This is a genomic window from Kitasatospora sp. GAS1066B (assembly GCF_041262605.1).
Classification (GTDB): domain Bacteria; phylum Actinomycetota; class Actinomycetes; order Streptomycetales; family Streptomycetaceae; genus Kitasatospora.
This window is the reverse complement of the sequence record NZ_JBGCCO010000015.1, coordinates 112,713-170,383: the sequence shown is the minus strand read 5'-3', so window position 1 is coordinate 170,383 and position 57,671 is coordinate 112,713. Positions and strand designations below refer to the sequence as shown.

The 57,671-nt window shown below is 71.8% G+C and carries 43 protein-coding genes (2 of these 43 cut by a window edge); 20 read left to right on the top strand and 23 right to left on the bottom strand.

Annotation, left to right across the window (positions count from 1 at the left end; translation table 11 throughout):
* The 3 genes from tgmC to ABH937_RS18960 all read left to right on the top strand — a co-directional run.
* Positions 1 to 91 carry the end of an ATP-grasp peptide maturase system methyltransferase gene (gene tgmC, locus ABH937_RS18970; RefSeq protein WP_370218908.1) on the top strand. 1,076 nt of this gene lie to the left of the window's left edge, so 91 of the gene's 1,167 nt are visible here — the last part of the coding sequence; its start codon lies off the left edge, out of view; it ends in the stop codon at positions 89 to 91.
* A 61-nt stretch (positions 92 to 152) separates the two neighbouring features.
* On the top strand, positions 153 to 464 hold the full coding sequence (locus ABH937_RS18965; RefSeq protein ID WP_370218907.1) for a DUF6087 family protein: 312 nt from the start codon (positions 153 to 155) through the stop codon (positions 462 to 464).
* Between the two features lie 199 nt (positions 465 to 663).
* Complete coding sequence (locus ABH937_RS18960; protein ID WP_370218906.1) at positions 664 to 1,851, top strand: alpha/beta hydrolase family protein; 1,188 nt, start codon at positions 664 to 666, stop codon at positions 1,849 to 1,851.
* A gap of 136 nt (positions 1,852 to 1,987) precedes the next feature.
* On the opposite strand, the gene ABH937_RS18955 is transcribed toward ABH937_RS18960, so the two are convergent.
* Entirely contained in the window at positions 1,988 to 3,340 is a 1,353-nt protein-coding gene (locus ABH937_RS18955) for an MFS transporter (protein ID WP_280692124.1), read from the bottom strand.
* Positions 3,341 to 3,344: 4 nt separating this feature from the next.
* The gene (locus ABH937_RS18950; protein ID WP_370218905.1) at positions 3,345 to 4,058 is read right to left on the bottom strand and encodes an ArsR/SmtB family transcription factor; all 714 of its coding nucleotides are present in this window, start codon (positions 4,056 to 4,058) and stop codon (positions 3,345 to 3,347) included.
* A 185-nt stretch (positions 4,059 to 4,243) separates the two neighbouring features.
* Between ABH937_RS18950 and ABH937_RS18945 the strand changes: the two genes are divergently transcribed.
* The gene (locus tag ABH937_RS18945) at positions 4,244 to 4,690 is read left to right on the top strand and encodes a hypothetical protein (RefSeq protein WP_370218904.1); all 447 of its coding nucleotides are present in this window, start codon (positions 4,244 to 4,246) and stop codon (positions 4,688 to 4,690) included.
* Here the strand turns inward: ABH937_RS18945 and ABH937_RS18940 are convergent.
* From ABH937_RS18940 to ABH937_RS18930, 3 genes are read right to left on the bottom strand one after another with little or no spacing between them, the layout of a single operon-like run.
* Positions 4,674 to 5,732, bottom strand: a complete 1,059-nt coding sequence (locus ABH937_RS18940) for an NAD(P)/FAD-dependent oxidoreductase (protein WP_370218903.1) — start codon at positions 5,730 to 5,732, stop codon at positions 4,674 to 4,676. The genes ABH937_RS18945 and ABH937_RS18940 overlap by 17 nt on opposite strands.
* Positions 5,729 to 6,271, bottom strand: coding sequence for an isoprenylcysteine carboxyl methyltransferase family protein (locus ABH937_RS18935; protein WP_370218902.1), 543 nt, complete (start codon positions 6,269 to 6,271; stop codon positions 5,729 to 5,731). The genes ABH937_RS18940 and ABH937_RS18935 overlap by 4 nt, the downstream gene beginning before the upstream one ends.
* 59 nt (positions 6,272 to 6,330) lie before the next feature.
* Positions 6,331 to 7,395: a type III polyketide synthase gene (locus ABH937_RS18930; protein ID WP_370218901.1), complete on the bottom strand. Its 1,065-nt coding sequence runs from the start codon at positions 7,393 to 7,395 to the stop codon at positions 6,331 to 6,333.
* A 48-nt stretch (positions 7,396 to 7,443) separates the two neighbouring features.
* On the opposite strand from ABH937_RS18930, the gene ABH937_RS18925 reads away from it, so the two are divergent.
* Entirely contained in the window at positions 7,444 to 8,352 is a 909-nt protein-coding gene (locus ABH937_RS18925) for a UbiA family prenyltransferase (RefSeq protein WP_370218900.1), read from the top strand.
* 112 nt (positions 8,353 to 8,464) lie between these two features.
* Here ABH937_RS18925 and ABH937_RS18920 read toward each other — a convergent pair whose 3' ends face one another.
* On the bottom strand, positions 8,465 to 9,676 hold the full coding sequence (locus tag ABH937_RS18920; protein ID WP_370146547.1) for a cytochrome P450: 1,212 nt from the start codon (positions 9,674 to 9,676) through the stop codon (positions 8,465 to 8,467).
* Positions 9,677 to 9,892: 216 nt separating this feature from the next.
* Here ABH937_RS18920 and ABH937_RS18915 point away from each other — a divergent pair, with 216 nt between their 5' ends.
* Positions 9,893 to 11,896 (top strand): heavy metal translocating P-type ATPase, encoded by a 2,004-nt coding sequence (locus ABH937_RS18915; RefSeq protein WP_370218899.1) that lies wholly within the window; start codon positions 9,893 to 9,895, stop codon positions 11,894 to 11,896.
* A 612-nt stretch (positions 11,897 to 12,508) separates the two neighbouring features.
* Positions 12,509 to 14,671 carry a putative Ig domain-containing protein gene (locus tag ABH937_RS18910; protein WP_370218898.1) on the top strand — a complete coding sequence of 721 codons (2,163 nt, stop codon included), beginning with the start codon at positions 12,509 to 12,511 and terminating at the stop codon, positions 14,669 to 14,671.
* 110 nt (positions 14,672 to 14,781) lie between these two features.
* On the opposite strand, the gene ABH937_RS18905 is transcribed toward ABH937_RS18910, so the two are convergent.
* From ABH937_RS18905 to ABH937_RS18885, 5 genes are all read right to left on the bottom strand, one after another.
* Positions 14,782 to 15,261, bottom strand: a complete 480-nt coding sequence (locus ABH937_RS18905; protein WP_280692107.1) for a diadenosine tetraphosphate hydrolase — start codon at positions 15,259 to 15,261, stop codon at positions 14,782 to 14,784.
* Positions 15,262 to 15,309: 48 nt separating this feature from the next.
* Positions 15,310 to 15,741 carry a hypothetical protein gene (locus ABH937_RS18900; protein WP_280692105.1) on the bottom strand — a complete coding sequence of 144 codons (432 nt, stop codon included), beginning with the start codon at positions 15,739 to 15,741 and terminating at the stop codon, positions 15,310 to 15,312.
* Positions 15,742 to 15,838: 97 nt separating this feature from the next.
* Positions 15,839 to 16,669, bottom strand: coding sequence for a heavy metal-binding domain-containing protein (locus ABH937_RS18895; protein WP_280692104.1), 831 nt, complete (start codon positions 16,667 to 16,669; stop codon positions 15,839 to 15,841).
* A 94-nt stretch (positions 16,670 to 16,763) separates the two neighbouring features.
* Positions 16,764 to 17,720: a heavy metal-binding domain-containing protein gene (locus ABH937_RS18890; protein ID WP_280692102.1), complete on the bottom strand. Its 957-nt coding sequence runs from the start codon at positions 17,718 to 17,720 to the stop codon at positions 16,764 to 16,766.
* Positions 17,721 to 17,852: 132 nt separating this feature from the next.
* Positions 17,853 to 18,488 carry an XRE family transcriptional regulator gene (locus ABH937_RS18885; RefSeq protein ID WP_280692100.1) on the bottom strand — a complete coding sequence of 212 codons (636 nt, stop codon included), beginning with the start codon at positions 18,486 to 18,488 and terminating at the stop codon, positions 17,853 to 17,855.
* 81 nt (positions 18,489 to 18,569) lie between these two features.
* On the opposite strand from ABH937_RS18885, the gene ABH937_RS18880 reads away from it, so the two are divergent.
* Positions 18,570 to 19,511, top strand: coding sequence for a class I SAM-dependent methyltransferase (locus tag ABH937_RS18880; RefSeq protein ID WP_280692099.1), 942 nt, complete (start codon positions 18,570 to 18,572; stop codon positions 19,509 to 19,511).
* Positions 19,512 to 19,518: 7 nt separating this feature from the next.
* Here ABH937_RS18880 and ABH937_RS18875 read toward each other — a convergent pair whose 3' ends face one another.
* Positions 19,519 to 20,433 (bottom strand): class A beta-lactamase-related serine hydrolase, encoded by a 915-nt coding sequence (locus ABH937_RS18875; RefSeq protein WP_280692097.1) that lies wholly within the window; start codon positions 20,431 to 20,433, stop codon positions 19,519 to 19,521.
* Between the two features lie 172 nt (positions 20,434 to 20,605).
* Between ABH937_RS18875 and ABH937_RS18870 the strand changes: the two genes are divergently transcribed.
* Positions 20,606 to 21,436, top strand: coding sequence for a xanthine dehydrogenase family protein subunit M (locus ABH937_RS18870; RefSeq protein WP_280692095.1), 831 nt, complete (start codon positions 20,606 to 20,608; stop codon positions 21,434 to 21,436).
* The gene (locus tag ABH937_RS18865; RefSeq protein WP_280692093.1) at positions 21,433 to 24,207 is read left to right on the top strand and encodes a molybdopterin-dependent oxidoreductase; all 2,775 of its coding nucleotides are present in this window, start codon (positions 21,433 to 21,435) and stop codon (positions 24,205 to 24,207) included. Before ABH937_RS18870 ends, ABH937_RS18865 begins: the two co-directional genes overlap by 4 nt.
* A 6-nt stretch (positions 24,208 to 24,213) precedes the next feature.
* Here ABH937_RS18865 and ABH937_RS18860 read toward each other — a convergent pair whose 3' ends face one another.
* The 4 genes from ABH937_RS18860 to ABH937_RS18845 form a co-directional block, all read right to left on the bottom strand.
* Entirely contained in the window at positions 24,214 to 24,432 is a 219-nt protein-coding gene (locus tag ABH937_RS18860) for a cold shock domain-containing protein (RefSeq protein WP_280692091.1), read from the bottom strand.
* A 135-nt stretch (positions 24,433 to 24,567) separates the two neighbouring features.
* Positions 24,568 to 25,062: an N-acetyltransferase gene (locus ABH937_RS18855; RefSeq protein ID WP_280692090.1), complete on the bottom strand. Its 495-nt coding sequence runs from the start codon at positions 25,060 to 25,062 to the stop codon at positions 24,568 to 24,570.
* A gap of 180 nt (positions 25,063 to 25,242) precedes the next feature.
* Positions 25,243 to 25,470: a hypothetical protein gene (locus ABH937_RS18850; protein WP_280692087.1), complete on the bottom strand. Its 228-nt coding sequence runs from the start codon at positions 25,468 to 25,470 to the stop codon at positions 25,243 to 25,245.
* Between the two features lie 320 nt (positions 25,471 to 25,790).
* Positions 25,791 to 27,020 (bottom strand): MFS transporter, encoded by a 1,230-nt coding sequence (locus tag ABH937_RS18845; RefSeq protein WP_370218897.1) that lies wholly within the window; start codon positions 27,018 to 27,020, stop codon positions 25,791 to 25,793.
* 357 nt (positions 27,021 to 27,377) lie between these two features.
* On the opposite strand from ABH937_RS18845, the gene ABH937_RS18840 reads away from it, so the two are divergent.
* The 6 genes from ABH937_RS18840 to ABH937_RS18815 all read left to right on the top strand — a co-directional run bounded on the left by ABH937_RS18840 (position 27,378) and on the right by ABH937_RS18815 (position 31,270).
* The gene (locus tag ABH937_RS18840) at positions 27,378 to 27,611 is read left to right on the top strand and encodes a hypothetical protein (RefSeq protein ID WP_280692083.1); all 234 of its coding nucleotides are present in this window, start codon (positions 27,378 to 27,380) and stop codon (positions 27,609 to 27,611) included.
* 609 nt (positions 27,612 to 28,220) lie between these two features.
* Positions 28,221 to 28,805 (top strand): CGNR zinc finger domain-containing protein, encoded by a 585-nt coding sequence (locus ABH937_RS18835; protein WP_280692082.1) that lies wholly within the window; start codon positions 28,221 to 28,223, stop codon positions 28,803 to 28,805.
* A 261-nt stretch (positions 28,806 to 29,066) separates the two neighbouring features.
* Positions 29,067 to 29,363 carry a hypothetical protein gene (locus ABH937_RS18830; protein ID WP_280692081.1) on the top strand — a complete coding sequence of 99 codons (297 nt, stop codon included), beginning with the start codon at positions 29,067 to 29,069 and terminating at the stop codon, positions 29,361 to 29,363.
* A 73-nt stretch (positions 29,364 to 29,436) separates the two neighbouring features.
* Positions 29,437 to 29,964 (top strand): hypothetical protein, encoded by a 528-nt coding sequence (locus ABH937_RS18825; protein ID WP_280692079.1) that lies wholly within the window; start codon positions 29,437 to 29,439, stop codon positions 29,962 to 29,964.
* Positions 29,965 to 30,043: 79 nt separating this feature from the next.
* Complete coding sequence (locus tag ABH937_RS18820; protein ID WP_370218896.1) at positions 30,044 to 30,541, top strand: hypothetical protein; 498 nt, start codon at positions 30,044 to 30,046, stop codon at positions 30,539 to 30,541.
* 348 nt (positions 30,542 to 30,889) lie between these two features.
* Positions 30,890 to 31,270: a nuclear transport factor 2 family protein gene (locus tag ABH937_RS18815; protein ID WP_280692075.1), complete on the top strand. Its 381-nt coding sequence runs from the start codon at positions 30,890 to 30,892 to the stop codon at positions 31,268 to 31,270.
* Between the two features lie 212 nt (positions 31,271 to 31,482).
* Here ABH937_RS18815 and ABH937_RS18810 read toward each other — a convergent pair whose 3' ends face one another.
* A complete protein-coding gene (locus ABH937_RS18810) occupies positions 31,483 to 31,608 on the bottom strand; it encodes a hypothetical protein (RefSeq protein ID WP_280692074.1) in 126 nt (41 codons plus the stop codon).
* 119 nt (positions 31,609 to 31,727) lie between these two features.
* Here ABH937_RS18810 and ABH937_RS18805 point away from each other — a divergent pair, with 119 nt between their 5' ends.
* A complete protein-coding gene (locus ABH937_RS18805) occupies positions 31,728 to 32,342 on the top strand; it encodes an N-acetyltransferase (protein ID WP_280692072.1) in 615 nt (204 codons plus the stop codon).
* 79 nt (positions 32,343 to 32,421) lie between these two features.
* On the opposite strand, the gene ABH937_RS18800 is transcribed toward ABH937_RS18805, so the two are convergent.
* Entirely contained in the window at positions 32,422 to 33,309 is an 888-nt protein-coding gene (locus ABH937_RS18800) for a LysR family transcriptional regulator (protein WP_280692070.1), read from the bottom strand.
* Between the two features lie 124 nt (positions 33,310 to 33,433).
* Here ABH937_RS18800 and ABH937_RS18795 point away from each other — a divergent pair, with 124 nt between their 5' ends.
* Positions 33,434 to 34,402 carry an FAD-dependent oxidoreductase gene (locus ABH937_RS18795; protein WP_280692069.1) on the top strand — a complete coding sequence of 323 codons (969 nt, stop codon included), beginning with the start codon at positions 33,434 to 33,436 and terminating at the stop codon, positions 34,400 to 34,402.
* A 64-nt stretch (positions 34,403 to 34,466) separates the two neighbouring features.
* On the opposite strand, the gene ABH937_RS18790 is transcribed toward ABH937_RS18795, so the two are convergent.
* Both ABH937_RS18790 and ABH937_RS18785 read right to left on the bottom strand, forming a co-directional pair.
* The gene (locus ABH937_RS18790; RefSeq protein ID WP_370218895.1) at positions 34,467 to 34,718 is read right to left on the bottom strand and encodes a hypothetical protein; all 252 of its coding nucleotides are present in this window, start codon (positions 34,716 to 34,718) and stop codon (positions 34,467 to 34,469) included.
* 75 nt (positions 34,719 to 34,793) lie between these two features.
* Positions 34,794 to 35,564, bottom strand: a complete 771-nt coding sequence (locus tag ABH937_RS18785; RefSeq protein WP_370218893.1) for a hypothetical protein — start codon at positions 35,562 to 35,564, stop codon at positions 34,794 to 34,796.
* 195 nt (positions 35,565 to 35,759) lie between these two features.
* Between ABH937_RS18785 and ABH937_RS18780 the strand changes: the two genes are divergently transcribed.
* The gene (locus ABH937_RS18780; RefSeq protein WP_280692065.1) at positions 35,760 to 36,080 is read left to right on the top strand and encodes a hypothetical protein; all 321 of its coding nucleotides are present in this window, start codon (positions 35,760 to 35,762) and stop codon (positions 36,078 to 36,080) included.
* A 246-nt stretch (positions 36,081 to 36,326) separates the two neighbouring features.
* On the opposite strand, the gene ABH937_RS18775 is transcribed toward ABH937_RS18780, so the two are convergent.
* A complete protein-coding gene (locus ABH937_RS18775; protein ID WP_348533691.1) occupies positions 36,327 to 36,875 on the bottom strand; it encodes a cytochrome P450 in 549 nt (182 codons plus the stop codon).
* Between the two features lie 1,119 nt (positions 36,876 to 37,994).
* On the opposite strand from ABH937_RS18775, the gene ABH937_RS18770 reads away from it, so the two are divergent.
* Positions 37,995 to 38,432 carry a hypothetical protein gene (locus ABH937_RS18770; RefSeq protein WP_370218892.1) on the top strand — a complete coding sequence of 146 codons (438 nt, stop codon included), beginning with the start codon at positions 37,995 to 37,997 and terminating at the stop codon, positions 38,430 to 38,432.
* 73 nt (positions 38,433 to 38,505) lie between these two features.
* Here ABH937_RS18770 and ABH937_RS18765 read toward each other — a convergent pair whose 3' ends face one another.
* Together ABH937_RS18765 and ABH937_RS18760 are read right to left on the bottom strand one after the other, a co-directional pair.
* On the bottom strand, positions 38,506 to 51,912 hold the full coding sequence (locus tag ABH937_RS18765; protein WP_370218891.1) for an amino acid adenylation domain-containing protein: 13,407 nt from the start codon (positions 51,910 to 51,912) through the stop codon (positions 38,506 to 38,508).
* On the bottom strand, positions 51,912 to 57,671 hold the end of the coding sequence (locus ABH937_RS18760) for a non-ribosomal peptide synthase/polyketide synthase (RefSeq protein WP_370218890.1). The gene runs 16,272 nt beyond the window's last position; the window shows 5,760 of its 22,032 coding nt (coding positions 16,273–22,032); its start codon lies off the right edge, out of view — the gene reads right to left on this strand; its stop codon occupies positions 51,912 to 51,914. Before ABH937_RS18760 ends, ABH937_RS18765 begins: the two co-directional genes overlap by 1 nt.

Here is a 57,671-nt window from a genome sequence, read left to right as displayed (position 1 = left end):
CACCGACGTGCAGCTCCGGGTCACCCAGGCAAGCCACACGTACTGGATCGGCGACTCCCCGGAGCTTCGCTGGGAGCACCGTCTCGCCTGAGCAGCGGGCCGCCAGTCGGTACCCTGGCACACGAGCCAGCTCCTACGTGAGGAACCGCAGGATGGACGACGAGCCGCTGTCCGAGTGGGCGGAACGCCGTGATGCGAAGATCGGACAGCTCCGCGCCGCCCCGATAAGCACAGGTGACGGCCCCAAGGGGGCGCACCTGAACCCGGACGTGCCGCGCGCTATCGAGAGGTGGAACGGGCACATCTGGGAGCCCTTCGCAGTGGCGGCCAACCTCGCAGAGGCGCAGCGCATCCTGTATCCGGGAGCACAGGAGCCTGTGGCCTCACCACCAGTGCCAAACCCGCTCGGGCCGGGCACAGGAAAGCACCGGAAGCCCCAGAAGCCCCGATCCGGGTCGAGCTGACGAGTACAACGGAACCTCCGGAGAATGATCCCCCGGGGGGCGATCGACACCGTGCTGACCGAAGCCGGCAGATCTCGTCCGCCGCCAGGTGGATGTCCGTCCGCCTCTGGGCGGACGTGCTCGTCCGCCCGGGAGGGGACGTGGTGATCCGCCCCTGAGGGGACGTCAGGAGCTGGGTGGGCGGCCTAGATTCCTGGGTATGACCACACTTCGTCGTACGGCCGTGGCTGCCGTGCTCGCGCTTGTCCTTCCGCTGCCGATCGCCGGGGCGGCCACCGCGGCCAGCGCAGTCACCGGCCCGGCCACCGCCATCGCGGCCGCCTCGTCTCCGGCTCCCGTCTCGGCGGAACTGCCGCGTCCGACCGGCCCGTTCGCGGTCGGTCTCGACACGCTGCACCTGGTCGACGCGGATCGGCCAGACCCCTGGGTGCCCGCTGCGGGGCCCCGGCAGCTGATGGTGTCCATGGTCTACCCGGCCCGTCCCGGGAGCGGCGGGCCTGCCGCCTACATGACCACCGCGGAGGCGCTGGCCTGGCTGCAGCAGGACAACATTCCGAACGCCACCGGTCTCGCCCAAGCGGTCAGCGTCACCCGGAGCTGGGCACGCGCCGACGCGCGCCCAGCGCCCGGGCGGTTCCCGCTGGTGCTGCTCTCGCCCGGTCTCACCATGCCGCGTGCCACCTTGACCAGCGTCGCTGTCGATCTGGCCAGCCGCGGGTACGTCGTCGCGCTGGTCGACCACACCTACGAGGCACCAGGGATCACCTTTCCCGACGGCCGGACGCTCGGCTGCGTCATCTGCGACCGGCCCCCGGCAGGCGGCCCCGCGGCCGTGGCCAGCAGTCGCGCGAAGGATCTCTCGTTCGTCATCGACCAGTTGACCGACCGCCATCCGGCCTGGCGGTACGCCCGCCTGATCGACCCGCAGCGGATCGGCCTGGCCGGCCACTCCATCGGGGGCGATGGCGCCGCCGCGACCATGGCCGCCGACGATCGGGTGCGGGCCGGCGTCGACCTGGACGGCACCCTCTTCGCACCGATCCCGGCCACCGGGCTGGACGGCCGCCCCTTCCTGCTGCTCGGCGCCCAGGCCGACGAGAGCCCGGGCCAGGACCCCAGTTGGAGTCAGGGCTGGACCCGGTTGGACGGTTGGAAGCGCTGGCTGACCATCGCCGGTGCCAACCACAGCAGCGCCACGGACGTGCCGTTGCTCGCTTCCCAGGCAGGGATACCCGAGCCGCCCGAGCCGCTCTCGCCGTCGCGTGGTCTGGAGCTCACTCGCGAGTACCTCGGGGCCTTCTTCGACCTCCAGTTGAAGGGCATCCCGCAGCCGCTGCTCGACGGACCGTCACCGGCGAATCCGGAGGTGACCTTCCAGCGGCCCTGAGCTGTCGGGTTCGGCCTCGGAGGTGGCGTCGGCGTCCTGGCGGCGCGGAAATGCCCTTCTCCCCGTGGTCCCGGATTCGATCGAGAATCCGGGACCACGGGGAGAGAGGCTGCTCGATGAGGCCCAGCCGCGGCGCTCAGCTGGTGGCGAGCTCCGGGACGGTGGCTGCGGCGCCGTCCTCGGCGGTCTGCATGGTCTGCGCCGCCTGCTCGGTCTGTTCCGCCTGCGCCGGCTGCTGCTTGCGCATCCCCGACCAGTCGCCGCTCAGGCCCGGCAGGACGATCGCGGCCAGGTAGAGGCCGCCGGTGATCCACAGGGCGCCGCTCACGCCGGCGGCGGTGACCAGGCCGGCGCCGACCAGGCCGCCGAACGGGATGCCGGCCCAAGTGACGGCCTGGGCCAGGGTCTTGACCCGGCCGAGCAGGGCAGTGGGGATCAGTTCGTAGGTCACCGCGCCGAGGATGGGGTTGACGAAGCCGGAGCCGAGGCCGCCGGCGGCCAGGACGGCCAGGACTCCCCAGAGCGGGACGCCGGCGGCCATCGCGACGAAGCGCGGGATGCCGCCGATGACGAAGCCGACCAGGTAGACGGTGCGGCGCGGCAGGCGCTCGGCGACGCCGGCGGCGACCAGGGCGGCGATGATCGAGGTCGCGGCGAAGACGCTGACCACCAGGCCGATCGCGGCGGCGCCGTTGCCGGAGTGCTTGGCCCAGACGGGCAGCAGGACCGACATGAAGGTCTGGTCCAGCAGGTTGGTCGCGGCGAGCATCAGGATGATCGAGCGCAGCAGACCTGCGCTGCGCAGGAAGTCGGCGCCCTCGCGGAGGCGGGTGAAGTAGCCGGCGTCCTGGGCGGTCCGCTGCTCGTGGGGGTCAGGGACGGGGTTGCTCAGGGTGGTGGAGACGATCAGGGCGGAGAGGGCGAAGAGCGAGGCGGTGATCCAGAGCGCGAAGATGCTGCCGAAGGAGGCGACCACCACGCCGGCGAGCGCGGGGCCGACGGTGGTGGCGGTGCGCTCGACCACGGCGCACAGGCCGGTGCCGCGTTCGATCGAGACCCTGGCCGCGCGGGTGGCACCCGGCAGGAAGAGGCCCTTGGCGCCGTTGGCCGGGCCGTCCGCGATGCCGATCACGGCCATCAGCGCCAGCAGGACCGGGAAGGAGAGCGCGCCGCTGAGGTAGAGCACGGGCGCGATGGCCATCGCCGTCATCGAGATGAGGTCGCCCAGGACGCTGATCCGCTTGGGGCCGATCCGGTCGATGATGGGGCCGGAGAGGGCCTGGCAGATGACGTAGGGGAGCACCTGGCAGAAGGCGACCAGGCCGGTCTTGGCGATGCTGCCGGTGGTGGTGAGCACGAACCAGGGCAGCGCGATCGAGAGCACCCGGTTGGCGGAGAGGGAGGCGGCGCTGGCCGAGAGGATGCCGATCAGCCCGCGCAGTAAGCGGCGGTTCGGGAGGTCCGTGGTGGCCCTGCTGGCGGTGGTCATCGTCTCACTCCGTTTCGGGGGCAGTGCGGGGGGTGGTGCCGGGACTGGTGCGGGGGCTGGTGCGGGCGTTGGTGCGCTGGTCCTCGGGATTGGGGAAGAACTGGAACTGGAAGGTCATCCGGGCCGCGCCCTCGGTGGGTTCGTCCTTGGCGTCGGTGCGGTGACGGCGCTTCAGCACCTCGTGCAGCTCGGCCATCAGGTGCTTCGCCTCGTCGGGCGTGAGGTTGAACATGTAGTCGCCGAAGTCCTGGGCGTCGCGCCAGGCCGGTGTCAGCGTCGGGGTCGCCTCGACGGCCCGCACGAGGTTGTCGGCCCAGACCCGCGAGAGGGACTCCAGGAAGACCGGGCCGAGGCTCTGACGATCCGTCAGCAGCTCGCTGTCCGGCACCACCGTGTTGGCATGCGCGGCCTGCCACCAGCGCTCGCGACGCACCCCGCGGGCCGGCACCTCGGCGATGAAGCCGTGCTCGGCCAACTGCCGCAGGTGGTAGCTGGTCGCGCCGGTGTTGACGTCCAGTCGGCGGGCCAGGGTGGAGGCCGTGGCCGGTCCGTCGGTCCGCAGGATGCCCAGGATCCGCACCCGGAGCGGGTGCGCGATCCCGCGCAGGTTCCGTGCGTCCAAGGCGACTTGCGCGAGCTCTTCGGCCGGTTCGACCTGTGCGGGCCGTGCGGGCCGTGCGGGCGGTACGGGCTGTCCGGTGGGGTCTTCCTCGTCCATGCGATGACCGTATGACATCACAAGGTTCTTTGCACAGGGTTCTGTGCAAAGAAAAATGTGTACTCATAAGTAACTTCCCGGAGCCGCCGTCCGAACGGGTGGAACGCCGGTCGGCACAGCCCGGCGGCGCCCGCCGGGGGAGTGAGCGTGCGTCAGGCTGCCGGAGAGGATGAGGAGGTGGGCCGATGGATCGGCGCCCGGTGGAGGAGTCGGTGCTGTGGACGCTGCAGGTGCTGACGGCGGCGGCACTCGCCGTGGACGCCTACGTGCACGCCGACCTGGCCTCCCAGTACGACTCCGTCAGCAAGCAGGTCAGCCAGGGCACCCTGTTCCGGGCCGAGGCCGCCGCCGCCTCGCTCGCCGCGCTGCTCGTGCTGGTGGCCGGGCGGCGGCTGGTGGTCTGGGCGTTCGCGTTCGTGGTCGCCGCCGCCGGGGTGGGCGCCGTCCTGCTGTACCGGTACGTCGACGTGGGCACCCTGGGTCCGCTGCCGAACATGTACGAACCGATCTGGTTCACCGAGAAGGCCGCCTCCGCCATCGCCGAGGGTGTGGCCACCGCGTCCGCCCTGGCCGGCTTTCTGACGGTGTATCGGATCAGGCGCCGCAGGCGGGCGCTCAGGCGAGCTGATTGACGGCCGCCGCGAAGAGGGCGGGGAAGCGGGCGGCGGTGGGGACGATCCGGTGCGCCAGCGCGGGGTGTTTGCGCAGCCGGAGCAGGGCACCCGTCAGCAGACGGTACCGCGCGGAGACGCGGCGCCAGGCCCGGTCGTACTCCTGCGGCCGGTCGGCCACCACACAGCGCACCAGTTGCTCGGCCGCCCGCAGCGCCATCGCGACCCCCTCACCGGTCAACGCGTCGACGTAGCCCGCCGCGTCGCCGACCAGCAGCACCCGTCCGGCCACCCGGCCGCGCACCCGTTGGCGCAGCGGTCCGGCGCCCCGGGTGGCCGTCGCCGGCGTGGGCAGGCGCTCGGCCAGCCACGGGAAGCGGGCCAACTGCTCCTCGAAGGGCCCGCGTTCGCAGCTCAGCAGCGCGACGCCGACCAGGCCGGGGCCGACCGGGGTGACGTAGGCCTCGGAGTGCGCGGACCAGTGCACCTCGACGCAGTCCGTCCAGGGTGGCAGGGCGAAGTGCCGGCGCAGCCCGTACCTGGCCGCTGGGCCCGTGCCGCCACCGGCAGCGGCTCTGTCACCGCCACCAGCACCGGCGCTCAGGTCCAGGCCCAGACCCAGGCTGCGGCGGATCGGCGAGTGCAGGCCGTCGGCGGCGGCGAGGTAGCGGGCGGTGATCCCGGCCGCGGTCACGCTGTCGGGGCCCTGCCGGACCGCGGCGACCCGCAACGGGAGGACGGGGATGCCGAGTTCGGCGACCCGCCGGGCGAGCGCGGCGTGCAGTTCGGTACGCCGCACGCCCTGGCCGGGCCGCTCGCGGAAGTACGCCACGGCCTGCTGCCGGCCGTCCAGGTAGCGGATGCCGTGGAACGGATGCCCGGCCACCGGCACGCCGAGATCGGCCAGTGCCCGGACGGCCCCGGGCATCAGCCCCTCGCCGCAGGCCTTGTCCACCGGCGTGCCGCGTGGTTCGGCGACCACCACGCGCAGCCCGGCCCGGGCGGCGTTGATGGCGGTGGCCAGACCGGCCGGGCCACCGCCGGCCACCAGCAGGTCGATCACGGCGTCACGCCGGCGGTGGCGGGAAGGGGGCTCACGGCCGTGCCCAGCGCCGCGTTCTCGCAGCGCAGCCGCACCGCCAGCAGCGGCAGGTTGAGCAGGGTGAACCCGGTCGCGGTGAGCCAGGCGCTGTGCACCAGCGGCAGCGCGGCGCCCTCGACCACCACCGCGAGGTAGTTGGGATGGCTCAGCAGCCGGTACGGCCCACCGGTCACCAGCGGCAGCCCGGGCACCACGATGACCCGGGTGTTCCAGCGCGGCCCCAGCGTGCTGATGCACCACCAGCGCAGGCCCTGCGCGGCCACCGCCAGGACCAGCATCGGCCAGCCGAGGGCGGGCAGGAACGGCCGGTCGGCCCAGGCGGGTTCGGCCAGGCAGCCGACCAGCAGGCCGGTGTGCAGCAGGACCATCACGGGGTAGTGCCCGCGACCGTATTCGATCCCGCCGTGCCGCCGGCTCCAGGCGGTGTTGCGGCGGGCGACGGCGAGTTCGGCCAGCCGTTCGGCGGCGACGAGCAGGACGAGTGCGGCGAAGGGAGTCATCGGCGGCCTACCAGGAGCAGCGTCATTGTGGTCTACCAAGGAACGGAGTCATCGCGTGCCTACCAGCGGAGCAGGACGGCTTCGGAGCAGAAGCCCGGGCCCAGCGCGAGCACGACCCCGGGCGTCCCGGCCAGCGGTGGTCGCAGGGTCAGCGTGTCGCGCAGGATGTGCAGCACCGAGGCAGATGAGAGGTTGCCCACCTCGGCGAGCGAGCGCCAGGTCAACTCCAGTGCCCGGGCCGGGAGATCGAGCGTATCGCGGACAGCCTCCAGCACCTTCGGGCCGCCCGGATGGCAGACCCAGGCGGTCACGTCCTGCGGCTTCAGGTCGTGGTCGGCCAGGAACGCGCGGACCTCGTCGCCCAGTTGGCGACGCACCAGGTCGGGCAGGTCGCTGCCGAGCAGGATCTGGAAGCCGGTGTCGCCGATGTCCCAGCCGAGCAGGCGTCCGGTGCCCGGATAGAGACGGCTGCGGGTCGCCTCCACCACCGGCCCGTCGTCGGGCCGTCGGCTCGGGTGCTCGCGGCCGAGCGCGACCACGGCCGCCGCGCCGTCCCCGAAGAGCGCGCCGGCCACCAGGTTCGCCGTCGAGGCGTCGGCGCGCTGCAGGGTCAGCGAGCAGAGCTCGACCGAGAGCAGCACCGCCACGCCGCGCGGCTGTCCCAGCAGGAAGTCGTGCAACCGGGCGAGCCCGGCGGCGCCCGCCACGCAGCCGAGTCCGAAGATCGGCACTCGCTTCACATCGGGACGCAGCCCGACCCGCTCGACCAGCCGGGCCTCGATCGACGGGGCGGCGATCCCCGTCACGGAGGTGAAGATCACCAGGTCGACCTCGCCCGGCCGTACTCCGGCCTCCTCCAGCGCCGCCTTCAGCGCTCGCTCGCCCAACTCCACGGCCAGTTCGATGAAGAGGTCGTTGGCCTGGCCGAAGCCGCTCAGCGTGGCGTACCGCTCCAGCGGCAGCGCGAGTCGCCGGGTGCGCACGGTGGAGGTGGCGTGCAGCCGGTCGAGTACCGCGCGGTTGCCCTGCGGCGCCAGGCCCATGGTGGCGAGCGCGTCGGTGATCTCGTGCTGCTGGTACTCGTGGGCCGGCAGGACTCCGTGGACAGCGGCGATTCGCGTCATTGGCACAGCATAGGGAGGAAAGGTGTGAAACGGGCTTACCATCATCAGGTGCCGAGCCCCGGAGTGCGCAGCGCTGTTGCTCACGACCCCGACCAGCCCGCGCTGGTGACCTCGCGTCAGCCCGGCGCAGTGGCGCTCGCACTGCTGCGGGCTGGCCACCTCGAGCCCGCGCTGACCGTGACCGGGCTGACCACCGCGCTCGCGGCCACCGCAGGGCGGGGGGCGATCGGCACGCTGCTGGTCGGGTGCGCCGTGTTGACCGGGCAGTTGTCGGTCGGCTGGTGCAACGACCGGCTCGATCGCGAGCGGGACCGCGCGGCCGGGCGTCGTGACAAGCCGCTGGCGATCGGGGACCTGGACGGGCGGACGGTGTCGCTCGCGGCCGCAACCGCGCTGGCCCTGTGCGTCCCGCTCTCGCTGGCGAGCGGCTGGTCGGCGGGCGCCGCCCACCTCGCCGGGGTCGCGGCCGCCTGGGGCTACAACCTCGGGGTCAAGCGCACCGCCGCGTCCTGGCTGCCCTACGCGCTGGGCTTCGGCCTGCTGCCCGCCTTCGTCACCCTCGGGTTGCCGGGCCACCCGTGGCCGCCCGCCTGGGCGGTGGCCGCCGGGGCGCTGCTGGGGGTGGGCGCGCACGTCACCAACGTGCTGCCGGACATCGAGGACGATCTGCGGGCGGGGGTGCGCGGGCTGCCGCAGCGGCTGGGCCGGCGCCGGGCCCGGGCGCTGGCGCCGGTGCCGCTGCTCGGCGCCTGCGCGGTCCTGGTGTTCGGCCCGCCGGGGCCGGTGGGACCAGCGGGCTGGGCGGCGCTCGCCCTCACCGGCGCTCTCTGCGTGGCGGTCGTCAGGCCGGGCGGTGGTGCGGGCGACGTGGGCAGCCGCCGGCCGTTCCTGGCCACCCTCGCGATGGCGGCGATCGCCGTGGCGCTCCTGCTGCTGCGCGGGCGGGCGCTGGCGTGAGGCGGCCGCGCCCGGCGCTGTTGGCTGCTGTGCCGCCAGCAGCGCCCGGCCGTCATCGCCACTCGACTGACGTTCCGTCAGAAGAGCTGGGTCGCGAGTGATTGACGTCCCGTCAGAAGCGCACCGGCAGCCGTAGCAGCCCCCGAGCGCGCAGTGACGGGCGGTGCGACAGCTGCTCGGCGGGCTCCGCCAGGGCGAGCGCGGGGAAGCGGCGCAGCAGCGTGGTGAGGGCGATCTCGGTCTCCAGCCGGGCCAGCGGGGCGCCCAGGCAGTAGTGGATGCCGTGCCCGAGGGCCAGGTGGCCATTGTCCGCGCGCCGCAGATCGAGCAGCTCCGGCTCGGCGAACCGCTCCGGATCCCGGTTGGCGGCGGCCAGCGAGAGCAGCACCGTCTCACCGGCCGGCACGGTCACCTGACCGAATGTCAGGTCCTCGCGGGCGAAGCGGCGGATGGCCACCGGCGCGGGGCCGTCGAACCGGGCCAGCTCCTCGACGGCGGGGCCGATCAGCCGCTCGTCGGCGCGCAGGGCGGCCAGTTGCTCGGGGTGCCGGAGCAGGGCCAGCACGGCGTTGCCGATCAGGTGCACGGTGTTCTCGTAGCCGGCGAAGAGGATCAGGAAGGCGAGCGAGGTGAGTTCGTCCTCGGAGAGCCGGTCCTCCTGGTCCCGCACCGCGATCAGCGCGGAGAGCAGGTCGTCGCCCGGTTCGGCGCGCTTGCGGGCCAGCAGCCGGGTGAAGAAGGCGAGCATCGCGCCGACCGCCGCCCGGGCGTCCTGCGGGCGGCCGGGATCGGGCGCGATCAGCGTGTCGGTCCAGGCGCGGAAGTCGCGGCGGTCGTCGGTCGGGACGCCGAGCAGGTCGCAGATCGTGGTGATCGGCAGCGGTCCGGCGTAGGTGGCGATCAGCTCGGCGTGGCCGAGCGGGGCGATCGCGTCGAGCAGCTCGTCGGCGATCCGCTGGACGGGTTCGCGCAGCTGCTCGACCCGCCTGGGCGTGAAGGCCTGCCCGACCAGACGGCGGATCCGGGTGTGGTCCGGCGGGTCCATGTTCAGCAGGTTGGCGTCCAGTGCGGGCGGTAGGGCCAGGCCCCGGTAGTTGCCCGGGCTGGCGTGTCGCTTGTCCAGGGCCAGGCGCGGGTCGGCGAGACCTTGGCGCACGTCGGCGTAGCGGGTCACCAGCCAGACGGGCAGGCCGTCCGAGCCGATGATCCGGTGGGCCGGACCGGCCTCGCGCAGCGCGGCGTAGCTCGGGTGCGGGTCGGCGATCAGCGCCGCGAGGGGGACCGGGGAGGTGATGGTGGCTGACGCCTGCTCAGAAGAGGTCACCAGGTCAGCCTACAAAGCGGTCCGCGGACTCCCGACCGGCTGTGCTCCTGGACGGCTCGACCGCAGTGCCTGGACGGCTCGACGGCAGTGCCCGGACGGCTCGACGGCAGTGCCCGGGTGGCTCGATGCCAATGAATGAAGAGCTGTTCATATATTCCTGTATCGTGGTCCTGCCGCCCAGCTCCCACCCGCCGTGCCGCGAAGGACCCCGTCACCATGCCTGTCACCCTCCTCGACCGTCCCACCAGCGCTGCGCCCGTACGCTCCGACCTCGCCCCGCGGCGGCGGACCAGGGTGTTCGCGCTGCCCGAGGCACGCTGGGCGGCGACCGCGACCGCGCTCTTCCTGCTCGCGCTCCCGCTGCAGCTGACCGGCGCGCCCGCCGGGGTCTGGGTGCCGCTGTACGCGCTGGCGTACCTGACCGGCGGCTGGGAGCCGGCCTGGGCGGGACTGCGGGCGCTGAAGGAGAAGACCCTCGACGTCGACCTGCTGATGATCGTGGCCGCGCTGGGGGCCGCGGCGGTCGGCCAGGTGATGGACGGCGCGCTGCTGATCGTCATCTTCGCCACCTCCGGCGCGCTGGAGGCACTGGCCACCGCCCGCACCGCGGACTCGGTGCGCGGGCTGCTGGACCTGGCACCGACCACCGCCACCCGGCTGCTCGCGGACGGCACCGAGGAGAGCGTCGCGACCGACGCGCTGGCCGTCGGCGACACCGTGCTGGTGCGGCCGGGGGAGCGGATCGGCGCGGACGGCCGGGTGCTGGCCGGCGCGAGCGAGGTGGACCAGGCCACCATCACCGGCGAGCCGCTGCCGGTGGCCAAGGCGGTTGGCGACGAGGTCTTCGCCGGCACGTTGAACGGCACCGGCGCGCTGCGGATCAGGGTCGACCGGGACACCTGCGACTCGGTGATCGCCCGGATCGTCGCGATGGTCGAGGAGGCCAGCGAGACCAAGGCCCCCACCCAGCTGTTCATCGAGAAGGTCGAGCAGCGCTACTCGATCGGCATGGTGCTGGCGACCCTGGCGGTCTTCGCCGTCCCGCTCGCCTTCGGCGCGCACCTCACCGGCTCGCTGCTGCGCGCGATGACCTTCATGATCGTCGCCTCGCCGTGCGCGGTGGTGCTGGCCACCATGCCGCCGCTGCTCTCCGCGATCGCGAACGCCGGGCGGCACGGGGTGCTGGTCAAGTCCGCCGTGGTGATGGAGCGGCTCGGCCAGGTGGACGCGGTCGCGCTGGACAAGACCGGCACGCTGACCGAGGGCACGCCGCGGGTCACCGACCTGCGACCGCTGCCGCGCGCCGAGTTCGCCGAGGGCACTGTGTTCACCGAGCGCACCGAGTTCACCGAGGACGCCCTGCTGGCGCTGGCCGCCGCCGCCGAGCACGCCAGCGAGCACCCGCTGGCCCGCGCCGTGCTGGACGCCGCCCGCGGCCGGGGTCTGGTCCTGGCCACCGCGACGGACTTCGACTCCACTCCCGGCGTCGGCGTGCGCGCCACCGTCGAGGGGCGGGTGATCGCCGTCGGCGCGCCCGCCCGGCTGCTGGAAGGTACCGACGCCGAGGGGGTCGCCAAGCTGGCCGCCGAGTTGGAGGAGGACGGCCGCACCGCCGTGCTGGTCACCGTCGACGGACGGCCGGCCGGCCTGCTGGGCATCGCCGACCGGCTGCGCCCGGACGCCGCCGGCACGGTCGCCGCCCTCACCGAACTGACCGGGGCGGCCCCGGTCCTGCTCACCGGGGACAACGCGCGGGCGGCCGGCCGGCTGGCCGCCGAGGTCGGCATCATCGAGGTGCGGGCGGCCCTGCTGCCACAGGACAAGGTCGCCGCCGTGCGGGAACTGGAGCGGGCCGGGCGCAAGGTGCTGGTGATCGGCGACGGCGTCAATGACGCCCCGGCGCTGGCCGCCGCACACACCGGCATCGCGATGGGCCGGGCCGGCTCGGACCTGGCGCTGGAGACGGCCGACGCGGTCATCGTCCGCGATGAACTGGCCACCGTGCCAACCGTGGTGGCGCTCTCCCGGCGGGCGCGTGCCCTGGTGGTGCAGAACCTGGTGATCGCCGCGGTGTTCATCACCGGCCTGGTGGTCTGGGACCTGAGCACCACCCTGCCGCTGCCGCTCGGCGTGCTCGGACACGAGGGTTCCACCGTGATCGTCGGCCTCAACGGCCTGCGGCTGCTGCGCGAGAGCGCCTGGCGCAAGGTCCGGTCCTAGGGCCTCTCTTACGGATCTTGCCGGGCGCGCGACGCGGAAAGATCCGCCGTACAGGCCCTAGGCCGCCGTCCGCTGAGCGAGAGGTGTCGTACCGCCCGGCGGCCCGCTGAATGGCATCCCTTCAGCGGGCCGCCGCTCGTGCTGCGGGACCGCCCGCCACCGGACAGGACCCTTGACTCGGAGCACTACTGACAGTTTGTCACCAGAGGAATCGTCAGCCCTCCGGGACGGCACGACCGATCGGTCGGTCGGTACCTGAAAAGCCTGTCTGCACCGTTGACCGGGGTGAGCCAACTCTGCTTTGCTTCACCGCAGCAACGGCGCACCACCTGTCAGACCGCCAGACACCGTGCGAGTCGTCACGGTTGGTTCCACCGCCCTTCATCAGGGCAGGACGAGTAGCTCTCCGCGAACCGCCACGCCGTGCACCGAACCCTCACCGCCAGGTCCCCAACCTGAGCGAAGCTCGCGCGTGACCCTTCGCTCCGTCCTGTCGTGCGATCGCCGGCCGATGGCCCGGTGCGCCCTCGTCACCCTGTCCCGTGCAGCAGACCCGATCGCCCGCGCCGACCAGCGCCCGGCGGTCTGCAGGAGAGAGGAACCCCCCACAAGATGGGCATCCCCCGCTTCCGCGGCTCGGCCCGAGTAGCCTTGACCGGCCTCGCGTCCTTGTCGCTCGTCACCGGCGCCATGCTCGCCGTGACCGCGCCCGAGGCGCTGGCCTCGACGAACGCGTCGAGCAGCGCGACCGCCAATCCGTACAACCCGAGCACCGACCACGCGTACCGGCACGGCGTCATCCCGACGCTGCAGCAGAACGCCAAGATGAAGTCGTGGGCGGACACCCACTCCACCACCGCCACGACCGGCCCGGAGACCCTCTCCTACGGCGGCGGCGTCAACGGGGTCGGCGTCAACGACGGCAAGTCACAGGTCTACCTGGTCTTCTACGGCTCGCAGTGGGGCACGCAGAGCACCAACAGCTCCGGTGACGCCACCTTCTCCGGTGACCAGGACGGTGCCGCGCCGGTGGCCCAGGAGATGTTCAAGGGCATCGGCACCGGCGGTGAGCTGTGGTCGGCCGACCTGACCCAGTGGTGTGACGGTCCGAACGTCGCGGCCGGGGCCACCAGTTGCCCCTCGAACGCGAGCTTCGTCCCGTACCAGGCCGGCGGCGTGCTGTCCGGCGTGTGGTACGACAACTCGGCTGCCTCGCCGAGCGCCACGACCGGCAACCAGCTCGGCCAGGAGGCGGTCAACGCGGCCGCCCACTTCGGCAACACCACCGCCGCGTCGAACCGGCACACGTACTACGTGATCATGTCCCCGACCGGCACCAACCCGGACAGCTACCAGGGCCAGTACTGCGCCTGGCACGACTACACCGGTGACAGCTCGCTGACCGGCGGCGCGGTCAACTCGCCCTACGGCGACCTCGCGTTCTCCAACCAGCCCTACAACATGGACTCCGGTTCGGGCTGTGGCGTCGGCTTCGTCAACTCGCCTGGAACGCTCGATGGTTGGACGATGACCCTCGGCCACGAGTACCACGAGATGATGTCCGACCAGTTCCCGGCGGGCGGCTGGACCAACCAGCAGAGCGGCAGCGCCAACAACGGCCAGGAGAACTCCGACGAGTGCGCCTGGATCGCTCCGGGCACCGCGGGCGGCGCGGCCATGATCACCATGGGCACCGGCACCTTCGCCGAGCAGGCCAGCTGGTCGAACGACACCAACGCGTGCGCCATCTCGCACCCGATCCTCAACCACGGCAACACGGTCACCGTGACCAACCCGGGCAGCCAGTCCGGCAAGGTCGGCACGGCGGTCAGCCTGCAGGTCTCCGCGTCCGACTCGGCCTCGGGTCAGACGCTGACCTACTCGGCCACCGGTCTGCCGGCGGGTCTGTCGATCAGCTCCTCGGGTCTGATCTCGGGCACCCCGACCACCGCGGCCACCTCCTCGGTGACCGTCACGGCCAAGGACTCGACCGGCGCCTCCGGCTCGGCGAGCTTCAGCTGGACCGTCTCCTCCACCACCGGTAACACGGTCACCGTGAACAGCCCCGGCAACCAGTCCGGCACCGTCGGCACGGCGGTCAGCCTGCAGGTCTCCGGTTCCGACTCGGCCTCGGGTCAGACGCTGACCTACTCGGCCACCGGTCTGCCGGCGGGTCTGTCGATCAGCTCCTCGGGTCTGATCTCGGGCACCCCGACCACCGCGGCCACCTCCTCGGTGACCGTCACCGCCAAGGACACCACCGGCGCCAGCGGCTCGGCGAGCTTCAGCTGGACCATCGGCTCCGGCAGCGGCGGCTGCACCGGCGGCGGCCAGCTGCTCGGCAACCCCGGCTTCGAGACCGGTAGCGCGTCCCCGTGGACCGCGACCGCGGGTGTCATCAACAGCGACACCACCTCCGAGCCCGCTCACTCGGGCAGCTACGACGCCTGGCTGGACGGCTACGGCACCACCCACACCGACACCCTGTCGCAGACCGTCACCATCCCGGCCGGCTGCAAGGCGACGTTCAGCTTCTGGCTGCACATCGACACCGCCGAGACCGGCAGCACCGCCTACGACAAGCTCGCCGTCACGGCCAACGGCACCAACCTCGCCACGTACTCCAACGTGAACGCGAACACCGGCTACGTGCAGAAGAGCTTCGACCTGTCGAGCTACGCCGGCAAGTCCGTCACCCTCAAGTTCACCGGCACCGAGGACTCCTCGCTGCAGACCAGCTTCGTGATCGACGACACGGCGCTGAACGCGAGCTGACCTAGCGTCAGATAGCGTGGCGGGGGCGGGCCTTCGGGTCCGCCCCCGCTGTCGTGCGCCCGCCGGTCGGCGCGGCGCTCGGAGGTCGCACCGGCTGGGCCGACCGGGCGTCAGTGCTGGTCGGCCAGCCGGTCGAGTTCGGTGCCGATCGCCACGCGCAGGCCGTCGTGCCGTGCGTCGAGCGCGAACCGTTCGGCCCGCCAGTTCTCGTGTGGGTACAGCCAGACCGGGAGGCCGACCAGCTCGGCGTCCTCCCACTCGTAGCGCGGCCAGACGTGCGCGTGCAGGAAGCCGTCGGTGTTGCCGAGGATTTCGAGGTTCACCCGGCGGAAGGCCGGATCCGACCGGCGGCAGGCGCGCTCGACCGCCTCGCCCAGCCGGTCCATGTCGGACAGGAACCGCAGCCGCCGCCCCCTCGGTAGCTCCGACAGCCGCTGGACCGCTGGCTGGTCGGTCAGCAACACCGAGTACCCGGGCAGGAACTGGACGTCCCCGATCACCGCGAACCCCTCGTCGAGGCGCCGCAGCACGGTCGGGTTCTCACCCCGCAGCGCGCTGCCGATCCGGTCCGTCCGCCAGTCATTGATCATGGTCCACACCCTACCGAGCCGCCCGGCGCGGTCCGTTGGTGGCCTCGCTCACTCGCCCAGCAGCAGCCGTTCGAGCGCTGCGCGGGCCCGCGCGTCCGAGCGGGCGCGGGCGGTCACGGCTGCCGCCAGCTCATGGGCCCACTCGTCGAGCGGCACCGGTCGGCGGGAGAGGATAACGCCGCGGACCACCCGGCACACCTCGCCCGTCGGGCGGCCCTGGGCCACGCTGAGGATCAGTCGCTGATCCTCCATCGAGACCTCGACCCGCTCGATCCGGCCGGGCCGCCCGGCCATCCGGTCGCCGACGCTGCGCTTGCGCTCGATCGCCACCGCGTCGGCCGGCAGCGCGTCCGCCAGCGCGCCGGTCAGCACCTGGGTGTACACCTCCAGGTCCGCGGCGTCCCGCCGCAGGGCGGCCGCGAGCAGGTCGATCGAGCCCTCGCCCTCCGAAGCGGGTTCGATCTCGCCGTGGTCGGTCATGTCGCTCCTTGTCGCGATGCGCTGCGATGTACTGTGATGCGCTGCGATGTGCTGTGGTCCGGCGGTTGGTCGGCGGTGCTGGTGGTCCTGGTGGTGCTCAGCCGTCCAGGCTCAGCACCATGGTCGGCCGCTCGATCTCGTGGTCGGCCCGCAGCGGTCGCACCGCCGTGCCGATCGCGAAGAACTCGGTGGTGTGCCCGCCCCAGCGGTGGTTGTGGGCGTTCAGCTGGACGCCGACGATGCCCTCCGCGTGCAGCTCCTCCGCCTCCGCCTGCATCCGCGCCATCGCCAACTCGCGTGCGTCGTAGAGCGCCTGGGTGTACTGCTCGATCTCCACGTTCTTGCCGATGTTGGAGAAGACCGAGCCCATCTTCTGGTGCGCGATGTGGTAGACGCAGGTGCCCATGGTCATGCCCAGCGGCGCGTAGCCGGCCCGGATCAGCGTCCAGAAGTCCTGCCCCGACAGGTCGGAGGTGAAGGGCTGGCCCTTGTTGTTGCGCCAGCTGGTGCCGTCGGGCGCGGGCTGGTCCGCCTTGACGGCGGTGCCGATCGCGATGAACTCGGCGATGTCCGACCCGAACTCCCGGGCCTCCACGGTCAGCCGGACCCCGACGATGCCGTCCGCGCCCAGCTGGGCCGCCTCGGCCTCCATCCGGGTCATCGCCAGCTCGCGCGCGTGGTACATCGCCTGACTGAGCGTCTCCAGCTCCTGGTTCTTGCCCCAGCGGCCGAGCTGGATCCCGACGTGGTAGATCGAGCTGCCCAGGACCAGGCCGATCGGCTTGAACCCGGCCTCCCGGACCAGCAGGAACTCGTTGACCGAGAGGTCGCTGGTGAAGATGGAGCCGGGCTTGCCGGGCTCCAACTCGGCCAGCCGCCGCATCGCGTCGGCGGGCACGCCCTGCGCGCTGGGATCGAAGCTGCTCATGTGGGTTGTTCTCCCGTGACGGTGTGGATGACAGCGTTGCTGGTGCTGAGCCGCGCCGGGCGGTGGGCGGCCCGGGGCGTGCCTTGGCGCCGGGCTAGCGGCGGGCGGTCGGCCGTCCGGCCTGGGCGAGCCGGCGGCGCAGCAGGTCGCCGCCGCCGTTCAGCGGCATGACGGAGAGCGTGCGCGGCTCGGCCGGTTTGGCGGCGAAGCGGGCGATCGCGGTGCCGATCAGGGTGCTCTCCGCGATGTGGTCGGTCTGCTCGGTGTTCACGGAAGTGCGAATGCAGCGCTCCTCCCAGACCCGCAGGTTGCCGTCGGCCAGGATCACCCCGTCGCCGCCGTGCTCCACGCCCTGCCGGTGCAGCTGCGTGCGGGCGTCGGCCCGGACCTGGTGGACCAGGGCGGTCCAGCCGTCGACCTCCAGGTTGTTCCAGGAGAAGTTCTGCCGCCGGGTCTGGTAGTCGTCGTGGCGCACCCCGACCGACATCCCGACCAGCAGGTCCACCGGCACCCAGCCGGCCGTGACCAGCTTCGCGAATCCCTGGCCGTCCAGATGCGAGGTGAACGGGCGGCGCGGCCGCACCGTGCCCTGGGCGCGCACGGCGGTGCCGATCACCTTGAACTCCAGGCAGTTCGGCATCGCGGGGAACGGAGCCATCGTGAGTTGGGCCGCCACCACGCCGTCGCCGCCGAGGGCCGCGCACTCGGTGGTCATCCGGCCCAGTGCGGTGCGCCGCGCCGAGTCCATCACCTGCACCAGCCCGGCCGAGGGCGCGCCGTTGCCCGACAGGGCGATGCCGGCCATGCCGTAGCCGCCCATCAGTCCCCCGCCGCTATACAGGCAGTCGTGGTAGCCCCAGTACCGGCCGCTGCGGGCGACCTGGTAGACGGCCGAGCCCATCACCTGGCCGACCGGTTCGAATCCGACCGACCTGATCGCGGCGAACTCGCCGGTCGACAGCGCCGACGACCACGTCCCGCTGGCCTTCGCCTCGGCGACCCGCGCCGCGGCCGTGGGCGGCAGCCCCGCCCCGCTCCACGACTCCGTCATGCGTCCACACCCGTTCCTGTCCGGCCGGTCCGGCGACACCGTTGCCGACCCCGCTGAGGTCCGACAAGGCAGCCTATGCGCAGAGCCGCACGAGGCACAGCGTCAGGGGGTCGTTGCGTGTGGTCAGGCTGCCTAGCCGGCAGTCGGGCGGGCTCGGACGTGCATGCGTTCGCCCTGCGGGCCGAACAGGCTGAGCACCTCCACCGGCGCCTGGCCGGTGCTGCCGAACCAGTGCGGCAGGCGGGTGTCGAACTCGGCGGCCTCGCCCGCCTTCAGAATCAGGTCGTGGTCGGCGAGGACCAGGCGGAGCTTTCCGCTGAGCACGTAGAGCCACTCGTAACCCTCGTGGGTGCGGGGTTCGGGGGTGCTGCGGGTGACGTTGATGATCATCTTGAAGGCCTGAACGCCGCCCGGCTGCTGGCTGAGCGGCAGCACGGTCGCGTCGTACGCCTTGATCGGCCGCAGCCGGACCCGGGGGTCGCCGACCGGCGGTGCGCCGACCAGCTCGTCCAGTGGGACCTGGTGGGCGTGGGCGATCGGGAGCAGCAGTTCCAGGGTCGGCTTGCGGCCGCCGGATTCCAGCCGGGAAAGGGTGCTCACCGAGATCCCGGTGACCTCCGAGAGCGCGGCGAGGGTGCAGTCGCGCTGCTGGCGGATCCGCTTCAGGCGCGGGCCGACCCCGGCCAGGACATCGGCGGTGTCGGCACTGTCGGCACTGTCGGCGGTGGCCGAGAGCTCGGCGGAGTTCGTGGCGTGATCGTGTGCCATGGAGCCATTTTGCTGAATCGGCAACAGTTTTTGTCAAGCCACGCGGGCCCGGGGCATGGTCGCTGCAGGAGGTGCTCACCCATGGCACAGGCACACACGCACACACAGGCACACGGACACGCACACGGACACGCACACGGGCCGGGGACCGAGTTCGACTGGGCCGCCCTCGCCGAACTGCTGGAGCTCGAAGGTGAGACGCACAGCCCTTACGTGCGGCAGGCCATCGGCGAACTCGCCGACCTGCCCGGGCTGAACCCGCGCCGGATCCTCGACATCGGCAGCGGCCCGGGCGTGGCGGCCTGCAGCCTCGCGGCGGCGTTCCCGCAGGCCGAGGTGACCGCCGTGGACGGCACGCCGGAGCTGCTGGCGCGGGCCGCCGAGCGGGCCGAGCGGCTCGGGGTCCGGCTGCGCACGGAGCAGGCCGAGTTCCCGGCGGGGCTGGCCGGGCTGGGCTCGGCGGACCTGATCTGGTCGGGGCAGGCGGTCCACCACGTCGGGGACCAGCAGGGCGCGCTCGACCAGCTGGCCGGGCTGCTGGCGCCGGGCGGCGTGCTGGCCGTGGTCGAGGGCGGGTTGCCGCTGCGCAGCCTGCCCCGGGACCTCGGCTTCGGACGCCCGGGCCTGCTCGAGCGGATGGACGCGGCGCAGGCGGCGCGGTTCAGCCGGATGCGGGCCGAACTGCCCGGCTCGGTGGCCCTGGTGGAGGACTGGCCCGCCATGCTGCGGGCCGCCGGACTCACCGAGGCCCGCAGCCGGACCTTCCTGATCGACCTCCCCGCCCCGTTGGCGGCGGGCCCGCGGCGCTGGGTGCGCAGCATGCTGGAGCGCTACCGGGAGGTGCTCGCCGGGCCGCCGGAGGACCCGCAGACCTCGCAGAGCGCGCCGGGGCTGACCGCCGAGGACCGGGCGACACTGGACCGGTTGCTCGACCCCGCGGACCCGGCAGGCGTCGACCGGCGGCCCGACCTGTTCCTGCTGACCGCGAAGACCGTGCACTTCGCGCGCCGGGCCGCCGACTGACGGACCGTCAGAGATCGGGGGCGGCCTCGCCGCGCAGCGTGGCGACCGCCCGCGCGGCGGCACTGCCGATCGCGGTGTTGATCGCGGCGTCGTCCGCGCCCGGTCGGGAACGGGTGAAGACGGCGGCGGCGTACCGGCTGCCGTCCGGGTAGGCGATCACGCCGATCTCGTTGCGCACCACGCCCACCAGGCTGCCGCTCTTGGCCGCGACCCGCACCGGGCGCCGGAAGCCGCCGGCCAGCCGGTGCCGGGTCAGCTGCTTGCCGAGCACCGAGCGGACCCGGGCGCAGGCGGCCGCCGGGCCGGCCTGGTCGGCCCAGAGCAGCCGCAGCAGCCGGGTCATCTCGCGGGGGGTGCTGCGGGTGCCCCGGGCCGGGTCGAGGGCGCGGGTGGACGGCAGCAACTCGTCCACCCGCGCCATCTCCGCCTCCGACAGCGTCGCGGTCCAGGTGAGCAGGTCGGCCCAGTCGGCGCGGCCGAGGTCCTGGGCGAGCGAGTCGATCATCGTCCGCAGGTCGGACACCAGCACCGTGTTGCCCAGCCCGAGCCGGGCGGCCGTGGCGTTGACGCTGTCGACGCCGACCCGGCGCAGCAGCGCGTCGGTGGTGTGGTTGTCGCTGATGGTGAGCATCAGCACGACCATGTCCCGCCAGGACACCACCGCGTCGTCCTCGAACAGCGAGATCCCGGTCGGGCCCAGCGTCCGGTCGGCGGCGGGCAGGGTGACCGGCTCGCGCGGGTCCAGTCGGCCGTCGGCGAACCAGGTCTCGGCCTCCAGGGCGATCAGCACCTTGGCGACCGAGGCCAGCACCACCGGTTCGTCGGGATGGAAGCCGAAGGCCGCGCCGTCGTCCAGCGACTCGACGCGCAGCGCGCCTTCGCAGCCGGCCTGTTCGAATATCGCTCCGATGTCGTTCGTCATGGCCGGAATTCTGGCAGGCGGTGCTTCGGTCCCGAACCGGTAGGACCGGGCACCGGCAGCCTGGTCGATCATCCAACTCAGCCCCCCGGAGCTGGTGTCCAGCACCACTCGTCGCCGCCGACACGCGTTGCTTCAATCGCCGTATCCAGTTTGTCAAGGACGGTGGAACGACGTGGATCTGAACACGGTGGTGGAGGTGCGCGACGCCCGCGATCGCGGGGCGTGGCAGACCGGTGACGCGTGGTTGGGCGGGGGCACGTACCTCTTCTCCGAGCCGCAGCCCCACCTGCGCCGGCTGATCGACCTGAGCCGGACCGGCTGGGAGCCACTGCGGATCACCACCGGCGGCGACCTGGAGATCGCCGCGACCTGCACCATCGCGGAGCTCTCCGAGTACCCGAAGCCGGCCGGGTGGCGGGCGGCGCCGCTCTTCCAGCAGTGCTGCCGGGCCTTCCTGGCCTCCTGGAAGATCTGGAACATGGCCACCTTCGGCGGCAACCTGTGCAACTCGCTGCCCGCCGGGCCGATGATCTCGCTGTCCGCCGGGCTGGACGGCGTCGCGCTGCTGCTCGACCAGGACGGCGGCCGGCGCCGGGTGCCGGTCGCGGACTTCGTGCTCGGGGCCGGGCGCAACGTGCTGCGGCGCGGCGAGCTGCTGCGCTCGGTCACCCTGCCCGCTCGGGCACTGGCCGCCCGCACCGCCTTCCGGCAGGCCTCGCTCTACGGTCTCGGCCGCTCCGGCGTGCTGCTGATCGGGGCCGTCGACCCGTTCGACGGCACCCTCACCCTCACCATCACCGCCTCGACCGTGCGCCCGATCCAGCTGCGCTTCCCGGTGCCGCCGAACGCCGAGGCGGTGCGCGAGGCCGTCGAGAACGCCGTCGAGCCGCACGAGTACTTCGACGACATCCACGGACTCCCGGCCTGGCGGCGGCACCTGACCTTCCGCTACGCGCAGGAGATCCGTCGGGAACTGACCCAGACCCAGGAGGCCGGACGATGAGCTACTCGATCCGCGTCAACAACCAGGAGTTCGACGCCGAGCCCCGCCCCGGCCAGTGCCTGCGGACCTACCTGCGCGACCGCGGCTGGTTCGGCGTGAAGAAGGGCTGCGATGCCGGTGACTGCGGTGCCTGCACCGTGCAGGTCGACGGCCGGCCCGTGCACAGCTGCATCTTCCCGGCGGTCCGCGCCGAGGGCCGTTCGGTCACCACCGTCGAGGGTCTGGCCGAGGAAGGCGGCGAACTGCACCCGATGCAGCAGAAGTTCCTGGACGCCCAGGGCTTCCAGTGCGGCTTCTGCACGGCAGGCTTCCTGATGACCACCTCCGCCCTGGACGCCGAGCAGCTCACCGACCTGCCCCGCTCGCTCAAGGGCAACCTCTGCCGCTGCACCGGCTACCGGGCGATCGAGGACGCGATCCGCGGCGTCAAGCACACCGAGCGGCCGTGCGCCGGACAGGCCGTCGGCCGCAGCCTCGGCGCCCCCGCCGGGCCGCAGGTGGTCACCGGCACCGCCCGCTACACCTTCGACGTCGAGGTCGAGGGCCTGCTGCACCTGAAGCTGCTGCGCTCCCCGCACCCGCACGCCCGGATCCGCTCCATCGACACCTCGGCCGCCCTGCGGGTGCCCGGCGTGCACGCCGTCCTCACCCACCACGACGCCCCCGAGAAGCACTACTCCTCCGCCCGCCACGAGCACCCCACCGAGGACCCGGACGACACCCGGGTGCTCGACGACGTGGTCCGCTTCGTCGGCCAGCGCGTCGCGGCCGTGGTCGCCGACAGCGAGGGCGCCGCCGAGGAGGGTTGCCGCCGGATCGTCGTCGACTACGAGGAACTCCCGTACGTCATCGACCCGGAGGAGGCGATGCTGCCGGGCGCGCCGGTGATCCACCCGAAGGGCCCCGAGTCCCGCATCTTCCGCGCCGCGGACAACGTCTGCGGCGAGGTGCACGGGGAACTGGGCAGCGTCGAGCAGGGTTTCGCCGAGGCCGACGTGGTCTACGAGGAGACCTTCCAGACCCAGCGGGTGCAGCACGCCAGCCTGGAGACGCACGGCTGCGTCGTCTACTTCGAAGAGAACGAAGAGAACGAGGAGAACGAGGAGGGTGGTGCGGAGCGGATCGTGGTCCGCTCCAGCACCCAGGTGCCGTTCCTCACCCGGCGCGCGCTCTGCGACCTGTACGACCTGCCGATGGAGAAGGTCCGGGTGATCGCGGGCCGGGTCGGCGGCGGCTTCGGCGGCAAGCAGGAGATGCTCACCGAGGACATCGCGGTGCTCGCCGCGATGAAGCTGCACCGCCCCGTCAAGCTGGAGTTCACCCGCCCCGAGCAGTTCTACGGCGCCACCACCCGGCACCCGTTCAAGGTCACCGTGAAGCTCGGCGCCAGGAGCGACGGCACTCTGACGGCCATTCAGTTCCGGGTGGTCGCCAACACCGGCGCCTACGGCAACCACGGTCCCGCGGTGATGTTCCACAGCGTGGGCGAGTCGATGGGCGTGTACCGCGCGCCGAACAAGAAGGTCAACGCGTACTCCGTCTACACCAACGGCGTGCCCGCCGGGGCCTTCCGCGGCTACGGGCTCGGCCAGGTCACCTTCGCGCTGGAGTCGGCGATGGACGAACTGGCCCGCAAACTGGGCATCGACCCGCTGGAGTTGCGCGAGAAGAACGTCATCGGCCCCGGCGAGCACATGGAGGGCCCGTGCGGCGAGGAGGAGGACCTGCACATCGCCAGTTACGGCCTGGACCAGTGCCTACAAGTGGTGCGCAACGCCCTCGCCGACGACCGGAGCGCCGAACTGGCCCCCGAGGGCTGGCTGGTGGGCCAGGGCTTCGCGATGTCCGCGATCGCCACCGGCCCGCCCGGCGGCCACTTCGCCGACGCGACGGTGAAGCTGCTGGAGGACGGCACGTACGACATAGCCGTGGGCACCGCGGAGTTCGGCAACGGCACCACCACCGTCCACAAGCAGATCACCGCCGGGGCGCTGGGCACCACGGTGGACCGGATCGCCATCCGGCAGTCCGACACCGACGTGGTCAAGCACGACACCGGCGCCTTCGGCTCGGCGGGCACGGTGGTGGCCGGCAAGGCCGTGATGAAGGCCGCCAACGCGCTCGCCGAGCAACTCCTGTCGTTCACCGCCGAGTACGCCCGCACACCGCGCAGCCTGCTGCGGCTGACCGCCGACGCGGTGGACTGCGACGGGCGCCCGGTCTCGCTCAAGGAGATCTTCGAGGCCGCGCGCGGCAAGGGAGTTGAGCTGTCGGCCGACGGGCACTGGGGTGGTTCACCCCGCTCGGTGGCCTTCAACTCGCAGTGGTTCAGGATCGCCGTCGACCCGGACACCGGCGAGATCAGGATCCTGCGCAGCGTCCACGGGGCCGACGCCGGCAAGGTGATGAACCCGCTGCAGTGCCGCGGCCAGGTCGAGGGCGGGGTCGCCCAGGCGCTCGGCGCGACCCTCTTCGAGCAGGTCCTGCTGAACGACCGCGGCGAGGTCACCACCGCCGCCTTCCGCCGCTACCGCCTGCCCGCCTACGCGGATGTCCCGCGCACCGAGGTCCACTTCAGCGAAACCTCGGACTCCATCGGCCCGCTGGGCGCCAAGTCGATGAGCGAGAGCCCCTTCAACCCCGTCCCGCCCGCCTTCGCCAACGCCCTGCGCGACGCCACCGGCATCCGCTTCACCGAGGCCCCGTTCCTGCGCGACAAGGTGTGGCAGGCGCTGCATGAGCGGGGACGGGGGAGCGGTGAGTCCCGGTAGGCGAGGTCACTGGACGACATGGACCTGCTCCGCGTGCACCTCGCCCGAGTCGTCGCCCTCGTCGGTGACCATGAGGTAGGTGACCCGCAGGCCCTCGGTCAGGAACGGGAAGTCCTCCACGGCCGCGCGGTGCACCAGCACCTCGCGGCCGTCGTCCCCGTCGATGTAGCCGTAGCCCTTGACCTGGTTGTACCACCGGACAACCCCGCTGACCCGGTTGCTCATCGCCGACCCCTCTCGTAACTTCGCGACGGCAGAAGCTCGTTGACCGACATCGTCGCACGCTGTGGCGCTCGGAACAGCGTTGTCGCCGCATCGGGTCGGCCGTCGGTACGGGCGGAGTTCAGAGATCGAGCTGAGTCAGGTGAGATCCGGAAGGGCCAGCCAGTCCTGCCAGGAGAGGTCCCGTCCGACGTACCGGGGGCGTTCGAAGGGCCATGCCTCGGCGATCCACCGCGGGACGAGGGTGTCCAGCGCGCGCTGGAGTTCGGTGCCGACCTGGTCGTCCACCACCCACCAGGAGATCTCGGCGTCGGCGCCGGTCTTCTCCGGCGGGTCGATGTAGACGCAGCCGAGCAGGGCCGTGCCCGCGTCATCGAACAGCGCATAGTTGAAGGACTTGTGCGCCGCGATCTCGACCTCGTGCCGCACCAGATCCTCCCGGTCCTGCTCATACGTCATGGTGGCCGGCGGCCAGCCCCATGCCTCGCCGTAGATGGACCACAGACGCTGGCGCGAACCCATCACAGCCGGGTAGTCGAGCTCGGTGTCGGCGCCCGTGATCGGGCGCAGGTGGTGGCCGCCGGGGAGTGGCACGCGGACGGGATGGACAAAATCAGCAGGCAGCCAGGTCATGGGCCGGAGGCTAGCTGACGGCCTGCCGCCCCGCACCTGCTTAAATCCTGAACTCAGTGACGGTGCGGTTGGTGATGATCGCCGGATGAGGTGCCGAGGTCGTCGTTGCGTCCGGCCTTGATCCGTGGCCACCGGGCGGTCGGGCGGCGTAGCTGCTTGAAGCAGCAGTGGGCGAGCCGCTCAGAACAGCGTTGCCGCCGCGTCCGGTTGGCCGTCGGCGCCGGGCAGGGCGTCCTGCCAGGCGTCAGCGGTGGCGGTCGGCAACTGCTGCATGCTCGCCTCGCAGAGCACGAGCGAGCGGCGGTCCTTCTTGTGGTCGTGGACCACGCCGTAGCCGGGACGGCGGGTCGTCGGCATCAGGGCGACCAGGCGGCTGCAGGTGGGGCACTGGATCCGAGGTGCACGCATACGGACAGCGTGCCGCACACCACTGACACTCAGGCGGTGGCGCTTCGTGCGGCAGCCGCGCGGTGGTGGAGTGTGCGGAGGGGCGTGCGGTGTGCCTGCTTGAGGTCAGGCCACGTGCACGGCCCCCCGCACCCTGGGCCAGGGCGCGGCTGCCGCCGAGGGCTCGCGTGGTGGGGGAGGCCGCGAGCCGGGCCCCGTGCGGTGGGGCCGGGGCCTATCCAAACAGGGCGGCGACCGGTGGGGCGATTGGTGCCGGACACCGAGCGGCCGGCGGTTTCCTGGGTGATCGAACAGCGGGTCCGCCCGGCAGTTGCGAGGCTTCAGCGACCGATTGGCTGGCCATTGCGAGGGGTGGCCCGAAGCAGCAGCGGCTGTCCGGCGGCCAGCAGCAGGCAGCCGGCCGCCATCGTGAACCAGAGGGCGCCGGTCCCGGCGCGGGCGAGCAACTGGGTGCCGAGCAGTGGTGCCGCCACGGCGGCGATGCCCCAACTGGTGCCGTAGGCGGCCAGGTAGCGGCCGGCGGCGCCGGGCGGGGCGAGGTCGGCGACCATGGCGTAGGCGCGGCCGAGCAGCAGCAGGTCGCCCAGGCTCAGCACCACGGTGGAGGCCAGCAGGCCGGCCGGACCGTTCGCGATCGCGTAGCCGGCCAGGCCCGCCGCCAGCAGCAGGTAGCCCGCGCGGAGCGCGACCGGCGCCGAGAGACCGGCGAGCGGTGGCCGGCGCAGCAGCGGCTGGCCGGCCAGCACGGTCAGCGCCGAGGCGGTGTAGAGCAGCCCGGCGTCGGCCGGCGGCAGGCCGTGCCGGGCCAGCGAGAGCGGCAGCGCGAGGGTGAGTTGGAGGTAGACCAGTGCGAACAGGGTGCCGGAGGCGAGCATGGCGAGCAGCCCGCGATCCCGCCAGGGGCTGCCGACTACTGACGGTTCGTCAGAACCGGGGTCACTGGACCCGCCTGGCCGGTCTGCCGGCAGCACGGCATGCACCACCACAGCGCAGGCCAGGCAACTCGCCGCATCCGCGACGAAGAGCCAGCGCAGGTCCCACCGCCCGAGCGCGGCCGCCAGTACGCCGGCCGCCAGCCCGGCCGCCGCCAGGGCCGCGTTGAGCAGGCTGTAGGCGCGCACCCGGTCGGCCGGGTCCACCGCGTCGGCGATCATCGCCTGGCTCGGCGGTTCGTACAGCTCGAAGGCGAGCCCGAGCAGCACGGCGAACCCGGCCGCGACCGCCAGGCTGCCCGCCACCGCGAGCCCGAGCTGCGCGAGGGCGCAGCCGGTCAGTCCGAGCACGATGGTGCGTCGGCGGCCCAGCCGGTCCGCCAGTCTGCCGCCGGCCAGCCGGGAGGGGATGGTGGCGAGTCCGAAGGCGGTGCCGACCAGTCCGGCGGTGGCGGTGGAAGCGTGGAAGTCGGTGCTGATCAGCACGGTGAGGAAGGGCAGCGAGAAGGCCGCGAGCCGGTTCATCGCCCGGGCCGCGACGAGCAGCCGGACGGTACGTGGCAGTGGTGGCGAACCTGCCGGGCTCGGGCCGAAGCGCATGTGGATGCCAATCGTCACTGGTGAACCATGTATCGTCAGTGACGAATGCTACAGCTCGGCCCGCGCCTGAGAAGTGACGAAGACCCCCGTGAGCCAGGAGAGAACCTGACCGGCGGGGGTCTTCCCGTGTGTCGGCTTCGCTCTTTACGACCTCCGAAAACGCAGCAGAGAGGGCCCCGGACGGGGCGGTTCGCGGGGTGGGCTCCCGGTCGGACCAGGTGCCACACCGGGCCATCGGTCCCATGGAGCCAGACGCGTTGTTCGTGCTGGGAGACGGCAAGGCGGTAACGCCCGCGCGGTGGCCGCCCGTTCGCTGCAAAGGAGCTGAGCACGGTCTCTGCGATGTCGAGAAGACTCGAGCAATGGTCAAGACCTGTGGACGAGATGACGTGCGAGCAGGTTGCGGTGCCCAGCCGGGTCAGTCCTATGCTGACGGTCGTGCAGGTACTGGGCGTGAGTAGTGAGGACGAGATGGTCGCCTGCTTCTTGAGTGGCGAGCTGTCCAGCCGGAGGTTCGGCCAGAACCTCCGGTCACATCTGGCGGCAGCCGGGCAGGCCGAGCAGGTTCTGACGCATCCCTGGTCTGCCTTGAGGGCCACCTGCGCCTGACCGCCTACGCTCTCGCCGGCTTCCCGACCGGCATCGAGTGCCTGATCGGCACCGCGCCGGCCATGGGACGCTGGGCGCGGTAGCCCAGTCGCACCAAGGTCTCGCCGCCCCAAATTGGCCCAGGCTGGTCTGTGGGCTGGTGCTGAAGCGCATGCTCACCGGAACCTGGCCCTCCTGCGTCCCTCCGTGCAGCGGATCCGCCACCTGACGCTGACCGATCTCACCAGTGCTCAGCTTCGGCAGACGGAGCTCGAAGCGGCGGTGGCCACGGCTCAGCCGGTGCCGCTTTCCGCGAGCCATGGACGGACCGGACACATGCTTGACCAGTTCACGGCCACGCTCGCCAAGGTCGCTCCCGGCAGTCCACACAACCGATCCTGGACTGACCATCGGAGGGAAGCGCATGCCTGAGATCGGACTCGCCCGTATTCTCCGTGATGATGAAGGAACCACTGAACTGATGCGGTGGGCATGGCGGGAGGCCTCGGCCGAAGCCGGGGTCCGCATCGTTCAAACCATGGGCCACTCCTGCGGGATCCCGCTCGGTCCATGCCAGCGACGGCCGCATCTCACCGAAGGTCCAGAGGCAAAGGAGTAGCTGGTCAAGTGATGTTCGACAGTCACGTCGTGAGATTGCTGGACGCCTCGGTCGCTCTGGTCAACGCGCTGACCGACGGCAGCGCACGGGGCAGGCCCTACACCGCCCCGCGCGGCGCCGAGTCGGCGCCCGCGATCGTCGCCGCCCTGCCGCCTGCCGGCACCGACCCCGACGCCATCGGTCCGGCCCAGGCCGACCACCTGATCGCCACGGCCTGGCGAATGCGCGAGATCTTCGAAGCGGTGGACGCCGGCGACCTGGACGCCGCCGCGGCCACGCTGAACGTGCTGCTGCGCGCCGCCGGCGCCCGACCGCAGCTGGACCGGGTGGCCGGGGAACCGTGGCAACTGCACTTCCACGGCCGCGACGACACCCTCGCGGTGGGCTGGAGCGCCGGGTGCGCGACCGCCTTGGCGCTGGCCATCGGCAGCGACCTGGCCGGCCGGTTGGGCGTCTGCCAGGCGCCGCGCTGCGACCGGGTGTACGTGGACGGATCGCGGAACGCGGCGAAGCAGTTCTGCTCGACGGCGTGTCAGAACCGGGTCAAGGCCGCCGCATTCCGGGCCCGGCGCGGGGGCAGCGGGAGCGGAGGCTGAGGGGGGTTCAGCTGCCGCTCGCGCGTCGCGCGATGGTGACGGTCGCCGGGCGAGCGTCCGTCAACCGGCGGCTGGGCAGATCGCCGAACTACTGCTGCCGTGAGAACACGGAAGCCCTGCTCGGCAACCAGAAAGCGCTGCGCGGTGTTCATGCAGACCTGCCGATCACTCAGGCCGCCAGACCCGCAAAGGCTGTGGATCCCACCACCCCTGGCCGAACTCCTCCACCAACTCGCCGACGCGCCGTACCAGCGCTCCGCCATGACCCGAACCCTCACCGGTCAGCCGCCGTGGCTGTTCCCCGGCGTCGTTCCCGGCCGTCCACTCAGCCGCAAAGCGTTCAACGACCGGCTCGCGCGCCAGGGCATCCACACCAGAGCCGCCCGCACCGCAGCCCTCATCGCCCTCGCCACCGAGCTACCCGCACCGGTACTGGCCGACCTCCTCGACATTCACATCCATACGGCGCTGAGGCCCGCCACGCGCCCCGGTGGCGTCTCTGGAGGGCCGAGTAGAAGACTTCGAGCATCCATCTCATCGACACTGGGCAAGAATTGATGTTCATTCCGTTGGCTTCGTTCAGCGCGGGGCTGCCCGGGGCGCCCCGCTCATCATCGTGAGGAGACCTGGCTTGACTGTCTCATGGGATCTGCTGATATCCACGGCAGGTGGTGTCACCGCAACGGTCGTGGGCGTCATCGCCGGCGGTGTCGTCGGGCGCCGCGGCCAGCACCAGCAATGGCTGCAGGGGACGCAGACCGCCGCCTACGAGAAGTTCCTGCAGGCGTTCGGGGCCGTGGAGGCGGAGCTGCGCGAGGCATTCCTCGACGAGCGGAGGCCCGCCGTCGACTGGGTGCCGTTCGTGGCCGCCCAGCACTCGGTGAGCCTCGTTGCCGACCCGGCGACCAGCACAGCAGCCGAGCGGGTCTGCGAGACCCTGGAGGACTTCACCATTCTCTTCCACGGCCGTCAGCCGACCGACCTCGAAGAACTGCGGCCGATTCATACCGCACTGGGCGAGGCTCACCTGAGCTTCGTCAATGCGGCCCGCTGTTCCCTCGCCCCGTCCCAACGGCGCCTGGACCGATCACTGGGCGGCCCCTCGCCCTGGCGGGGCGTCGAGTCCTTCTACACCCGACCTGACAGAAGCCTCGACTGAGCCTTGGCTGGACGTCCGACTGAAAGGTAGGAATATCATGAATCTCCCTTGGGGAACCCTCATATCCACCGCCAGCGGAGTGGCCGCGACGATCCTGGGCATCCTCGTAGGTACCCGGGCCGGGCGCCGCAATGAATCCGGGCAGTGGATACGCGATCGGAAGATTGCGGCGTACGAGCGCCTTCTCCAGAGCTTCGGCGCGGTCGAGATCGGCATGCGCCACGCGTACTGGGAGCAGCGCGAGCCGGTGGGGATCGACTGGGAGGAGTGGAACGCCGCCTTGGTGTCGGTCAGCCTGGTGGCCGACACCGATGTGGGGATCTCTGCGGAGCAACTCGCCTCATTTGTGGGGGAGTTCAGTGCCTTCCCGTTTGGAGAACCAAAGGACATGACGCTACTTCGTCAGATTCATACGAAACTCGACGCTGCACAACGGGAGTTCGTCGACGCTGCCAGGCGATCGATCCACGCGTCAGACACGAAGCAAGTCCCCTGGCGTTTGGGCGGTCCGCCACCCTGGGGTGAGCTTGAAGAGATCCATCAGCGAGACAACGACATCGGTCGCGTCATCCCCTGAACCACATGGGGTTCGGAGCGTCACGGGACAGGCACAGCCGCTCCCAGGCGCGCTGCCGGGGCAGTTCCTCACGGTCCGCCTGCGGCCGGGCCCACGGGCCGCCCCGGTCATCCGCAACTACTCGCTCTCCGGCCGACCACATGTGACCGGATGCATCCGTGGCCGAGGGCGCCACCGTCGATGGCGCGATACGCGTCCAAGGCCGCCGACGGAGCACCGGTTTGCGGGCGGTCGGCGCGGCTGCCTAGCGTGGTTGGGTGAGGAGGGGGGAGAATACCGGCGGGGTGGATCGGTTCCCGCGACCCAGGACGTCGGGCGCGTGGTGCTCCGAGCGAAAGGGCCATGACGATGGAAGCGACGGTTGCCCGGGCTCTGCTGGACCGGCACTGGGCCGCATCGAACAGCGGTGACGCGGACGCGGAACACGACATCTACGCCGACGACGTCATCGTCGAGTACCCGCAGTCCGGCGAGGTCATCCGCGGCAGGAGCAACATCCAGGCACTGCGTACCCAACATCCCGCGGTCCGGACCTTCACCGTGCGCAGGATCCTCGGAGCCGGCGATCTCTGGGTGACCGAGTTCGTGCTCACCTATGACGGCAAGCCCACGCAGACGGTGAGCATCATGGAGTTCTCGGCAGGACGCGTGGTGAGGGAGACGCAGTACTTCGCTGACCCGTTCGACCCGCCGGCCTGGCGGTCGCAGTGGGTCGAACCTGGGGAATGATCCGCCAGTGGGGCTGATGGTGGTCACGGCAGGTGTAGTTCGTGATCCGGGTGGTGCTGGCGCCGGTCGGCGAGGTGGGGGGCCGGGTTCGGACAAGACGATGGCCGTTGCGATCACGACGAGGCGTGACCCGTGATCAGGAAGCGGCGGCTCTGACCGCCAAGATCGACCGGGCCTTGCTTGCGGCACCCGGAGCGGAAGCTGAGGGGGGTTCAGCTGCCGTTGTCGCGTCGCGCGATGGTGACGATCTCCGGGCTCGCGTCCGTCAGCGGGCCGCTGTGCAGATCGCCGAACTGCTCCTCGACCACCAACCCGGCCCCCGCCAACGCCGCCGCCACCCCGGCTCGGTCCAGGAACCGCAGCGTGCTGCTGCTGCGCCGCTCGGAGAGTTCCCACGCAGCACAGCAGCCGGATAATCGAACCGCACTCGCGCCGGTGGTGACGTACCCTCGCGGCCATGACCACAGACGCCCCCGCCGAGCTGCTGATCCGGCCCGAGACCCCCGAGGACCACGACGGGATCCGCACGGTGCACGCCCGCGCGTTCGGCGACAGCGAGCGGGTGCCGAGGCTGGTCGACACGCTCCGGGCCGCCGAGGCGGCGCTGCCGCCGCTCTCCTTCGTCGCCACCGTTGACCAGCGGGTGGTCGGGCACGTGCTGCTGAGCGCGGGCCGGCTGGACGCGCTGCCCCGGTTGGTCGACGTGTACTCGCTGTCGCCGCTGGGTGTGCTGCCGGAGTATCAGGGGCGCGGCATCGGCAGCCGGTTGATCGAGGACGCGGTCGGGGCGGCCGATCGGCAGGGTGTGCCGCTGGTCTTCCTGGAGGGTTCGCCGAGCTACTACCGCAAGCGGGGCTTCCTCCCGGCGGAGGAGCTGGGCTTCCGGCCGCCGACGTTGCGTTACCCGCCGGGCGCGTTCCAGGTGGTCAGGCTGTCGGCGCACCAGGAGTGGATGACCGGCACCTTCGTGTACTCGGAGACCTTCTGGGCACTGGACTGCGTTGGCCTGCGCGGCGCGCGACTGACGGCGGCGAGTGGCGGGCGGGTGGCTGCGGATCAGGGGAGCGAGTAGCCGTTCCGCTCTCCCAGCACCCGCGCGGGCTGCGCGGCGGGTCGCCGGACGGAATCGGGCAGACCCTGGGCGCTGGGACTCAACGCGGGCCGTCCGGAGCGATCATGGCCAGCAGGAGCCGCACCGTACGGGAGTCGGCTCTCGGGTCGTAGGCGAGGCCGAGGGTGACGGTGGGGGTGGGGTCGGCCAGGCGGCGCAGCCGGACTCCGGGGACCCGGAGCGTGCGGGCGCGGCCTTCGGGGATCGGGGCGATCCCGTGTCCGGCGGCCACGGCGAGGAGCAGTTGCTCGTCGTCGGGCTCTTCGCGGACGATCCGGGGGCCTTGGCCCGGCCAGAGTTGACCGGTGATCAGGTCGTGCATGCCGGGACCGTTCTCCCGGGGCCACAGGATCACCGGTTCGGCGCAGATCCGGCGGCGGCTGATCCTGGAGTGCGACCTGGCGAGCGGGTGGTCGGCCGGGACGGCCAGGAGGAGTTCCTCCTCCGCGATGACGTGGCAGGCCAGGTCCGGAACGTCGAGCGGTGGGCGGACGAACGCGGCGTCGAGCCGCCCCGCGAGGAGTTCCACGGTGTTGTGCGCGGTCCAGCCGGTCTGCGCCCTGAGGTCCACTTCGGGATGGCGGTGACGGAAGGCGGCGACCAGGGCGTCGGCGGGACCGCCGCGCGCAGAGCGGGTGTAGGCCAGGCGCAGCCGCCCCTGCCGTCCGTCGACCGCTGCGGTGATCCGTTCCTCGGCGGCCGCGACCTGCTCCAGCACCCTGTTCGCCTCCTCAGCCACCAGCGCGCCGATCGGTGTGAGCGTGCAGCCCGCGTTGCCCCGTTCGATCAACCGGGCGCCGATCTGCCGCTCCAGGGCCTTGATCTGCTGGCTGAGGGCGGGCTGCGCGATGTGCAGCCGCCGCGCGGCCCGGGTGAAGTGCAGCTCCTCGGCGAGCACGGCGAAGTAGCGCATCCGACGCAAGTCCATCAGCCGATGATAAGCGCCACTTATCACTCGTGACCAGGACGGTCTTGGACACCCTCGGGCGAACCGGCTTTCCTGGGCTCAGCCCGTCGACGTCCGGTCAGCGGCGGACCCGAAGGGGAAGTTCATGCTGGACGTTGTGGTGATCGGGAGCGGGGTCATCGGGCTGACCAGTGCGCTGCGCCTGCAGCGGGAGGGGGCCCGGGTGGCGATCGTGACCGCCGACCCGCCGCTGTCGACGACCTCGGCCGTGGCCGCGGCCGTGTGGTACCCGTCCGGCGTGGCGGACGGCAGCCGGGTCCGGGCCTGGTCCGCGAGCACGTTCGCCGAGCTCGCCCGCCAGGCCGCCGGTGAGACCCCCGGGGTGACGATGCGCACCACCCGCATGCTGACGCACCAGGACACTCCGGACGTGCCGTGGTGGGGGGCGCCCGTCTCGGACCTGCGCCGGCTGGAGCCGGCCGAACTGGCTGAGCTGGCGGCTCCCTACGCGGGCGGCTGGGAGTTCACTGCTCCCTGCGTCGAGATGCCGGTGTATCTGGCGCTGCTCCTGGACCGGTTCCTGGAAGCCGGCGGTGAGTTGATCCAGCAGCGGCTGAACACCCTGGAACAGGTGCGTGGTTGGGCATCGACCATCGTCAACGCGAGTGGACTCGGCGCTCGCCGGCTCTGCGACGACCAGGCGCTGCATCCGGTGCGCGGACAGGTCGTCCTGGTGCGCAACCCGGGCCTGACGACCTCCCTCCGGGTCCAGGACAACTCCGCCGGATACACCTACGTCCACCCTCGCAGCACCGACGTCGTGCTCGGGGGCACCTTCGACGAGGGCAGTTGGGACACCGCCGTCGACCCGCAGACCGCGCGGTCGATCCTGCGCCGCTGCACGGCCCTGGTGCCCGAACTGCGCGGCGCCGACATCACCGGCCAGCTGGTCGGACTGCGCCCCGCGCGCCACGGCGGCGTCCGGCTGGAGGCGGACGACCAGACCTTGCCCGGCACCCGGCTCGTCCACAACTACGGCCACGGCGGCGCCGGCGTGACGCTGTCGTGGGGATGCGCGAACACCACCGCGGCCCTGATCGGCGCGACGTCATGAATGGCGAGGCTCGGATCGGTGAAGTGGCGCTCGCCCATGCGGTGTGGTGGGTGGCGAGCGTGGATCAGGAAGCCAGGGGCCCGCCCTCGCCCAGCACCCGGCGGAGCTCCGCCACCGGGTAGGGCGTTCGGCGGCTCTCCCGCTGCAGCTGCCGGTAGAACTCCGTCATCACCAGCGCCAACGGCGCGTGCCGGAGCAGGATCGCCTCGGCCGCTTCGGGAATCACCTCGGGCGCGGCCGCCGGGCGGGTGCCCTCGGTGTACGCGCGCAGCAGCGCCCTGCGGTGTGCGGCGTCGCCGCCGTGGAGCTCGGTCAACAGCCAGTGCACCAGGTGGGTGAGCGCGTAGCAGTGGTCGTAGCTGCGGTGGCGGTCGACGAACTCGGCCTCCTCCTAGGACAGTTCGAAATCGTCGGCCAACGCGAGACCGTAGTCGGCGAAGTAGAGGCGCCGGCCGTCGGTCAGGATGTTCGCGAAGTGCGCGTCGAAGTGCAGCAGCCCACGCGCGCGCAGGAAGGCGGCGGTGGCGGTCAGCTCCCGCTCCACCATCACGCACGCCCGGTCGGCGGCCCGCTCGCCGGCGCGCAGCTGCCGGCCGAGCCAGCTGTGCAGGGTCTGCGGCAGGTACTCCAGGAACAGCACCACGCTCGCCGAGGCCCGGGCTAGCGCCTCGATCCGGTGGCGCACCTCGGCTCGCCCGTCCCAGTAGGCGACGGCCCGTTCGATGTCGGCCAGTTCCTCGGGCAGGGGTTGGACGGGGCCGGGCAGCACCCGGGCGTGGTGCAGCAGTGGAAAGCCCTCGTGCTGCCCGGCGAGCACCCAGTCCGTCGTCCTGCGGTGCACGGCGAGTTCGCGCCAGGCGCCGAAGCCGGGGCCGCCGATGCCGTAGTGGCAGAAGGCGGGCAGCGCGAACAGATCGGCGGTGGACCCGCGGTGCTCGGGCAGCAGCTCGAGCTCGGTGAGCGGCACCCGCTTGACGAAGACGGGCGTCCCGGCCACCTCCAGCCGGGTCACCGCCCCGCCGATCCCGGTGCCGATCGGCGTGGCCGACTCGACCAGCCGGCCCAACTCCCGCTCGCCGCAGTCGTTCAGCGCGGCGGCGACGGCGTGGTGGGCGGTGAGCCGCGCGTCGCGGTCGTCCTCGGCAGGTATCGGGATCTGCACGGGGCGGGCCTCCAGACGACGGTCGATCCTGCAGCAGCTTAACGACATTGCGCCGTGTTCATCGTGATGAGATCGTGGCAGCCGTCGTCAAACCGAGACCTATGCAGGCCCCCGCAAGCTGCCCACCTGCACCAACACCTACCCAACAGGCCGCCACGGAGGTAAGGTCAGCCGCCCCACCTCGAGAGGACGAACATGGCCCTCCCTGACGACTGCACCCTGCTGCGCCGATGCGACGCCGAAGGCCTCACCGAGAGCGACCTCGCCGCCATCTACAGCGTGCCCGTCGACCAGATCAGCGCGCGGTTCGCCGCCATGAACCGCGCCATCGACACCGCGCAGAACCGCGAGACGACCGAACTCATGGCCGCGATCCGCCACTACAAGGCCACCGGGCAAGGAGCTGCCGACGCAGTCCTACGGGCGCATCGCCGCGGCTGGACAGCGGAGCGGATCCGCAGCAGGACCGGCGTCGACATCGACACCGTCCACCAGATCCTCGCCGACGCAGCCTGAAGCCGGCGATCACGACGGGCTCCCGAATCGTCCGAGCTCGTGCCATGGTCCGCCACGGGAGCCCTGTCACCCTGTCCAGTCCCCGCCATCAGCCACGTCACCGCGTCCGTCACTGCCGTCTGCCTCTCCGCCGGGCCCACGCCGGCAGGCCCATGCGCCACTCGCGCCAGTACGACACCGTCCGGCCGCGCAGCCTGCGAGAGCCAGAACGTCGAGCCGCCAGATCGCCGGCGACTCCCCGCACGGTTACTGCTGGGCAGCACGTCGCGGCCAGAGGCGGACGGGCAGCGAGCGCAGGCTGTTCAGCGCGATCGCCGGATAGGGCACCAGCTCCTCCTCGGGCACGGCGAGCGTGAGCGCGGGGAAGCGCTCGAAGAGGGCACCCAGCGCGATCCGTGCCTCGAGACGGGCCAGTTGGGCGCCCGGGCAGATGTGCGGCCCGTGGCCGAAGGACAGGTGGCGGCCGGTACCCCGGGTGAGGTCGAAGCGGTCCGCGTCGGGGCCGTGCTGCCCGGGGTCGTGGCCCATGGCGCCGTAGGCCATCAACACGGGCTCGCCCTGGCGGACCAGCGTGCCGGCGACGTCGATGTCCTCGGTGGCGTAGCGGAACAGGAAGTTGTTGACCGGCGAGGCCCAGTGCAGGGTCTCCTCGACGACGTCCTCCCAGCTGTGCGTGCCGGCCAGGACCAGCGCGAGTTGACCGGGGTTGGCGCACAAGGCGCGGACGGCGTTGACGATCAGGTTCACCGTGGTCTCGTGACCGGCGGCGACGATGACGCTGAGGGTCCCGAGCAACTCCTCCTCGGTGAGCCGGTCGCCCTGCTCGCTCGCGGCGATCAGCGCACTGGTGAGGTCGTCGCCCGGCGCCCGGCGCCCGGCGCTTGGACGCGATGATCTCGCCGAAGAGGTCGCGCAGCGCGCTGATGGTGGCCAGCACCTCGGCTGGGGCGGTGGTGCTGTCGAACAGCGAGTCGTAGAGCTGTCGCAGGGCGCGGTGCTGTCCCGGGTCGACGCCGAACAGGTCGCCGATGACGCTCATCGGCAGCGGAAACGCGAAGGTCCGCTTCAGGTCGACCGCTTGGCCGACCGTCACGCCGTCGTGGTGGGCGAGGCGGTCGAGCAACTCGCGGGTGATCTCCTGGATCCTGGGCCGCAGCTGTTCGACCCGGCGCGCGGTGAGCGCGGCGGACGTCAGGCTCCGCAGCCGTCGGTGGTCGGCGCCGTCGACCGTCACCATGCTGCGGGTGGGGTTCACCGCCGCGGTCAGCGACCAGCCGGTGGGGACCTCCCCGCGCTGCCAGGCGCCCCACTGGTTGACGTCCTTCACGAACCGAGGGTCGGTCAGGACGGTTCTGGCCACCTCCTGCCGGGTGACCGCCCAGGCGTGGATCCGACCGGGCAGCTCCACCGGCGCGACAGGGCCCGCGGCGAGCAGCCGGCGGCGTTCGGCCGGGCGGTCGGCGGCCTGCGGGTCGAGCACGACCCGGTCCGCTGCGTGCTGGGTCATCGGATGCCTCCAGAGAACTCGCTACGACGGGCAGGGCGCCCGCCTGCTACGACGGATCCGTCCGCGGGCCGGGTTCACGCGGTCGGTCGGGCTGACGCGGCCGGACGACCGGCGGGACGACCGGTCGGCCGCGCGCGACGAATGGTCGAACGGCGTCCGAGCGGTAGGCCGCTCGGCGCGCGCCGCCGGCTGGCCCCGACTGCGCGCGCTGTCCGGCGCCCTGTCCGGTCGTCCCGACAGCGTGCTGGAGCGGGCGATCCTGGGGCAGTTGGCGATGTCGGACGCCGCGGTGGTGGAAGCCCACCTGGTCAGCACGGGGGAGTCGATCCCCGCGGAGGCGGCGCTGCGCTCGGAGGCGAACAGGCGAACAGGCGAACAGGCGGCAGAGCCGGGAGTTGCGGGACGAGGTGAGCACGCGGCTCGTCCGGTGTCTGACCACCCCGATCGACCGGGAGGACCTGCTACGGGTGTCCCACGCGGTGGACGGCGGCACCCACGTGCTGCACGAGTTCGTCCGTGAGTTCGACCTGTACGGCCCGACCTCGCCGGACCGGCTCGTCCCGCTCACCCAGGGCATCGTCGGCCTGGTCGCCGGCCTGCGGACGGCCGTCTCGGGCCTGGTGAACCACCGGCGCTCGCCGGCGGCCGACGTGGCCGGCACGCATCTCGCGGCGGCCGCCCTGGAGCGAGCCCATCAGGAGCAGATGGTCGCCTTGGTGACCGCGCCGGCCACCGGCGAGTCGCTGAGGATGCTGGCCCTGCTGGGCCGACTCGACCAGGTCCGGGTGCAACTGCTGCTGGCGACCGACGCCCTGGCGGACGGCGCGATGAAGCGAGGCCTGTAGTACGGCGCCGGCCGGCGAGGGCGGCGGACCGCAGTGCCCTCGCCGGCCGGACCGGAACGTCCCACGCGTCGAGTCAGGCCTGATGCTCCGTCAACTCCGTGATCGCACGGGCGATCTCGGCGAGGGGTTCGGGATCCATCAGGCCGTGGTGGGTGGCGTCCAGGTGATGGTCGATGATCCGGCCCTCGATGTGCGGGGCCCAGGCGGTGGCCGGCGGGGTGCCCTCGGGGCGCCGGCGGGTGGCGGTGAAGAAGAGCACGTCGCCGCGGAAGCGGGCGGGCTCGAAGTCCCGCATCATCCGGACGTGGCGCTCCCAGGCGTCGCCCATGGCACCGAGGTCCTCGGCGGAGAAGGACGAGAACGAGCTCTCCACCAGGGTCTGCACCACCTGCTCGCGGGTGAGCGGCGTGCCATCCGTGCCCGGACGCTCGACCTGGAACATCTCCAGGAAGACCGCCAGGGTTTCCTGTTCGTCCCGCTCGGTGCCCTTCACCGTGTAGGCGGCGTACGGGTAGGCGTCCATGATGCCGAGCACGGCCACCTCCTCGCCCAGCTCCTGCAGCCGACCGGCGATGGCATGGACCACCAGGCCGCCGAAGGAGTGGCCCAGCAGGTGGTACGGGCCCGACGGCTGGACCGAACGGATGTGGGCCACGTAGTCGGCGGCCATCTGCTCGACGGTTTGGGGCAGTTGCTCGGTCTGGGTGAGGCTGCGCGCCTGGAGGGCGTAGAGCGGACGATCGGGCAGGTAGGGCAGCAGACGGCTGTAGCCCAGCGCGACGCCGTATCCGGCGTGGACGCAGAACAGTGGAGGTAGCGCGCCCTCGCGGCGTAGTGGCATCAACTCGGCGAACTTGTCGCCGAGTTCGGCGCCTGTGGCGAGGCGCTGCGCGAGGTTGGCCACCGTGGGCGCCTCGAACAGGTCTCGCAAGGCCAGCTCCTCGCCGAGCACCGTGCGGATGCGGCTGACCAGGCGGGTGGCGAGCAGCGAGTGGCCGCCGAGGTCGAAGAAGTCGTCGTCGACGCCGACCCGGGGCAGCGACAGCACCTCGGCGAAGAGCACGGCCAGGACTTCCTCGTGCGGGGTGCGGGGTTCGCGGCCGGGCGCCGTGGTGAGGTCGGGGGCGGGGAGGGTGCGGCGGTCGAGCTTGCCGTTGATGGTGAGGGGGAGGGTGTCGAGCGGGATGATCGCGCTGGGGACCAGGTAGTCGGGCAGGGTGGTGGCCAGGTGGCTCCGGATCGCCGTGATGTCGAGCTCGCCCACGGGCACCACGTAGCCGACCAGACGCTTGTCGCCGGGGAGGTCCTCGCGGACCAGCACGGCGGCCTGCACGACGGCCGGGTGTGCGGCCAGGGCGGCCTCGATCTCGCCGGGCTCGATGCGGAAGCCGCGTAGTTTGACTTGCTGGTCGGCGCGGCCGGCGTATTCGATCTGGCCGTGGTGGTTCCAGCGGGCGAGGTCGCCGGTGCGGTACATGCGCTCGCCGGGAGCGCTGAAGGGTGCCGCGATGAAACGCTCGGCGGTCAGGCCGGGTCGGTCCAGGTAGCCGCGGGCGAGGCCGGCGCCGGCCAGGTAGAGCTCGCCGGTGCTGCCTGTCGGTACTGGGTGGAGGTGTGCGTCGAGGATGTAGGCGCGCATGTTGTCCAGCGGGCGGCCGATGGGCAGCGGGCCTGGCTGGCGGCTGGCGGTGTGGGTGGTGGCGAAGGTGGTGGTTTCGGTGGGGCCGTAGCCGTTGACGACAGTGGTGTCGGGGCAGGCGGTCTGGAGGCGGGTGACGGCGGTGGGGGAGACGACGTCGCCGCCGGTCCATAGTTCGCGGACGCCGTGCAGGCAGTTGGGGTCTTCGTCGGCGATGAGGGCGAAGAGGCCTGCGGTGAGCCAGAGCCCGGTGACGTTGTGGTGGGTGATCAGGCGGCCGAGTGAGGCTGTTGTGATGTCGCCGGCGGGGGCGACGATGATCTGACGGCCGGTCAGGAGTGGTGCCCACAGCTCGAAGGTGGAGGCGTCGAAGGAGTGCGGGGAGTGCAACAGCACGCGTTCCATCGCGGGGCCGGCGAAGCGGCGGTCGGTGGCGAGTGCGACGACGTCCTGGTGGGTGACGGCGACGCCCTTGGGGCGGCCGGTCGAGCCGGAGGTGTACATCACGTACGCCAACTGCCGTGCATCGCACGGGATATCGACGGTTTCACCGACGCGGTCGCCGACCTCCAGGACGGTGAGCCTGAGTTCCCCGGCCTGCTCGCGCAGTGCGGTGTCGGTGAGGATCACCTTCGCCCCGGTCTCCGCGAGGATCGCCTGACGGTGCGCGAGCGGGTAGCGGGCATCGAGCGGGACGTAGCAGCCGCCGGCCTTCACCACCGCCAGCAGCGCGATCACGAGCTCGGCCGAGCGTTCCATCAGAACAGCCACGCCGCGCTCGGCGCCCATGCCTTCCGCGATCAGGCGCCGGGCGAGTCCGTTGGCCCGGGCGTCCAGCTCCGTGAACGTCAACTCGACGTCGCCGCAGACCAGCGCCACCGCATCCGGCGTCCGCGTGACCTGCGCGGCGAACAGTTCCGGCAGTGTCCCGGTCACCGGCTCGACCGCCGTGTCGTTCCACTCCGTCAGGATCCGCCGCCGCTCCACCTCATCCAGCACCTCGACGTGCCCGAGGGGCAACGTCGGAGCGGTCTCCAGCGCCTCGACCAGCCCCGCGAGCGTCGTGTTCAGCAGCGTGCACACCAGCTCGGCGTCGATCGGGGCCACCGCCTGCGCGGTGAGGACGAACCCGGCGCCGAGGTCGTCGATCGACACGGTCAGCGGGTAGTTGGTGCGCTCCCGGTTGTGCAGGACCTCGATCCCCGACGGCTGGGCTCCCGAGGAATCCGGCGCCGGCTGCTCGGCGGCGTGGCTGTGCCGGTAGTTGAGCAGCGCGGTGAACAGCGGAGTCGCGCCACCGATCCCGCTGGCCTTCTGGGCGAGCGCGAGCGGCGCGTGCTCGTGCACCAGCAGGTCCGCGAGTTGCCCGCGCATCGCGAGCAGTGCCTCCGCCACCCCGACACCGGCGGTCGGCACCCGGACCGGAAGCGTGTTGATGAACAGGCCCGGCACCCGGTCGGCGCCGCTGCCACCGCTCATCCGCCCGAACAGCACGGTGCCGAACACCACGTCGTCACAGTGCGAGGTCGCCGCGACCACCCGGGCCCAGGCCACGTGGAAGACGGCGGCGGCGCTCACACCGAGTCGCCGGGCCTGCTCCCGCACCCGCTCCGCCAGTTCGGCGGCCAGGTGCAGCTTGGCCTCCGCCACCCCGCTGGCATCCCCGCGCACGTCCAGCAGGCCGAACGGCGCGGTCGGCTCGCTCACCCCGCCCAACAGCCGTGCGAAGAAGCGCTCGTGCTCCTCCCGGGAGACCCGAAGCCGTGCCTGCGCGACGAAGTCGCGGAACGGCAGCGGCATCGGCAGCCGGTCCTGCTCGCCGTCCAGCACGGCCTGGATCTCCTCCAGCAGGACCTCCATCGCGGTGTGATCCGTCGACAGATGGTGCCGCTGGAGCAGCATCAGCCACCGCTCGCTCCCCGGCTCGGCCGCGATCCGGGCCCGCAGCAGCGGCGCCCGGCCGAGGTCCATGGCGGCGGGGCAGGCGGCGGAGAGCTCGGCCGCCGGATCGGTGCCGGTCAGCTCGACCAGTTCCACCGGCAGCAGGGCGCGGCGGGCGACCACCTGGACCGGTTCGGGCAGGCCTTCCCAGAGAACCGCCGTGCGCAGGATGTCGTGCCGGTCCACCACGTGCTGCAGCGCGGCCAGGAAGGTGTCGAGCCGCGTCCGCGAGTCGAAGGTGACCACGGTCGGCAGCACGTAGACGTCATCGCCGCCGGCGTTCATCAGGTGGTGGAAGAAGATGCCCTCCTGCAGCGGAGCCAGCGGGTAGATGTCCGCGATGTTCGGCGCGCCGCCGGGGAACACCGAGACGATCCGCTCGATCTCCTCCGCCGTCAGGTCCACCAGCGGCAGCATCTGAGGCGTGATCAGCTGCGCGTCGGCGGGGATCAGGTTCGGCGGCACCGCCACCTCGCCCACCGTGGCGGCGGCGGCCAGGCCCGCGACGGTCGGCGAGGTGAAGAGGGTCCGGATGTTCACCAGGACACCTCGCGCGCGCAGCCGTTCCACCAGCGAGACGGCGAGCAGCGAGTGGCCGCCCAGCTGGAAGAAGTCGTCGTCCAGGCCAACCTGTTGTGCCCCGAGGACCTCGGCGAACACCTCGCACAGCACCTCCTCGCGCAGCGTGGTGGGCGCCCGGTAGTGCGAGCCCGCGACGAAGTCGGGCGCGGGCAGCGCGCGTCGGTCCAGCTTGCCGTTCACCAGCAGGGGCAGTGCGTCGAGCACCACCAGAGCCGCCGGCACCATGAAGTCGGGCAGGGTCGCGGCGAGGTGGGCGCGTACCGCCGCCGGGTCCAGGTCGCCCGCGGGGACCGCGTAGCCGACCAGGCGCTTGTCACCGGGAACGTCCTCGCGTACCGCCACGGCGGCCTGCGCCACCGCCGGGTGCGAGGCGAGCGCGGTCTCGACCTCGCCCACCTCGATCCGGTAGCCGCGGATCTTCACCTGGTCGTCGGTGCGCCCGGCGTACTCCAGCGTCCCGTCCGCACGCCACCGCGCCAGGTCCCCGGTGCGGTACAACCGATCACCCGCGGCGCCGAACGGATCCGCCACGAAGCGCTCCGCCGTCAGGCCGGGACGGTTCAGGTAGCCGCGTGCCAACTGCACTCCGGCGACGTACAGTTCGCCCAGCGCGCCGGGCGGCACCGGCCGGAGGCCGGCGTCGAGCAGGTAGACGCGGGTGTTCCAGACCGGGCCGCCGATCGGCACGGATCCGCTGCCGTGCTCGCCCGCGCAGGCCCACTCGGTGGTCTCCACCGACGCCTCGGTCGGCCCGTACAGGTTGTGCAGCGACACACCGGGCAACACCTGCGCGAAGCGGTCCCGCAGCTCCGCCGACATCGCCTCGCCTCCGCACATCACCTCCCGCAGTCCCGTACACGCCGGGGCCAGCGACTCGCCGAGGAACGCGCGGAGCATCGACGGCACGAAGTGAGTGACCGTCACCCGCTGACGCCGGATCAGCTCGGCCAGGTACTCCGGTTCACGGTGGCCACCGGGACGCGCCACCACCAGCGTGGCGCCCTGCGACAACGGCCAGAAGATCTCCCACACCGACACGTCGAAGCCGAACGGGGTCTTCTGCAACAGGCGGTCCGAGGCCGTCAGACCGTAGACGTCCTGCATGCACGCCAGCCGGTTCACGATTCCCGTGTGCGGAATCACGACGCCCTTGGGACGGCCCGTCGACCCCGACGTGAAGATCACGTAGGCCGGATGCCCGGGGACCAGGCCGCGATCGCCGAGATCAGCCGCGTCGTGCTGGTCGGCCTCGTCGACGAGCTCCCGCGTGACGACGACCGAGGCCTTCGCCTCGCCGAGCACGTACGCGATCCGGTCGGCCGGGTAGTCCGGGTCGACGGGCAGGTAGGCGCCGCCGGCCTTCAGGACCGCGAGGAGCGCGACGACCAGTTCGGTGGAGCGTTCCATCAGCACCGGCACCACCGACTCCGGCCCCACCCCGCGCTCGACCAGCAGCCGCGCCAGCCGGTTCGCCCGGGCGTTCAAGTCGCCGTACGTCACCTCGACGCCCTCGAACACCACCGCCGGCGCGTCGGGAGTCCGCCTGACCTGAGCCTCGAACAGCCCCGGCAGGGTCGCGGCCGGCACCTCATGGGCGGTGTCGTTCCACCCGACCAGGATCCGCTGCCGCAACGCGTGGTCCAGGACGTCGATCTCGGTCAGCGGGGTGTCGGGTGCGCTCTCCAGCGCGGTGACCAGGCCCTGGAGCGTGGTGTGCGCCAGGGCGCAGACGAGCTCGGGGTCGATGGGCGCCACCGCGTGGACGGAGAGCGCGAACCCGACGCCGAGGTCGTCCACCGACAGGGTCAGCGGGTAGTTGGTGCGGCTGTCGCCGTGCCGGACCTCGATGCCCTGCGGCTCAGCAGCCTGGACCGGCTCCTCGGGGCCCTGGCCGTGGCGGTAGTTGAGCAGCGTGGTGAAGAGCGGTGCCGGCGCCGTGATGCCGCTGGCCTGCTGGGCGAGGGCCAGTGGGGCGTGCTCGTGCACCAGCAGGTCGGCGAGCCGGCCGCGCATGGCGAGCACGGCATCCACCGCGCTCACGCCGGCGGTGGGCACCCGGATCGGGAGGGTGTTGATGAACAGGCCGGGTACCCGGTCGGCGCCGCTGCCGGCGTTCATCCTGCCGAAGAGCAGGGTGCCGAAGACCACGTCGTCGCGGCCGGCGGTGGCGGCGACCACCTGGGCCACGGCGACGTGGAAGAGGGCGGCCGGGCTGACGCCCAGTGCCCGGGCCCGCGCCCGGATCCGGGCGGCGAGCTCGGGGCTCAGCGGGAGGCGGGCGTCGGTCGCCTGTCGGCCGTCGCCGCGCACGTCCAGCAGGCCGAACGGTGCGGTGGGTTCGGTGACGTCGCCGAGCAGTTCGGTGAAGAACGTCTCGTGCTCCTCGCGGGAGACGCCGAGGCGGGCCTGGGCGACGAAGTCGCGGAACGGCAGTGGGGTGGGCAGGTCGGCCTGCTGCCCGTCCAGCACGGCTTGGATCTCCGCCATCAGCACGTCCATCGCCGTGTGGTCGGTGACCAGGTGGTGGCGCTGGAGGAGTAGCAGCCAGCGCGCGCTGCCCGGATCGGCGTCCTGCTCGGTGTCCGGCTCGGTGTTCGGCTCGGCGGCGATGTGGGCGCGCAGCAGTGGTGCCCGGGTCAGGTCCATGGTCGCCGGGCAGGCGGCGGTGAGCTCGGCCACCGGATCCGGTCCGGTGAGCTCGACCAGGGTGACCGGCAGCTCGGCCTGACGGGCCACGACCTGCACCGGCTCGCGCAGGCCCTGCCAGAGCACGGCGGTGCGCAGGATGTCGTGCCGGTCGACGATGAGCCGGAGCGCATCCAGGAAGGTGTCCAGGCGCTCGCGGGAGTCGAAGGTCAGCGTGGTCGGCAGGACATACGGGTCCATGCCGTCGGCGTTCATCAGGTGGTGGAAGAAGATGCCCTCTTGGAGGGGGGCGAGGGGGTAGATGTCGGCGATGTTGGGTGCGCCGCCGGGGAAGGTGGTGGTGATGCGGTCGATCTCCTGGGGTGTGAGGTCGACGAGGGGGAGCATCTGGGGGGTGATGTGCTGGGCGTCGGCAGGGATCAGGTTGGGTGGGACGATGACCTCGGCCGTGCCGGCTCCGGTGGTGGCGGTGGTCAGGCCGGCGACGGTGGGGGTGGTGAAGAGGGCGCGAACGCTGATGTGGATGTCGCGGGTGCGGAGTCGTTCGACGAGGGTGACGGCGAGGAGGGAGTGGCCGCCGAGTTCGAAGAAGTTGTCGTCGAGGCCAACTTGGGGCAGGCCGAGCGTCTCGGCGAAGACCTCGCAGAGCACCTCTTCCTGGGGGGTGGAGGGTGCGCGGTAGTTCGCGGTGGCGGTGGTGAAGTCGGGGGCGGGGAGCGCACGGCGGTCGAGCTTGCCGTTGACGGTCAGGGGCAGCGCGTCGAGGAGCACGAGCGCGGCCGGGACCATGTAGTCGGGGAGTTGGGCGGCGAGCTGCGCACGCACCTCCGCGACATCCAACTCCGCTGTGGCGGCGACGTATCCGACCAGTCTGTCCTCGCGGACGATGACGCTGGCCTGGGTGATGCCGGGTTGTGCGGCCAGGGCGGCTTCGATTTCGCCGAGTTCGATGCGGAAGCCGCGGATCTTGACCTGGTCGTCGGTGCGGCCGAGGTATTCGAGGTTGCCGTCGGTGCGCCAGCGGGCGAGGTCGCCGGTGCGGTACATGCGCGAGCCGGACGGGCCGTGGGGGTCGGCGATGAAGCGTTCGGCGGTGAGGTTCGGGCGGTTGAGGTAGCCGCGGGCGAGTTGGGTGCCGGCGATGTAGAGTTCGCCGGCCACTCCGGTGGGGACGGGGTGCAGGGTGGCGTCCAGGACGTAGGCGCGGGTGTTCCACATGGGCCGTCCGATGGGGACGATCGTGCTGAGCTCGTCGGTGCCGAGCTGGTAGTCGGTGCAGCCGACGGTGGTTTCGGTGGGGCCGTAGTGGTTGACGATCGCGACGCCGGGGTGACGCTGTCGCCACTGTTCGAGCTGTGCGCTCTGGGAGGCTTCGCCGCCGACCATGAGGCGTCCGGTGGGGATGTGGGTGTCGGAGAGTGCGTCGAGGTAGGCCAGGCCGCTGGGGGTGGTCTTGAGGAAGCTCAGGTGCTCGTCGGCCAGGGCCTGGGGCAGGTGTTCGTCCAGGGGGGCTATGCGGACTCGGCCGCCGGTGGTGAGGGCGCCGTAGAGGGCGGTGACGCCGGCGTCGAAGGAGATGGAGGCGTGCAGCAGGGTGGTGCCGCGCAGTTCGGGGTAGGCCTCCTGGCTGCGGGCGATGTAGTTGACGACTGCGGCGTGGGGGATCAGGACGCCCTTGGGGCGGCCGGTGGAGCCGGAGGTGTAGATGACGTAGGCCGGGTGCTGCGGGGCCACGGTCGTACCGAGGTTCTCGTCGCTGTAGGAGGAGGCCGATACCTCGTCGATCAGCAGAAACTGACGCTGCGTCAGCTCATTTGCCCGGTCCACGCAGCTACTGGTGGTCAGCACTACCTGCGGGTGGGAATCGTCCAGCAGGTAGGCGATCCGCTCCACCGGATACTCGGGGTCGATCGGCACGTAGGCGCCACCGGCCTTGAGGACCGCGAGCATGGCCACGATCACGTCGGCCGAGCGCTCCATGAGCACCGCGACCAGCGACTCCGGTCCGACCCCGCGCTCGACCAGTAGCCAGGCCAGACGGTTGGCGCGTGCGTTCAGCTCGGCGTAGCTCAGGACGGCACTGCCGTGGACGACGGCCTCGGCCTCGGGCGTCCGGGCGGCCTGCGCCTCGAAGAGCTCGGGCAGCGTGGTCGCCGGGACCTCGCGGGCGGTGTCGTTCCACTCGGTCAGGATCCGGTGTCGCTCAGCATCATCCAGGATCTCTACGTGCGTGACCGGTCGCTCCGGCTCGGCTGCCACCGCGTGCAGCACGCGCAGCAGCCGCTCGGCGATCTGCTCGACGGTCGTCGCGTCGAACAGGTCCACGGCGAAGGTGACCGTGCCACGCAGCCCGGCCGGCGCGCCATCGACGGCGAAGGACTCGCTGAGCGTGAACGCCAGGTCGAAACGGGCCGCCAACTCGCCGGAGGGCACGAGTTCGGCCTGCAGGCCGGGCAGGTCGATGACCGCTTGGGCGTTGTTCTGGAGGGAGAGCATGACCTGGAAGAGCGGGTGGCGGGCCATGGACCGCGTTGGGGCGAGTTCCTCGACGAGGCGCTCGAAGGGGACGTCTTGGTGGGCGAAGGCGCTGAGGCCGGTTTCCCGGACGCGGTGCAGGAGTTCGGTGAAGGTGGGGTCGCCGGTGAGGTCGGTGCGCAGCACGAGGGTGTTGACGAAGAAGCCGACCAGGTCGTCGAGCGCGTCGTCGGTGCGTCCGGCGATCGGGGTGCCGATCGGGATGTCGGTGCCGGCGCCCAGGCGCGAGAGCAGGACGGCGAGTGCTGCCTGTAGCACCATGAAGACCGTCACTCCCTCGGCGCCGGCCAACTTGGCCAGACGCTCGTGAAGTTGTGCGGGAACCGTCAGCTCAACCGTGCCGCCTCGGTGGCCGGCGATCGCCGGGCGCGGCCGGTCGGTGGGCAGTGCGAGTTCTTCCGGTAGCTCGGCCAATGCTGCTCGCCAGTAGGTGAGTTGCTGGGCGAGCACGCTGGCCGGGTCCTCGGGCGAGCCGAGCAGCTCGCGTTGCCAGAGCGCGTAGTCCGCGTACTGCACCGGCAGCGGCTCCCACAGCGGAGCCGCCCCCGCCAGTCGGGCCGCGTAGGCGGTGGAGATGTCGCGGGCCAGCGGGCCCATCGACCAGCCGTCACCGGCGATGTGATGCACCACCACCAGCAGCACGTGCTCGGTCGCGCTCTGGGAGAACAGCCAGGCCCGTAGTGGTATGTCGGCAGCCAGGGCGAAAGCGTGGCCGGCTGCCCGTGCCACCGCCTGCTCGTCGAACGTGCCCACCGTCAGCAGCGAACCGACCGTGTCGGCCGCCCGCACCTGCTGGCAGGGCTGCCCGTCGACCGTGGTGAAGACGGTCCGCAGGACCTCGTGCCGGTCCACGACATCCCGTAGCGCGGCATCGAGCGCCGCAGTCTCCAGCGGGCCCGTCAGGTGCAGGCAGAGCGGGATGTTGTAGGTGGCGCTGGGGCCCTCCAGCTGGCCGAGGAACCAGAGGCGTTGCTGGGCGAAGGAGACCGGCACCGCCTCGGGGCGCGGGCTCGCCACGAGTGCCGGACGCCCCTGTCCGGCGCCCTCCAGCCGGTCGGCCAGCGCGGCGACAGTCGACGCCTCGAACAGGGCGCGGATCGGCAGTTCGACGTCGAGGGTGGTGCGGATGCGGCTGATCAGGCGGGTGGCGAGCAGGGAGTGGCCGCCGAGGTCGAAGAAGCTGTCGTCGACGCTGACCTGCGGCAGGCCCAGCACCTGTGCGAACAGCTCGCAGAGGAGCTCTTCGTGCGGGGTGCGGGGTTCGCGGCCGGGCGCCGTGGTGAGGTCGGGGGCGGGGAGGGTGCGGCGGTCGAGCTTGCCGTTGATGGTGAGGGGGAGGGTGTCGAGCGGGATGATCGCGCTGGGGACCAGGTAGTCGGGCAGGGTGGTGGCGAGGTGGGTCCGTACTGCCGTGATGTCGAGTTCGCCGGTGGGCACCACGTAGGCGGTGAGTCGCTTGTCGCCGGGGGTGTCTTCGCGGATGATGGCGGCGGCCTGCGCGATGGTCGGATGGGTGGTCAACGTGGTTTCGAGTTCGCCGAGTTCGATGCGGAAGCCGCGTAGTTTGACTTGCTGGTCGGCGCGGCCGGCGTATTCGATCTGGCCGTCGTGGTTCCAGCGAGCGAGGTCGCCGGTGCGGTACATGCGCTCGCCGGGAGCGCCGAAGGGTGCCGCGATGAAGCGTTCGGCGGTGAGTCCGGGTCGGTTGAGGTAGCCGCGGGCGAGGCCGGCGCCGGCCAGGTAGAGTTCGCCGGTGCTGCCTACAGGGACCGGGTGGAGGTGCGCGTCGAGGATGTAGGCGCGCGTGTTGTCCAGCGGTCGGCCGATCGGCAGCGCCATGCCGGTGTCCGCCACCGGGTGGGTGGTGGCGAAGGTGGTGGTTTCGGTGGGGCCGTAGCCGTTGACGACAGTGGTGTCGGGGCAGGTGGTCTGGAGGCGGGTGGCGGCGGTGGGGGAGACGACGTCGCCGCCGGTCCATAGTTCGCGGACGCCGTGCAGGCAGTGGGGGTCCTCCTCCGTCATGAGGGCGAAGAGGCCTGCGGTGAGCCAGAGTCCGGTGACGTTGTGGTGGGTGATCAGGCGGCCGAGTGAGGCTGTTGTGATGTCGCCGGCGGGGGCGACGATGATCTGACGGCCGGTCAGGAGTGGTACCCACAGTTCGAAGGTGGAGGCGTCGAAGGAGTGCGGGGAGTGGAGCAGTACGCGTTCCATCGCGGGGCCGGCGAAGCGGCGGTCGGTGGCGAGTGCGACGACGTCCTGGTGGGTGACGGCGACGCCCTTGGGGCGGCCGGTCGAGCCGGAGGTGTACATCACGTACGCCAACTGCCGTGCATCGCAGCACACTTCGAAGGCGTCACCGGTGTGGTCGCCGACCTCCAGGACGGTGAGCCCGAGTTCCCCGGCCTGCTCGCGTAGTGCGGTGTCGGTGAGGATCACCTTCGCCCCGGTCTCCGTGACGATGGCTTGGCGGTGTGCGAGCGGATACCGCGTGTCGAGTGGCACGTAGCAGCCGCCGGCCTTCACCACGGCTAGCAGCGCGATCACCAGCTCGGCGGAGCGTTCCATCAGCACCGCGACCCCGGCCTCGGCGCCCACGCCTTCCGCGATCAGGCGCCGGGCGACTCCGTTGGCCCGGGCGTCCAGCTCCGCGAATGTCAACTCGACGTCGCCGCAGACCAGCGCCACCGCATCCGGCGTCCGCGTGACCTGCGCGGCGAACAGTTCCGGCAGTGTCCCGGTCACCGGCTCGACCGCCGTGTCGTTCCACTCCGTCAGGATCCGCCGCCGCTCCTGCTCATCCAGCACCTCGACGGCCGAAACCGGCCGGTCCGGCTGTGCCAAGACGGCCCGCAGCACCCGGACGAAACGCGCGCCGATCTGCTCGGCCGTTTCGAGGTCGAAGAGGTCGAGAGCGAAGGTCACGCTCGCGTACAGCCCCGCCGCCACGCCGCCCGCGCCGGACTCCTCACCGAAGGTGAAGGCCAGATCGAACTTGGCCGGGGCCTGCGCGGCGGCCAGCGGCTCGGCGGTCAGACCGGGCAGATCGAGTGCAGGCTGGGCGTTGTTCTGCAGCGAGAGCATGACCTGGAAGAGCGGGTGGCGGGCCATCGAGCGCGCTGGGGCCAGTTCCTCGACCAGGCGCTCGAAGGGCACGTCCTGGTGCGCGAACGCGCCGAGGCCGGTCTGCCGCACCCGGTCCAGCAGTTGGGTGAAGGACGGGTCGCCGGACAGGTCGGTGCGCAGCACCAGCGTGTTGACGAAGAAGCCGACCAGGTCGTTGAGCCCCTCGTCCATCCGTCCGGCGACCGCCGTGCCGATCGGGATGTCCGTCCCGGCGCCCAGGCGCGACAGCAGCACGGCGAGCGCCGCCTGCAGCACCATGAACACGGTGCAACCCTTTGCCCGAGCCAGCTCCACGACACCGCCATGCAGTTCGGCGGGAACGGCGAACTCGACCGTGCCGCCCCGGTGGCCGGCGACCGCCGGGCGCGGGCGGTCGGTGGGCAGTGCCAGTTCCTCCGGAAGCTCCGCCAGCGCGCCGCGCCAGTAGGCAAGTTGCTCGGTGAGCAGGCTCTCCGGGTCGTCTTCCTCGCCCAGCAGCTCGCGCTGCCAGAGCGCGTAGTCCGCGTACTGGCCGGGCAGTTCCTCCCACTGCGGGGCGCGACCCGCCAGCCGGGCCTGGTAGGCGGTGGAGACGTCCCGGGCCAGCGGACCCATCGACCAGCCGTCACCGGCGATGTGATGCACCACCAGCAGCAGCACGTGCTCGGTCGCATCCCGCGAGAAGAGCCAGGCCCGCAGCGGCAGTTCGTCCGACAGATCGAAGACGCAGCGCGCGGCTCCGGCCACCGCCGCGCTGAGCTCGGTCTCGTCGAAGGTGGCCGCGTCGACCGTGGTCAGCAGCGGGCCGACCGAGTCCGCCGCCCTGATGTCCTGCCAGGGCTGCCCGTCGACCGCCGGGAAGACCGTGCGCAGCACCTCGTGCCGGCCCACCACGTCGCGCAGCGCGGCATCCAGCACCACCGGGTCGAGCGTGCCGGTCAGCCGCAGGCAGAGCGGGATGTTGTAGGTGGCGTTCGGCCCCTCCAACTCGCTCAGGAACCACAGGCGCTGCTGTGCGAATGAAACCGGGATCATCAGGACTCCTTCTGCCCGCGCATTGCCCGGAACGCGGGCCGTGCCTTCTTGTTGAGCTTGTTCAGTGCATCGAGCCGCTCGGCCACGCCGGCCACCGTCGGTGCCTCGAAGAGGGCCTGGATCGGCAGTTCCACGTTCAGCACGGTGCGGATCCGGCTGACCAGCCGGGTGGCCAGCAGCGAATGCCCGCCCAGCTCGAAGAAGTTGTCGTCCAACCCGACCTCGGGCACACCCAGGACCTGGGCGAAGGCCTCGCAGAGTTGCTCCTCGCGAGGCGTGGTCGGGGCCCGGTGAGCGACCAGCGAGCTGAGCTCGGGGGCCGGCAGGGCCTTGCGGTCGAGCTTGTTGTTGGTGGTCAGCGGCAGCGACGGCAGCAGCACGGCCGCCGACGGGACCATGTAGTCCGGCAGCGACCCGGCCAGGTACCGGCGCAGGTCGTCGACGGTGACCGTGGTGTCAGCCGGGTCGGCCAGCACGGCGTAGGCGACCAGGCGTTTGTCGCCCGGGCGGTCCTCGCGGGCGATCACGGCCGCGTCGGCGAGCGCCGGATGGGCGCTCAACACCGCCTCGACCTCGCCGAGTTCGATCCGGAAGCCACGGATCTTCACCTGGTCGTCGGCCCGCCCGACGAACTCCAGCTGACCCTCGGCCGTCCACCGCACCAGGTCTCCGGTGCGGTACATGCGCGCGCCGGCCGGACCGAACGGGTCCGCCACGAACCGCTGCGCGGTCAGGTCGGCCCGGCCCAGGTAGCCGCGCGCCAGGCCGCTCCCCGCCAGGTACAGCTCGCCGGCGGTTCCCACCGGCACCGGGCGCAGCGCGGAATTCAGCACGTAGGCACGGGTGTTGTCCATCGGCCGCCCGATCGGGAGCACCGGCGGCACCTGCTCGCTGGCCAGCACCGGGACCTGGGTGGCGCAGAGCGTGGTCTCCGTCGGCCCGTAGGTGTTGCGGACCACGATGCCGGGGCAGGCCTCCAGCACCCGACGGACCGCCGTCGCGGGGACGATGTCGCCGCCGGTGCCCACCTCGTGGATGTCGGCGAACGCGGCCGGGTCGTCCTCCGCGAGCACCCGGAACAGGCCCGCCGTCAGGTGCAGGTGCGTCAGCCGGTGGCGGGTCTTCAGCGAGCGGATCGCCGCCGCGTCCAGCCGGCCCTCGGGGGCCACCACCACCGTGCCGCCCGCCGTCAGCGGCACCCACAACTCGTAGGTCGAGGCGTCGAAGGCGTGCGGGGACTGGAAGAGCACGCGCTGCGGCACCGTCTCCCGCCAGCACCGGTCCGAGACCAGCTCCACGACGCCGCGATGGGTGTTGGCGATGCCCTTCGGCACGCCCGTGGAGCCGGAGGTGTACATCACGTACATCGGCTGGTCGGGCAGGCTGTGTACGGCCAGGTTCTGCGCCGCCAGGTTCGCCGCGTCACCGGCCCCGGTGGCCGCGTCGACCACCAGGACGTCGGCGCCCCCGGCCGCGACGCCCCGGACGAACCCGTGCTCGCGCGTCACCTCGTCCACCAGCAGCAGCCCGGCGCCGGCGTCCTGGTACACCACCGCCATCCGCGCCTCGGGCGCCCGCGCGTCGATCGGCACGTACGCGCCGCCCGCCTTGAGCACGGCCAGCAGCGTGACCACCAGGTGCGCCGAGCGCCGCATCAGCACGGGCACCAGCGACTCCGGTCCCACCCCGCGCTCGGCGAGCAGGCGGGCCAGGCGGTTGGCGCGGGCGTTGAGTTCGGCATAGCTGAGCTCGGTGTCGTCCTGGACCAGCGCCACCGCGTCCGGCGTCCGCGCCGCCTGTGCCTCGAACAGCTCGGTCAGGCTCACGGCGGGAGTGTCGACGGCGGTGTCGTTCCACTCGGTCAGCAGCGTGTGCCGCTGCGCCTCGGTGAGGACCTCGATCTCGGTCAGCGGGGTGTCGGGTGCGCTCTCCAGGGCGCTGATCAGGCCCTGGAGGGCGGTGTGCGCCAGGCTGCAGACCAGCTCGGGGTCGATGGGTGCGATCGTCTGGGCGGAGAGCAGGAACCCGCTGCCGAGATCGTCGATCGCCATGGTGAGCGGGTAGTTGGTGCGGTCCTGCCCGTGCTCGGCCTCGACGCCCGCCAGACCGGCGTCCGCGCCGTCCTCGGGGGCGTGGCTGTGGCGGTAGTTGAGCAGCGCGGTGAAGAGCGGTGCCGAGCCGCCGATCCCGCCGGCCCGCTGGGCGAGGGCCAGCGGGGCGTGCTCGTGCACCAGCAGGTCGGCGAGCCGGCCGCGCATGGCGTGCACTGCCGCCAGGGCACTGATCCCCGCGGTGGCGAGGCGCACCGGCAGGGTGTTGATGAACAGGCCCGGTACCCGGTCGGCGCCGCTGCCGGCGTTCATCCGGCCGAAGAGCAGGGTGCCGAAGACCACGTCCTCACGGTTGGCGGTGGCGGCGACGACCCGGGCCCAGGCGACGTGGAAGAGGGTGGCCGGGCTGACGCCCAGCACCCTGGCGTGCTCGCGCACCCGCGCGGCGAGCTCGGCGCTCAGCGGGAGTTCGGCCTCCGTGACCCGGCTGCCGTCGCCGCGCACGTCCAGCAAGCCGAACGGTGCGGTGGGTTCGGTGACGTCGCCGAGCAGTTCGGTGAAGAACTCCTCGTGCTCCTCGCGGGAGACGCCGAGGCGGGCCTGGGCGACGAAGTCGCGGAACGGCAGCGGGGCGGGCAGCCGGTCCTCCTCATCGGCCAGGATCGCCTGGATCTCGGCCAGCAACACGTCCAGCGCGGTGTGGTCGGTGACCAGGTGGTGGCGCTGGAGCAGCAGCAGCCAGCGCGCGCTGCCCGGTTCGGTGTCCGCTTCGGCGGCGATGTGGGTGCGCAGCAGCGGTGCCCGGGTCACGTCCATCGACGCGGGAGCGGCGGCGTAGAGCTCGGCCACCGGATCCGCGCCGCGGAGCTGGTGCTGCTCGACAGGGAGGGCGGCCTGACGGGCGACGACCTGGACCGGCTCGGCGAGGTCCTGCCAGAGCACGGCGGTGCGCAGGATGTCGTGCCGGTCGATCACGCGCTGGAGTGCGTCCAGGAACGAGTCCAGGCGCTCACGCGAGTCGAAGGTCAGCATGGTCGGCATGACGTAGATGTCCTCGCCGCCCTCGCCGGTGGCCATCAGGTGGTGGAAGAAGATGCCCTCTTGGAGGGGGGCGAGGGGGTAGATGTCGGCGATGTTGGGTGCGCCGCCGGGGATGGTGGTGGTGATGCGGTCGATCTCCTGGGGTGTTAGGTCGACGAGGGGGAGCATCTGGGGGGTGATGTGCTGGGCGTCGGTGGGGATCAGGTTGGGCGGGACGATGACCTCGGCCGTGCCGGCTCCGGTGGTGGCGGTGGTCAGGCCGGCGACGGTGGGGGTGGTGAAGAGGGTGCGAACGCTGATGTGGATGTCGCGGCTGCGCAGGCGTTCGACGAGGGTGACGGCGAGGAGGGAGTGGCCGCCGAGTTCGAAGAAGTTGTCGTCGAGGCCGACTTGGGGCAGGCCGAGCGTCTCGGCGAAGACCTCGCAGAGCACCTCTTCCTGGGGGGTGGAGGGTGCGCGGTAGTTCGCGGTGGCGGTGGTGAAGTCGGGCGTGGGGAGGGCGCGTCGGTCGAGCTTGCCGTTGACGGTCAGGGGCAGCGCGTCGAGGAGCACGATCGCGGCGGGGACCATGTAGTCGGGGAGTTGGGCGGCGAGTTGTGTCCGGAGCGCGGTGACATCCAACTCGCCCGTGGCGGTGACGTATCCGACCAGTCGGCGGTCGCCGGGGGTGTCTTCGCGGACGATGACGCTTGCCTGCGTGACGCCGGGTTGGGTGGCCAGGGCGGCTTCGATTTCGCCGAGTTCGATGCGGAAGCCGCGGATCTTGACCTGGTCGTCGGTGCGGCCGAGGTATTCGAGGTTGCCGTCGGTGCGCCAGCGGGCGAGGTCGCCGGTGCGGTACATGCGCGAGCCGGACGGGCCGTGGGGGTCGGCGATGAAGCGTTCGGCGGTGAGGTTCGGGCGGTTGAGGTAGCCGCGGGCGAGTTGGGTGCCGGCGATGTAGAGTTCGCCGGCCACGCCGGTGGGGACGGGGCGCAGGGTGGCGTCCAGGACGTAGGCGCGAGTGTTCCACATGGGGCGTCCGATGGGGACGACGGTGCCGAGTTCGTCGGTGCCGAGGGGGTAGTCGGTGCAGCCGACGGTGGTTTCGGTGGGGCCGTAGTGGTTGACGATCGCGACGTCCGGGTGGTGCTGTCGCCACTGCTCCAACTGGGTGGCCTGCACCGCTTCGCCGCCGACCATCAGGCGTCCGGTGGGGATGTGGGTGTCGGAGAGCGCGTCCAGGTAGGCCAGGCCGCTGGGGGTGGCTTTGAGGAAGCTCAGGTGCTCGTCGGCCAGGACCTGGGGGAGGTGTTCGTCCAGGGCGGCTATGCGGACGCGGCCGCCGGTGGTGAGGGCGCCGTAGAGGGCGGTGACGCCGGCGTCGAAGGAGATGGAGGCGTGGAGCAGGGTGGTGCCGCGCAGTTCGGGGTAGGCCTCCTGGCTGCGGGCGATGTAGTTGACGACTGCGGCGTGGGGGATGAGGACGCCCTTGGGGCGGCCGGTGGAGCCGGAGGTGTAGATGACGTAGGCCGGGTGCTGCGGGGCCGCGGCTGTGCCGAGGTTCGCGCCGCTGTGCTCGGACAGTGAAAGGCTTTCCAGCGGCAGGATCTGAGTGTCTGTCAGCTCGCCTACCCGGTCCACGCAGCTACTGGTGGTCAGCAGGACCTGCGGGCGGGAGTCGTCCAGCAGGTAGGCGATCCGGTCCACCGGGTACTCGGGGCCGATCGGCACGTAGGCGCCGCCGGCCTTGAGGACGGCCAGCAGCGCGACCACCAGCTCGGCCGAGCGCTCCATGAGCACCGCGACCAGCGACTCCGGTCCGACCCCGCGCTCGACCAGTAGCCGGGCCAGGCGGTTGGCGCGTGCGTTGACCTCGGCGTAGCTCAGCTCGGTGGCCTCGAAGGCCACCGCGATCGCCTCGGGCGTGCGCGCCACCTGCGCCTCGAAGAGCTCGGGCAGCGTGGTCGCCGGGACCTCGCGGGCGGTGTCGTTCCACTCGGTCAGGATCCGGTGCCGCTCAGCGTCATCCAGCACCTCCACCCGGTCGACCGGCAACTGCGGCTCGGCCAGCACCCCCGTCAGGACCCGCACGAAGCGCTGGGCCAGTTGCTCGGCCGTCGTGGCGTCGAACAGGTCCACGGCGAAGGTCAGCGTGCCGCTGAGCCCGGCCGGTACCCCGTCCGGGTCGAAGGCCTCGCCGAGGCTGAGGCCCAGGTCGAACCTGGCCGCGGCCGGACCGGTCGGCATGGGCGCGGCCGTGAGGCCGGGCAGGTCGATGACCGCTTGGGCGTTGTTCTGGAGGGAGAGCATGACCTGGAAGAGCGGGTGCCGGGCCATGGACCGCGTTGGGGCGAGTTCCTCGACGAGGCGCTCGAAGGGGACGTCTTGGTGGGCGAAGGCGCTCAGGCCGGTCTCCCGGACGCGGTGCAGGAGTTCGGTGAAGGACGGCTCGCCGGAGAGGTCGGTGCGCAGCACGAGGGTGTTGACGAAGAAGCCGACCAGGTCGTCGAGCGCGTCGTCGGTGCGGCCGGCGATCGGGGTGCCGATCGGGATGTCGGTGCCGGCGCCCAGTCGCGAGAGCAGGACGGCGAGTGCTGCCTGTAGCACCATGAACACCGTCACCCCCTCAGCGCGCGCGAGCTCCTGCAGTTGCTGGTGCACCTCGGCGGGCACGGCCAGGTCGAC

Bases quoted from the DNA above. Each gene is read 5' to 3' on its own strand.
- ABH937_RS18965 (WP_370218907.1), top strand. From the start codon at position 153: ATGGACGACGAGCCGCTGTCCGAGTGGGCGGAACGCCGTGATGCGAAG.
- ABH937_RS18960 (WP_370218906.1), top strand. From the start codon at position 664: ATGACCACACTTCGTCGTACGGCCGTGGCTGCCGTGCTCGCGCTTGTC.
- ABH937_RS18955 (WP_280692124.1), bottom strand. From the start codon at position 3,340: ATGACCACCGCCAGCAGGGCCACCACGGACCTCCCGAACCGCCGCTTA.
- ABH937_RS18950 (WP_370218905.1), bottom strand. From the start codon at position 4,058: ATGGACGAGGAAGACCCCACCGGACAGCCCGTACCGCCCGCACGGCCC.
- ABH937_RS18945 (WP_370218904.1), top strand. From the start codon at position 4,244: ATGGATCGGCGCCCGGTGGAGGAGTCGGTGCTGTGGACGCTGCAGGTG.
- ABH937_RS18935 (WP_370218902.1), bottom strand. From the start codon at position 6,271: ATGACTCCCTTCGCCGCACTCGTCCTGCTCGTCGCCGCCGAACGGCTG.
- ABH937_RS18930 (WP_370218901.1), bottom strand. From the start codon at position 7,395: ATGACGCGAATCGCCGCTGTCCACGGAGTCCTGCCGGCCCACGAGTAC.
- ABH937_RS18915 (WP_370218899.1), top strand. From the start codon at position 9,893: ATGCCTGTCACCCTCCTCGACCGTCCCACCAGCGCTGCGCCCGTACGC.
- ABH937_RS18910 (WP_370218898.1), top strand. From the start codon at position 12,509: ATGGGCATCCCCCGCTTCCGCGGCTCGGCCCGAGTAGCCTTGACCGGC.
- ABH937_RS18905 (WP_280692107.1), bottom strand. From the start codon at position 15,261: ATGATCAATGACTGGCGGACGGACCGGATCGGCAGCGCGCTGCGGGGT.
- ABH937_RS18900 (WP_280692105.1), bottom strand. From the start codon at position 15,741: ATGACCGACCACGGCGAGATCGAACCCGCTTCGGAGGGCGAGGGCTCG.
- ABH937_RS18895 (WP_280692104.1), bottom strand. From the start codon at position 16,669: ATGAGCAGCTTCGATCCCAGCGCGCAGGGCGTGCCCGCCGACGCGATG.
- ABH937_RS18890 (WP_280692102.1), bottom strand. From the start codon at position 17,720: ATGACGGAGTCGTGGAGCGGGGCGGGGCTGCCGCCCACGGCCGCGGCG.
- ABH937_RS18885 (WP_280692100.1), bottom strand. From the start codon at position 18,488: ATGGCACACGATCACGCCACGAACTCCGCCGAGCTCTCGGCCACCGCC.
- ABH937_RS18880 (WP_280692099.1), top strand. From the start codon at position 18,570: ATGGCACAGGCACACACGCACACACAGGCACACGGACACGCACACGGA.
- ABH937_RS18875 (WP_280692097.1), bottom strand. From the start codon at position 20,433: ATGACGAACGACATCGGAGCGATATTCGAACAGGCCGGCTGCGAAGGC.
- ABH937_RS18865 (WP_280692093.1), top strand. From the start codon at position 21,433: ATGAGCTACTCGATCCGCGTCAACAACCAGGAGTTCGACGCCGAGCCC.
- ABH937_RS18860 (WP_280692091.1), bottom strand. From the start codon at position 24,432: ATGAGCAACCGGGTCAGCGGGGTTGTCCGGTGGTACAACCAGGTCAAG.
- ABH937_RS18855 (WP_280692090.1), bottom strand. From the start codon at position 25,062: ATGACCTGGCTGCCTGCTGATTTTGTCCATCCCGTCCGCGTGCCACTC.
- ABH937_RS18850 (WP_280692087.1), bottom strand. From the start codon at position 25,470: ATGCGTGCACCTCGGATCCAGTGCCCCACCTGCAGCCGCCTGGTCGCC.
- ABH937_RS18835 (WP_280692082.1), top strand. From the start codon at position 28,221: ATGTTCGACAGTCACGTCGTGAGATTGCTGGACGCCTCGGTCGCTCTG.
- ABH937_RS18830 (WP_280692081.1), top strand. From the start codon at position 29,067: ATGACCCGAACCCTCACCGGTCAGCCGCCGTGGCTGTTCCCCGGCGTC.
- ABH937_RS18815 (WP_280692075.1), top strand. From the start codon at position 30,890: ATGGAAGCGACGGTTGCCCGGGCTCTGCTGGACCGGCACTGGGCCGCA.
- ABH937_RS18805 (WP_280692072.1), top strand. From the start codon at position 31,728: ATGACCACAGACGCCCCCGCCGAGCTGCTGATCCGGCCCGAGACCCCC.
- ABH937_RS18800 (WP_280692070.1), bottom strand. From the start codon at position 33,309: ATGGACTTGCGTCGGATGCGCTACTTCGCCGTGCTCGCCGAGGAGCTG.
- ABH937_RS18795 (WP_280692069.1), top strand. From the start codon at position 33,434: ATGCTGGACGTTGTGGTGATCGGGAGCGGGGTCATCGGGCTGACCAGT.
- ABH937_RS18780 (WP_280692065.1), top strand. From the start codon at position 35,760: ATGGCCCTCCCTGACGACTGCACCCTGCTGCGCCGATGCGACGCCGAA.
- ABH937_RS18765 (WP_370218891.1), bottom strand. From the start codon at position 51,912: ATGATCCCGGTTTCATTCGCACAGCAGCGCCTGTGGTTCCTGAGCGAG.